This is a genomic window from Enterobacter cloacae complex sp. P17RS, from assembly GCF_014895885.1.
Lineage (GTDB): Bacteria > Pseudomonadota > Gammaproteobacteria > Enterobacterales > Enterobacteriaceae > Enterobacter > Enterobacter bugandensis.
Window position 1 is genome coordinate 112556 of record NZ_JADBQK010000016.1, and the last position, 56820, is coordinate 169375.

The following is a 56820-nucleotide window of genomic DNA, read 5'->3' on the forward strand; positions in this document are numbered from 1 at the left end:
TTCAGCACGTACTGGTCGTTGATGTAACCGACGCGCGCGGCACCGATTGGGCCATTGAATGGAATACCAGACAGTGACAGGGCAGCGGAGGCACCGATCATCGCCACGATGTCCGGGTTAACCTGTGGGTTAACGGAAACAACGGTCGCAATAACCTGCACTTCGTTAACGAAGCCTTCCGGGAACAGCGGACGAACCGGGCGGTCAATCAGACGCGCGATCAGGGTTTCGCCTTCGCTTGGACGGCCTTCACGACGGAAGAAGCCACCCGGGATTTTACCGGCAGCGTAGGTACGCTCCTGGTAGTTAACGGTCAGCGGGAAGAAGTCCTGACCTGGTTTAGCTTTTTTCTGGCCCACAACGGTCACGAATACCGCGGTGTCATCCATGCTTACCATAACGGCAGCAGTCGCCTGGCGTGCCATCATGCCGGTTTCCAGCGTGACGGTATGTTGACCATACTGGAATTTACGAACGATCGGATTCAGCAAAATTCTATCCTTTCTTAAATGTATGACAGCACACCGCCGGCGTGCTGTCGATTTAACCCGACCTTCTTCGCATCCTCGCGACTAATGACAACCGACACCCCCATGGGTGAAGCCTCTCATTAGCCGCGCGAACCTCTGCAATGAAGATCATTTATAGCAACAATACAATAGTTTCCATTGAATTGCTGCCGTCTGGTTGAAAAAAGGGGCCATCAGGCCCCCTTTTCTGAAACTCGCAAGACTTAGCGACGCAGACCCAGACGCTCGATCAGCGCGGTGTAGCGTGCAACATCTTTACGCTTCAGGTAGTCGAGCAGTTTACGACGCTGAGAAACCATGCGCAGCAGACCACGACGGCTGTGGTGATCTTTTTTGTGCTCTGCAAAGTGACCCTGCAGGTGGTTAATCTGTGCAGTCAGCAGTGCAACCTGAACTTCGGTAGAACCGCTGTCGTTAGTACCACGACCAAACTCAGAAACGATTTTAGCTTTAGCTTCAACGCTTAGAGACATTTTCAAACTCCAAAGTATAAAAAATGTAAGGGTGCCGATCTCTAATTCAGCGACCCCATGTACGCCCCGCAGATTGTTAAACAATTTACCGGGCGTTAAGCGGCGATATTCTACTCGTCTCCCCTGCTTATCGCAAGGTGAGGCGTAATCACCGTCACGCGTCGACCGGATATTCGACGACCAGACGACGCGGCGCAACGCGCCCTTCACCGTCCATTTCGCCCATACCGATGAATTTCCCTTCGTCACCTTCCGTCACGCGTACCAGTCCATCCAGCGGCGCATCCGCCGTACGAACCGGGTTTCCGTTCTTAAAGTAAACGGACGATGTTAAAGGAAGATTAACGATCGGGAAGTCCGCTGCCGGACTGTCCATTGGCATCAGCAGTGGATCCAGCAAATCTGCTGGTTCCACTCCCTGCGCTTGTGCCTGCTCAGCCAGCGCGCGCAGCTGCTCAAGCGTCACCATGCGTTCCACCGGATATTTACTGACCGCCAGACGACGCAGGTAGATCACATGCGCGCCGCAGCCCAGCTTTTCACCCAGGTCGTCGATGATGGTGCGAATATAGGTCCCTTTCGAACAGTGGACTTCCAGCTCCAGCTCGTCACCTTCGTGGCGAATGAACAGCAGCTCATACACGGTTATCGGACGCGCTTCGCGCGGGACGTCAATTCCCTGGCGCGCATATTCGTAGAGCTTCTTGCCCTGATATTTCAGTGCCGAATACATCGACGGCACCTGCATCGTGTCCCCGCGGAAGCTCTCCAGGGCCGCATCAAGCTGTTCAGCGCTGAAGGTCACCGGGCGCTCTTCCACCACCTGACCATCCGCGTCGGAGGTATCCGTACGCTGGCCAAGTTTAGCGATAACGCGGTAGCGTTTATCGGAATCGAGCAGGTACTGGGAAAACTTTGTTGCTTCACCCAGGCAAATCGGCAGCATGCCGGTCGCCAGCGGATCCAGCGCGCCGGTGTGGCCCGCACGGTTAGCGTTATAAATACGCTTCACTTTTTGCAGCACGTCGTTACTGGATGCACCTTGCGGTTTATCCAGCAGCAGCACGCCATGCACGTCGCGACCGCGACGACGAGGACGACTCATCAGTCCTCCTTGCTGTCGTCCGTCGGGTTAACACGACGTTCGTCGTCATGTTTCACCACGCTGGTCACCAGGTTGGACATGCGCATACCTTCGACCAGCGAGTTGTCGTAGAAGAAGGTCAGCTCGGGAACAATACGCAGGCGCATCGCTTTGCCGAGCAGAGAGCGGATGAAACCAGAGGCTTCCTGCAGTGCTTTAATGCCGTTTTTAACCGCCGCTTCGTCCTGATCGTTCAGGAAGGTCACGAACACTTTGGCATAGGCCAAATCACGAGACATTTCCACGCCAGAGACAGTGGTCATCATACCGATACGCGGGTCTTTGATTTCGCGTTGCAGGATGAGTGCGATCTCTTTCTGCATCTCCTGCGCCACGCGCTGTGGGCGACCAAATTCTTTCGCCATAATAAATTCTCCAGACAAAAAAGGGGCTAAAAGCCCCTTTTAAAATTATTGCCGGGTGGCACGAGGCGATCCCGGCCTACATATGGACTTATCCCTAAGGATTAGTCGATGCTGCGTTGGATCTCGATGATTTCGAACACTTCGATCATATCGCCAACGCGAACGTCGTTGTAGTTCTTAACGCCGATACCACATTCCATGCCGTTACGGACTTCGTTAACGTCATCTTTGAAGCGGCGCAGGGATTCCAGCTCGCCTTCGTAGATAACCACGTTGTCACGCAGTACGCGGATTGGGTTGTGACGCTTGATGGTACCTTCGGTAACCATACAGCCCGCGATCGCACCGAATTTCGGTGATTTGAACACGTCACGCACTTCAGCCAGACCGATGATCTGCTGTTTCAGCTCAGGAGACAGCATACCGCTCATCGCGGCTTTCACTTCGTCGATCAGGTTATAGATGACCGAGTAGTAGCGCAGATCCAGGCTTTCCGCTTCGATCACGCGGCGAGCAGATGCATCAGCACGCACGTTGAAGCCAACCAGGATAGCGTTGGATGCCGCAGCCAGGGTTGCGTCGGTTTCGGTGATACCACCTACGCCAGAACCGATGATCTTCACTTTCACTTCGTCGGTAGACAGTTTCAGCAAGGAGTCGGAGATCGCTTCCACAGAACCCTGAACGTCCGCTTTCAGAACGACGTTCACTTCGTGAACTTCGCCTTCAGCCATGTTCGCAAACATGTTCTCAAGTTTAGATTTCTGCTGACGCGCCAGCTTAACTTCACGGAACTTGCCCTGACGATACAGTGCCACTTCACGCGCTTTCTTCTCGTCACGCACAACGGTCACTTCATCACCGGCAGCCGGAACACCGGACAGACCCAGGATTTCCACTGGAATGGACGGACCTGCTTCCAGCACTTCTTGACCCAGTTCGTTACGCATCGCACGAACGCGGCCGTATTCGAAGCCACACAGAACGATGTCGCCCTTGTTCAGCGTACCTTCGCGAACCAGAACCGTTGCAACCGGACCACGACCTTTATCCAGGAAGGATTCGATTACCGCACCGCTCGCCATACCTTTACGAACGGCTTTCAGCTCCAGAACTTCGGCCTGAAGCAGGATAGCGTTCAGCAGGTCGTCGATACCAGTACCCGCTTTTGCAGATACAGGGATGAACTGCGCTTCGCCGCCCCACTCTTCCGGCATAACGCCGTACTGAGACAGTTCGTTCTTCACGCGGTCCAGATCGGCTTCTGGCTTATCGATTTTGTTGACCGCAACAACCAGAGGCACCTGCGCCGCTTTCGCGTGCTGGATAGCTTCAATGGTCTGTGGCATAACGCCATCGTCTGCTGCAACAACCAGTACAACGATATCCGTAGCCTGAGCACCACGAGCACGCATTGAGGTGAACGCTGCGTGGCCTGGGGTATCCAGGAAGGTGATCATGCCGTTTTCGGTTTCTACGTGGTAAGCACCGATGTGCTGGGTAATGCCACCCGCTTCGCCGGAGGCAACTTTCGTAGAACGAATGTAGTCGAGCAGAGAGGTTTTACCGTGGTCAACGTGACCCATGATGGTCACAACCGGTGCACGCGGTTCAGCCGCAGCGCCAGTGTCACGGTCGCTCATTACTGCTTCTTCCAGCTCGTTTTCACGACGCAGGATCACTTTGTGGCCCATCTCTTCGGCAACCAGCTGTGCGGTTTCCTGGTCGATAACCTGGTTGATGGTCGCCATTGCGCCCAGCTTCATCATCGCTTTGATGACCTGAGAGCCTTTAACCGCCATCTTGTTTGCCAGATCGCCAACGGTGATGGTTTCGCCAATCACGACGTCACGGTTAACCGCCTGAGCTGGCTTCTGGAAGCCCTGCTGCAGAGAAGAACCTTTACGCTTGCCGCCTTTACCACCGCGAACCGCTGCACGAGCTTCTTCGCGGTCAGCTTTAGATTCAGCGTGTTTGTTACCTTTCTTAGCCGGACGCGCGGCTTTTGCATTACGACCACGGCCACGGCCGCCTTCTACTTCACGGTCGTTATCATCTTCAGCCTGACGCGCATGCTGAGAAGTGGTCACGTGATAGTCGCTGGTGTCTTCAGTCGGTTCAGCGGTATTCACGCCATTCTTCTCGTTTTCTTCTGCCATACGACGCGCTTCTTCAGCGACGCGGCGAGCTTCTTCTTCCAGCTTACGGCGGGCTTCTTCTTCCGCTTTACGCTTCAGCTCGGCAGCTTCATTTTCACGGCGGGCTTTTTCAGCCTGGGCGGTTTTGGTCATTTCGTCTGTCTGTTGATTGCTCACTTTGTCTTTTTCCGCAGCGTCACGCTTCACTTTATCACTGGCGTCGCGTTTCGCTTTTTCTGCGGCCTCACGTTCAGCTTTTAATTCTGCTTCACGTTTGGCGGCTGCTTCCGCCTCACGCTGAGCTTGTTCTTCCGCTTCACGCTGTGCCTGCTCTTCCGCGGCAAGGCGTTCTGCCTCTTGCGGATCACGTTTTACAAAGGTGCGCGTCTTGCGGACTTCAATTTGTACCGATTTGCTTTTGCCACCGGTACCAGGAATGTTTAACGTGCTGCGCGTTTTGCGCTGCAGCGTTAACTTGTCAGGCGTAGAACCGTGTTCGCGGTTCAGGTGCGTTAACAAGGTTTGTTTTTCTTGCGCGGTCACCGAGTCATCAGCGGACTTCGGGATCCCTGCATCAGCAAATTGCTGTACCAGGCGGTCCACGGAGGTCTGAATCTCAGCAGCCAGCGATTTTACAGTTACATCAGTCATGCTGTTCCTTCCTGCTACAGTTTATTACGCTTCGTCGCCGAACCAGCAAATATTACGTGCGGCCATGATGAGTTCGCCGGCTTTCTCGTCGGTTAAACCTTCGATATCGGCCAGGTCATCAACGCCTTGCTCAGCGAGATCTTCCAGCGTACAAACACCACGGGCAGCCAGCTTGAACGCAATCGCACGATCAAGACCTTCCAGATTCAGCAGGTCATCAGCCGGCTTCTTATCGCCAAGGCTTTCTTCCTGAGCCAGTGCCAGGGTGGTCAGTGCGTTTTTAGCGCGTTCACGCAGGGCTTCAACGGTTGGCTCATCCAGACCGTCAATTTCCAGCAGCTCTTTCATTGGCACATAGGCCAGTTCTTCCAGCGTAGAGAAACCTTCTTCTACCAGAACAGTGGCGAAGTCTTCGTCAATGTCGAGGTATTTGGTGAAGGTATCGATCGCCGCATGGGCTTCAGCCTGATGCTTAGCCTGCAGGTCATCAACGGTCATGACGTTGAGTTCCCAGCCGCTCAGCTGTGACGCCAGGCGTACGTTCTGACCGTTACGGCCAATCGCCTGCGCCAGGTTGCCCGCTTCAACAGCGATATCCATGGTGTGTTTGTCTTCGTCAACAACGATAGACGCGACATCAGCCGGAGCCATTGCGTTGATCACGAACTGCGCCGGGTTGTCGTCCCACAGAACGATATCAATACGCTCGCCGCCCAGTTCGGTAGAAACCGCCTGAACGCGCGCACCGCGCATACCGACGCAAGCACCGACCGGGTCGATACGCTTGTCATTGGTTTTCACCGCAATTTTCGCACGAGAGCCTGGATCGCGAGCTGCTGCTTTGATCTCAATAACTTCTTCGCCGATTTCCGGCACTTCGATGCGGAACAGTTCAACCAGCATTTCTGGTTTAGAACGGGTCACGAACAGCTGTGCACCACGCGCTTCAGGGCGCACGGCGTACAGAACACCACGAATACGGTCGCCCGGGCGGAAGTTTTCACGCGGCAGCATGTCTTCACGCAGGATCACGGCTTCAGCGTTGCCCGGCATCCCTTCGGATTTAATTTCCAGAGAGATGTTGTCACGGTTCACTTTCTTCACCACGCCGGTGATGATTTCGCCTTCCTGATCGCGGAACTGATCGACAACCAGCGCGCGCTCGGCTTCGCGCACTTTCTGCACGATAACCTGCTTAGCGGTCTGGGTGGTGATACGGTCGAAGGTCACAGATTCAATCTGATCTTCAACGTAGTCACCCACGTTCAGACTTTCGTCTTCAAAACGTGCCGCTTCCAGGGTGATCTCTTTGGTCGGCTGGGTCACTTCTTCAACGATTACCCAACGACGGAATGTATCGAAGTCACCGCTTTTACGATCGATTTCTACGCGAACATCGATCTCTTGTTCGTATTTTTTCTTGGTTGCTGTAGCCAGTGCACTTTCCAGCGCTTCGAAAATTTTCTCACGCGGCAGTGATTTCTCGTTGGAGACGGCTTCAACAACAGCCAAAATTTCTTTGTTCATCGCGGGCTTTTCACCTCAATCCAGACTGTTAAAAGTGGGGAACCAGGTTCGCCTTCTGGATATTACTCAGCGCGAACACTTCATCTTTGCCTTCGACTGTTACCGTGATCATTTCACCATCAACGGCTTTGATAATTCCCTGCCATTTACGGCGGTTCTGTACGGCCATACGCAGAACGAGAGCCACTTCTTCACCGGTAAAGCGCACATAGTGCTCGGCCGTGAACATCGGGCGATCCAGGCCAGGTGAGGAAACTTCCAGGTTGTACGCAACGGTAATCGGGTCTTCAACATCAAGAACCGCACTCACCTGGTGGCTGACATCAGCACAATCATCAACATTGATGCCATCTTCACTATCAATATAGATGCGCAGCGTCGATGTACGGCCGCGAACGAATTCGATGCCGACCAGTTCGTAGCCCAGTGCTTCGACCGGTGCAGTAATCATCTCTGTTAATTTTTGCTCTAATGTGGACAAGCCCACCCCCAAGACATAAAAAAAGGGCGTAAAGCCCAGTTATTCTGTAGTCAGATAACAAAAAACCCCGATAAATCGGGGCTTTAGATAACTGAACCCTATAGCCACAACTGTGGCCTGGAGCACTCTCCGAAAGAATTTTTTCAAATCCAGCTACGAAGGCTCTAAGTCTTCACAGTATATTTGAAAAAGAACTTTATGGGAAAGTGGTTGCGGGGGCCGGATTTGAACCGACGACCTTCGGGTTATGAGCCCGACGAGCTACCAGGCTGCTCCACCCCGCGCCTGAAACGTGGCAAATTCTACGCGTTTTGGACAGAATTTGCAAATAATGCTGGGATTTGGTACCGAAGACGGGACGTAAAATCGGCGTTTAGTATATTGATAGTTGACCCCACCTGTCAACCCAGCTTCCGCCAGAGAGAACAGACCAAATTTTTTACAAAAAACGCATGAGTCTCTTCCGGTATTCGATAAAAGATGATTAAATGAATACTCACTTATTTTGCATAAAAATGCACAAGAGAACGAAAGCGGTCTCTAATCAGTCAATCAAGCAGGGTTTTATTCTATGACGACGATTCTCAAGCATCTTCCGGTAGGACAACGTATTGGCATCGCTTTCTCAGGCGGCCTGGATACCAGCGCTGCACTGCTGTGGATGCGCCAGAAGGGAGCGGTTCCGTATGCATATACTGCGAACCTGGGTCAGCCGGATGAGGACGATTACGATGCTATTCCTCGTCGCGCTAAAGAGTATGGCGCAGAAAACGCGCGACTGATTGACTGCCGTAAGCAACTGGTTGCTGAAGGTATCGCCGCTATTCAGTGCGGTGCGTTCCATAACACCACGGGCGGCCTGACCTATTTCAACACCACCCCGCTGGGTCGTGCCGTCACCGGCACCATGCTGGTTGCCGCCATGAAAGAAGATGGCGTAAACATCTGGGGTGACGGCAGCACCTATAAAGGCAACGATATCGAACGTTTCTATCGTTATGGCCTGCTGACCAACGCGGAGCTGCAGATCTACAAGCCGTGGCTGGACACCGACTTCATCGACGAGCTGGGTGGTCGTCATGAGATGTCTGAGTTTATGATTGCCTGCGGCTTTGACTACAAAATGTCCGTTGAGAAAGCCTACTCTACCGACTCCAACATGCTGGGCGCGACGCACGAAGCGAAGGACCTGGAGTTCCTGAACTCCAGCGTGAAGATCGTTAACCCAATCATGGGCGTGAAGTTCTGGGACGAGAGCGTGAAGATCCCGGCAGAAGAGGTGACCGTGCGTTTCGAACGTGGTCATCCGGTTGCCCTGAACGGTAAGACCTTCTCTGACGACGTTGAACTGATGCTGGAAGCAAACCGCATCGGCGGTCGTCACGGTCTGGGCATGAGCGATCAGATTGAAAACCGTATCATCGAAGCGAAAAGCCGCGGTATCTATGAAGCTCCGGGGATGGCGCTGCTGCACATCGCTTACGAGCGTCTGCTGACCGGTATTCACAACGAAGACACCATCGAGCAGTATCACTCTCATGGTCGTCAACTGGGCAAACTGCTGTATCAGGGTCGCTGGTTCGATCCGCAGGCGCTGATGCTGCGTGACGCGCTGCAGCGTTGGGTAGCGAGCGCGATCACCGGTGAAGTGACGCTGGAACTGCGTCGTGGTAACGACTACTCCATTCTTAACACCGTGTCGGACAACCTGACCTATAAAGCCGAGCGTCTGACCATGGAAAAAGGTGAGTCTGTGTTTTCTCCGGACGACCGTATTGGTCAGTTGACCATGCGTAACCTGGACATCACCGATACCCGTGAGAAGCTGTTCAACTACGTTGAGAATGGTCTGCTCTCAGCGAATTCCGGTAACGGCCTGCCGCAGGTTGAAAACCTGGAGAATAGCGATAAGAAGTAATCGCTGATGTAACATGCAAAAGGCGCCCAATGGGCGCCTTTTTGTTTGGCTTTTGTAGGGCGGGTAAGCGCAGCGCCACCGGGCCTACGAAAGGTAAAAGCTACAGACGAAAAAAAGACGCCTTTCGACGTCTTTCTTCTGGAATATTGGTACCGAGGATGGGACTCGAACCCACAAGCCCGTTAGGGCACTACCACCTCAAGGTAGCGTGTCTACCAATTCCACCACCTCGGTACGGAATACTTACTGCGGGATATCGCTGGTTGGCTTAGCCGGTGCAGCTGGCTGAGTCTGCTCAGTTTTGGCTGGCGCGCTCAGATTTTCCCACTCGCTTCCTTTGCTGGTCTTGTTGCTGTTGATATTGCCCAGCACCAGACTGATGATGAAGAATAGCGTAGCCAGAATCGCCGTCGTGCGGGTCATGAAGTTCGCAGAACCACTTGAACCGAACAGCGTACCGGAAGCGCCTGCTCCGAAGGAGGCTCCCATATCAGCGCCTTTACCTTGCTGCAGCATAATCAGCGCTACGAGAGCGATGGCTACAATAAGGAAAATAACTAAAAGAGCTTCGTACATAATCAACCTGTTCCTTGCGGATTTGCCGCATACCAATGCTTCGACCAATTAGCAGGATTTTTGTTTCCCACTGAAGCGGGTGTGAATACTAACCAAAGCGAATCACCTTCGCAAGGGCATTTTCGACGCATTGTATCAACTGCGGAAAAAAACAGCAAAAAGCCATTAATTGCTTAAAACAAAGGCGGCAAACGCCGCCTTTTTAAACATTTAGCGTGCAAGATTATGCAGCTTTTACGGCATCCGCAATACGGTGCGCAAATTCGGTGACCTGCGCTTCGTCTTCGCCTTCCACCATCACGCGGATCAGTGGTTCGGTACCGGACTTACGCAGCAGCACGCGTCCACGGCTGCCCAGCGCCGCTTCAACGTCAGCCATTACCGCTTTCACGTTGTCATTTTCCAGCGGATCGCCTTTACCCGCAGTGAAACGCACGTTCACCAGGATCTGCGGGAACATTTTCATCCCGCTGCACAGATCGTGCAGGCTCATATGGTTGCGCGCCATCGCGGCAACCACCTGAAGCGCGGCAACAATGCCGTCACCGGTAGTGGTTTTATCGAGCAGGATCACGTGACCTGAGTTCTCAGCGCCAATACGCCAGCCCTTCTCCTGCAATTTTTCCAGCACGTAGCGGTCGCCCACTTTCGCGCGAACAAACGGAATACCGAGCTGTTTCAGCGCCAGCTCCAGACCCATGTTGCTCATCAGGGTCCCTACCGCGCCGCCGCGCAGCTGACCCTGGCGCAGGCCTTCACGGGCAATGATGTAGAGGATCTGATCGCCGTCGACTTTATTACCTTCGTGGTCAACCATGATCACGCGGTCACCGTCGCCGTCCAGAGCAATACCCAGATCGGCTTTTTCCGCCAGCACGCGCGCCTGCAGGGCGCGCACGTCCGTCGCCCCGACTTCTTCGTTAATGTTCAGACCATCCGGCTCGCAGCCGATGGCGATCACTTTCGCACCCAGCTCGCGGAAGACATTCGGCGCAATGTGATAGGTCGCACCGTTCGCACAGTCCACCACAATTTTAAGATGCGCCAGGCTCAGCTCGTTCGGGAAGGTGCCTTTGCAGAATTCGATATAACGACCCGCCGCATCGACGATACGGTTCGCTTTACCCAGCTCTGCGGAATCAACACAGGTGATCTCTTTTTCCATTTCGGCTTCAATGGCCTCTTCCACTTCGTCCGGCAGCTTGGTGCCGTCAATGGAGAAGAACTTGATGCCGTTGTCGTAGAACGGGTTATGAGACGCCGAAATCACAATTCCCGCTTCCGCGCGGAAGGTGCGTGTAAGATAGGCAACAGCAGGCGTTGGCATTGGGCCAGTAAAAGAGGCTGAAAGCCCTGCCGCTGCCAGACCCGCTTCCAACGCAGATTCCAGCATATAGCCCGAAATACGGGTATCTTTACCAATAATGATCTTACGTGAGCCATGACGCGCCAGTACCTTGCCGGCAGCCCAGCCGAGCTTCAGAACAAAATCAGGGGTAATTGGAGCATCGCCTACGCGCCCACGGATACCATCGGTACCAAAATATTTACGGTTACTCATAGCGTTTGTTTTCCTTCGCTGCCAGTGTGGCTTCCACCACACGCATGGCTTCTACTGTTTCTTTGACGTCATGGACACGGATAATGTGCGCGCCTTGCATCGCCGCAATTACCGCGCAGGCCAGGCTGCCACTCAGGCGCTCGCTCGGTCCTACATTAAGCAATTGGCCAATCATCGACTTTCTCGACATACCCACCAGCAGCGGCAGACCAAAGTGATGAAATTCCGATAAGCGCGCAAGCAACGCATAATTGTGTGAGAGATTTTTACCGAAACCGAACCCCGGGTCGAGCAGCAATTTCTCTTTTGGGATGCCTGCACGCTCACAGCGTTCAATATGCTCAATAAAGAAGCGATTCACGTCGGCAAAGACGTCATCATACTTCGGCGCTTCCTGCATAGTTTTCGGTTGCCCCTGCATGTGCATCAGGCATACCGGCAGGCCGGTTTCTGCAGCGGCCTCGATCGCACCCGGTTCGGTCAGCGAGCGGATATCATTAATAATGTGAGCACCCACTCTCGCCACTTCACGGATCACTTCTGGTTTGGACGTGTCGACGGAGATCCACACCTCGAAACGTTGCGCGATTGCCTCAACCACCGGCACCACGCGCGCCAGCTCTTCTTCCACCGAAACATCTGCCGCGCCGGGACGCGTCGATTCACCGCCCACGTCAATGATGGTGGCACCCGCGTTGATCATTAGATTTGCGTGCTTAACCGCGTCGATAAGCGTGTTATGCGTGCCGCCGTCAGAGAAGGAGTCAGGGGTAACATTCATGATCCCCATCACGTGCGGATGTGAAAGATCGAGATGCGAGTCCTGGGCGAAGAGTTTCATGGTCAAATCCCTGGTTTTAATATGGTTTAACGGAAAAGAAAAACCCCGGAGCAAGCTCCAGGGTTTGGGGTACAGACAAACGCTTCAACAGCAGTGACTTACTTGTCGCCCAACTGCTCTGACATGGTGTTGCCCGGGTTTGGCGTACGCGGTTCATCGACCGGACGCGGCGCGCGCGGGGTACCATTGTTGTCAGAATTGTTGGAAGCGCCTGGGTCTTCCCAGCCTGCTGGCGGACGCACTTCGCGGCGAGCCATCAGGTCGTCAATCTGCGGTGCATCGATGGTCTCATATTTCATGAGCGCATCTTTCATCGAATGCAGAATGTCCATATTGTCGTTCAGGATCTGACGCGCACGACCGTAGTTACGTTCAATCAGCGCTTTCACTTCCTGGTCGATGATACGTGCCGTCTCATCGGACATATGTTTTGCTTTCGCTACGGAGCGGCCCAGGAATACTTCACCCTCTTCCTCTGCATACAGCAGCGGACCGAGTTTGTCGGAGAAGCCCCATTGAGTCACCATGTTACGCGCCAGGTTTGTCGCCACTTTAATGTCGTTCGACGCACCGGTAGAAACATGTTCCGGACCGTAGATGATCTCTTCTGCCAGACGACCGCCGTACAGGGTCGAAATCTGGCTTTCCAGCTTCTGACGGCTGGCGCTGATCGCGTCGCCCTCAGGCAGGAAGAAGGTCACACCCAGCGCACGGCCGCGCGGAATAATCGTTACCTTGTGTACCGGATCGTGTTCCGGCACCAGGCGACCGATAATCGCGTGACCCGCTTCGTGGTAAGCCGTGGACTCTTTCTGCGCTTCCGTCATCACCATGGAGCGACGTTCCGCACCCATCATGATTTTGTCTTTCGCTTTCTCGAACTCCACCATGGAGACCACGCGCTTGTTACCGCGAGCGGCAAACAGTGCAGCTTCGTTGACCAGGTTAGCCAGGTCCGCACCGGAGAAGCCCGGGGTACCGCGCGCAATGATTGCCGCGTCGATATCTGGCGCCAGCGGTACGCGACGCATGTGCACTTTCAGAATCTGTTCACGACCACGAACATCCGGCAGACCGACAACAACCTGACGGTCGAAACGGCCTGGACGCAGCAGCGCAGGGTCAAGTACATCCGGACGGTTAGTCGCCGCGATAACGATAATACCTTCGTTACCTTCGAAGCCGTCCATCTCAACCAGCATCTGGTTCAGGGTCTGCTCACGCTCATCGTGACCACCGCCCAGGCCCGCGCCACGCTGGCGGCCTACGGCGTCGATTTCATCGATAAAGATGATGCACGGTGCTGCCTTCTTGGCCTGCTCGAACATGTCACGCACACGAGATGCACCGACACCCACGAACATTTCAACGAAGTCAGAACCTGAAATAGTAAAGAACGGCACCTTCGCTTCACCCGCGATGGCTTTCGCCAGCAGGGTTTTACCGGTACCCGGAGGGCCTACCATCAGGACGCCTTTCGGGATCTTACCGCCCAGTTTCTGGAAACGGCTCGGCTCGCGCAGGTATTCAACCAGTTCACCCACTTCTTCTTTTGCTTCGTCACAACCGGCGACGTCAGCAAACGTGGTCTTGATCTGGTCTTCCGTCAGCATACGCGCCTTGCTCTTACCGAACGACATGGCACCTTTGCCACCGCCGCCCTGCATCTGGCGCATAAAGAAGATCCAGACGCCGATAAGAAGCAGCATCGGGAACCAGGAAATGAAGATAGAAGCCAGCAGGCTTGGTTCTTCTGGCGGCTCGCCTACCACTTTGACGTTTTTGGTCAGAAGGTTATCAAGCAGCTTAGGATCGTTCACCGGGATGTAAGTCGTGTAACGGTTACTATCTTTCTTGGTAACGTTGATCTCACGTCCGTTGATACGCGCTTCGCGAACCTGGTCCTGATTGACCTCTTGCAGGAAGGTAGAATAATCCACCTTGCGGCCATTCGACTCGCTGGGCCCAAAGCTCTGGAATACTGACATCAGCACAACGGCAATGACCAGCCAGAGTATTAGGTTTTTCGCCATGTCACTCAAGGGATTAACCTCATATTACAACTGTGTTAAAAACAGCGTCAGGATACTCTATATCCAGTTTCATTCAAACTTTCGTCTGAAATCTCCCGGTTATCATTTTCGCCCGGTCGCTACAATATACACTTCACGGGAACGGGCCCGGGAAGAGTCCGGCTTACGAACTTTGACCTTCGCAAACAGGGAGCGAATTTCCTTAAGATACTCCTCGAAACCTTCGCCCTGAAACACCTTCACAACAAAACTACCACCAGGCGCTAGTACATCACGACACATTTCTAACGCTAGCTCCACCAGATACATGGCGCGGGGGATATCCACCGCCGGTGTTCCGCACATATTTGGTGCCATATCCGACATGACAACCTGGACCTTACTGTCACCAACACGATCAAGTAACGCTTTCAGCACTAATTCATCACGAAAGTCGCCCTGAAGGAAGTCGACACCAACGATGGGATCCATTGGTAAAAGATCGCACGCGATGATTCGGCCCGTTCCGCCGATCTGCGTTACCGCATACTGGGACCATCCGCCAGGTGCCGCACCGAGGTCGACAACCGTCATCCCCGGCTTAAAAAGTTTGTCACTTTGCTGTATTTCATCAAGTTTAAACCAGGCACGGGAACGTAACCCCTTTTTCTGTGCCTGTTGAACATATTTATCGCTAAAGTGTTCTTGAAGCCAGCGGCTGGAACTGGCAGAACGCTTTTTACCTGTCATTTAACATTTCCGTCCTGGTTCATCGTTGCTTGCCTGTGACGTAAATTTCTACGCAGCTATTTGGCGATATAAGGGAGATGGCGGTAGAATGAACCGTTTTCAATCCCAACGTAAGCAAAAATATACGATGAATCTGAGTACTAAACAAAAACAGCACCTTAAAGGTCTGGCACATCCGCTCAAGCCTGTAGTCATGCTTGGCAACAATGGTTTGACCGAAGGGGTGCTTGCCGAGATTGAACAAGCGCTGGAACACCACGAGCTGATCAAGGTGAAAATCGCCTCTGAAGACAGAGACACTAAAAACCTGATCGTGGAAGCCATCGTGCGCGAAACCGGCGCCTGTAATGTACAGGTCATCGGTAAAACGCTGGTGCTCTATCGCCCATCTAAAGAGCGTAAAATCTCGCTGCCACGCTAAGGATATCCTGAATCAATCACATTTTCTGTGTGAAACGAGGGATTTCTTTCAACAGGCTCAGCAAAATGCCATGCTCCTTGAGTTGATAAAAGGCCGCTATGCGGCCTTTTTCTTTTCTTTACAATGTATCAACATCTTAGTAGAGAAGCGAATTACAGGTATTCAACCTTGATAATTTCGTATTCCACTTCACCGCCAGGGGTGCGGATGGTGACAACATCGTCCTGCTCTTTGCCAATCAGGCCGCGAGCAATGGGTGAGTTCACCGAAATCAGGTTCTGTTTAAAGTCTGCTTCATCATCGCCCACGATGCGATAGGTTTGCTCTTCATCGTTGTCGAGGTTCAGAACGCTGACGGTAGAACCAAAGATCACGCGACCGTTGTTAGGCATTTTGGTGATATCAATAACCTGTGCATTAGACAGTTTCGCTTCGATATCTTTAATGCGCCCTTCACAGAAACCCTGCTGCTCGCGCGCCGCATGGTATTCAGCATTCTCTTTCAGGTCGCCATGCTCACGGGCTTCCGCGATAGCGGCGATGATTTCAGGGCGACGCACGGATTTCAGGAAATCCAGCTCTTCGCGCAGTTTTTCGGCACCACGTAAGGTCATCGGAATAGCTTGCATTTGTTATACCTCTTAAACATTCCTGTTGGGAGCAGTGTTCCCTGCTCCTGCCCCCCGAAGCGGGCAAGAAGCAAAAAGAAAACCGACCCGGGAGCGACGCCCCAGGTCAGCAGCAATTTTTCAATTTGATACGCATTTTACCGCGAAGTTCACTATGGGTCATCGTTTACTTTGCAGTGCCATGCACCGTAGTATGACGGTTTGTTTTCGGGTTGTTAGCGCGAGATTATGCGATTTTCCAGTTTTATCATCGGATTGACTACCAGTATAACGTTCACCGCCCAGGCCGCGAATGTTGATGAGTACATTAATCAGCTCCCCGCAGGCGCGAACCTCGCCCTGATGGTGCAGAAGGTTGGCGCACAGGCTCCCGAGATTGACTATCACAGTCAACAGATGGCGCTGCCTGCCAGTACCCAGAAGGTGATCACTGCCCTCGCCGCCCTGCTCCAACTCGGGCCTGACTTCCGTTTTACCACCACGCTTGAAACCAAAGGTAACGTCGACGGTGGCGAACTGAAAGGCGATCTTATCGCCCGTTTCGGTGGCGATCCCACCTTTAAGCGCCAGGATATCCGCAACATGGTAGCGGTGTTGAAAAAATCCGGCGTGACAAAAATCGATGGCAACGTGCTGATCGATACCTCCATTTTTGCCAGCCACGATAAAGCACCAGGCTGGCCGTGGAACGACATGACGCAGTGCTTTAGCGCCCCGCCAGCCGCCGCGATTGTTGACCGCAACTGCTTCTCGATTTCCCTTTACAGCGCGCCCAAGCCAGATGATTTAGCGTTCATTCGCGTGGCATCTTACTATCCGGTGACCATGTTTAGTCAGGTGCGAACGCTGGCTAAAGGCTCCCCTGATGCCCAGTACTGCGAACTGGACGTGGTGCCTGGCGATCTTAACCGCTACACCCTCACCGGCTGCCTGACGCAGCGCGCCGATCCCCTGCCGCTGGCCTTCGCGATTCAGGATGGCGCAAGCTATGCGGGTGCGATTCTCAAGGATGAGCTGAAGCAGGCGGGAATAACCTACTCCGGCACGCTGCTACGCCAGACGCAGGTCAACCAGCCCGGAACGGTCATTGCCAGCAAACAGTCGCCACCGCTGCACGATTTGCTGCGAATTATGCTGAAAAAGTCTGACAACATGATTGCCGACACCGTGTTCCGCATGATTGGCCACGCGCGTTTCGGCGTGCCGGGAACCTGGCGCGCGGGCTCAGACGCTGTTCGTCAGATCCTGCGCCAGCAGGCGGGGATCGATCTGGGTAACACTATCGCCGTTGATGGTTCAGGATTATCGCGTCATAACCTGATTGCCCCGGCCACCATGATGCAGGTGCTTCAGTACATTGCACAACATGACACTGAGCTAAACTTTATCTCAATGCTGCCGCTTGCCGGACACGACGGTTCGCTGCAGTACCGCGCCGGGCTTCATGCGGCGGGTGTGGATGGCAAAGTCTCCGCGAAAACAGGTTCACTGCAGGGGGTGTATAACCTGGCAGGGTTCATCACGACCGCCAGCGGACAGCGCATGGCATTCGTGCAGTATCTTTCCGGCTATGCCGTCGAACCGACCGACCAGCGCAACCGCCGTATTCCACTGGTTCGCTTCGAAAGCAGGCTTTATAAAGACATCTACCAGAATAACTAGCGATGAAACTACTTATAGTTGAAGACGATCTGTTATTACAGGAAGGACTGGCTCTGGGACTCGCCAATGAAGGCTATGCCCTGGACTGTGCCGGCACCGCGGCAGAAGCAGATGCCCTGATCCAGAGCGGCGAATACAGCCTGGTGATCCTTGACCTGGGCTTGCCGGACAAAGACGGCGCGACGTTGCTTACCCAGTGGCGTCGCCGGGGCATCGCCAATCCGGTGTTAATCCTGACGGCACGCGACGCCATTGAAGATCGTATTACCGGCCTTGATGCTGGCGCCGATGATTATCTGGTGAAGCCCTTTGCGCTTGCAGAACTTCAGGCTCGGGTGCGAGCGTTAATACGCCGTTATCAGGGCCATAGTGATAACTTACTAACCGACGGGGACATTACCCTGAATCTGCAAACCCAACAGGTATTGCGCCAGTCCCAGCCCGTTGAAGTCACACCAAAAGAGTTCGCCTTGCTGACGCGTCTGATCATGCGAAGCGGACAAACGGTACACAGAGAAACCCTTCAGCAGGATATCTATTCCTGGCAGGACGATCCGGGGTCAAATACCCTGGAAGTCCACATCCACAACCTGCGTCGTAAGCTCGGCAAAGACCGGATTAAAACCGTCCGCGGCGTTGGCTACCGCCTGGAGAGCCAGAAATGAACAGCATGCGTCGGCGATTAATGGTGTTGCTGGCGGTCATTCTGTTATTTTTCCAGCTGATAAGCGTCATTTGGTTGTGGCACGAAAGCCGCGAGCAGATTGGCTTTCTGGTGAACGAAACGCTGTCGGCAAAATCGCGTAACAACCACGTCGAGAAAGAGATCCGCGAAGCGATTGCCTCGCTGCTGGTTCCTTCCCTGGTGATGGTTGGGTTTACGTTGTTTTTCTCGTTCTGGGCGGTCACCTGGATAACCCGACCGCTGAACAAACTACGCGTGAGCCTGGCTAACCGTTCGGCGGATAACCTAACCCCACTTCCTATGTATTCCGACATGGAAGAAATCGGCGCCGTTACCACCTCGCTCAATCAGCTACTCGCCAGGCTGGACAGTACCATTCAGCAGGAGCGTCTCTTTACGGCTGACGCCGCCCATGAACTGCGAACGCCTCTTGCCGGAATCAGGCTCCATCTGGAGCTCATGGCCCAGTCAGGCTCTACGCAGGCCACGACGCTCATCAGCCGTATTGACCAGCTAATGCACACCGTTGAGCAACTGCTGATGCTGGCCCGTGCAGGACAGGCAATGGCGAGCGGCCACTATGAAACCATCAACTGGACGGACACCATTATCACGCCTCTTGGTCTTGAGCATGAAGCCAAAGAGCATACGGTGATTTGGCCTGCTAAAAGCGCGCTCACGGTTCAGGGAGACGCGGTACTGCTGCGGCTGATGCTGCGCAACCTGCTGGAGAATGCCGGGCGCTACAGCCCGACAGGCACCACGATTACCGTGACGCTTACCGCGGTCGAAGGCGGTACGCAGCTCAGCGTTATCGATCAGGGGCCTGGTATTGACGAAGCGCATCGACAGTCGATCACGGAGCCGTTCCGTCGCCTCGATCAGCGTTACGGCGGCAGCGGCCTGGGCCTGAGTATCGTACAGCGCATCCTGCAGCTTCATCACGGTAAGCTGATGCTGGAGAATGGTGCTGAAGGCGGCCTGATAGCAAGCTGCTGGCTGCCCTCAACGCTGGAATGAAAAAAGCCCCCTGATGGGGGCTTTGGACAGATATTAGTGCTTGTAGATGAACTCGACGCCTTCTTCGTCGTCTTCATCCCAGTCATCGTCCCAGTCGTCTTCCTCTTCCGCTTCCAGCTCTTCGAGCTGCTGGCGGTGGTAGTCATCCCACATGAATTCGACTTTTTCTGGCTGTTTCGCTTCTTCAGCCTGAACGACAGGGTTCTCGATGATGAAGGTCATCACATCCCAGCAGAGATCTTTCACGCCAACCTGGCTTGCCGCGGAGATGAGGTAGTATTTATCTTCCCAGCCCATCGCTTCGGCAATCGCTTTGGCTTTCGCTTCGGCTTCCGCTTTATCCATCAGGTCGATCTTGTTGAAGACCAGCCAGCGTGGCTTACTCGCCAGTTTTTCGCTGTATTTTTCCAGCTCACCGATAATGATACGGGCGTTTTCAACCGGATCGGAACCGTCGATCGGATCGATGTCGATGAGGTGCAACAGTACGCGGCAACGCTCAAGGTGCTTCAGGAAGCGAATACCCAGGCCAGCCCCTTCCGCAGCGCCTTCAATCAGGCCCGGAATATCGGCGACCACAAAGCTCTTCTCGTTATCCATACGGACAACGCCGAGGCTTGGTACCAGCGTGGTAAACGGATAGTCCGCTACTTTTGGCTTGGCCGCAGAGACGGCGCGAATAAAGGTCGATTTACCTGCGTTTGGCATACCCAGCATGCCCACGTCAGCCAGCAGCATCAGTTCAAGCTGCAGGTCACGCTTATCGCCTGGCGTACCCATCGTTTTCTGACGCGGGGTACGGTTAACGGAAGATTTGAAACGGCTGTTACCCAGACCGTGCCAGCCGCCTTTTGCGACCATCAGGCGCTGACCGTGTTTGGTCATATCGCCCATGGTTTCACCGGTGCCCTGATCGATAACGCGCGTACCAACCGGAACCTTAATGGTCACGTCTTTACCGCGTTTACCGGTACAGTCACGGCTCTGGCCGTTCTGTCCGCGTTCTGCACGGAAGGATTTTTCAAAGCGGTAGTCGATCAGCGTGTTGAGGTTTTCATCCGCCTCCAGCCACACGTCACCACCATCGCCACCGTCACCGCCGTCAGGGCCGCCACGAGGAATATATTTTTCACGGCGGAAGCTTACACAACCGTTACCGCCATCACCTGCCACGACCAGAATCGTCGCTTCATCAACAAACTTCATTTTACTCTCCGTAACTCATTCGCCTGAGCGGGGGACTACTACGACCGCTTCATTTTTGCGCCAACGTCCCCAAAGACGATGACCAATGGCGGAATACATCGCGCCCGCAACCACGACAAACGCACCGAGATAGCCCAACAGGTTGAGCATCGGTCTGACGAAGACATCGGGCCAGGCCATTGATAACAAATCTGAAAATAACAGCGTAAACAGCGGGGTAAGCGTGATCAATGCGCTCACCTGTGCTGCCTGCCAGCGCGCCATCGCTTCCGCCAGCGCGCCATAACCGACCAGCGTGTTAAGCCCACAAAAAATGAGGCACGCCAGTTGCCAGTCGCTCAGCTGGGTAATGACGCCCGGCTTCGCTAACGGCAATAATGCCACTGTACACAAAGTGTACAGCAAAAAAAGGATCTGCTGTGAGGCCAGGCGACGCAATAACACCTTTTGCGCGACGCCATAGCTCACCCAGACCGTTGCTGCACCCACGCCGAAGATCACGCCCCAGGTGTAGTCCGTAAGCCGGGTAAAAATCTCGATCAGGCTGGTGTTGAAGAACATCACCAGGCCGCATAGCAGCATGCTTGCCCCGATAATCTGCGTCCCGCGCATCTTCTCTTTGAGGATGAACACGCTCGCGACCATCATGCCGACAGGCGAAAGCTGACCAATCACCTGAGACGCCGTAGGGCTCAAATACTGCAGGGAAGAGCTGAACAGGATAAAGTTACCGAACAGACCGCCCGTCGCAATGGCCAGTAACACCAGCCATCGAGGTTTGCGGAAGAGCCGTAGCGGTGGAAGCTTGCCTTTAACTGCAAGGATGGTCCCGAGACCAATGCTTGCCATCAGGAAGCGATAAAAGACCACCGTAGGCGGCTCCATCACTTCCAGTACCTGCTTCATTGCAATTGGCAGCGCACCCCAGCACATTGCGGTCGTGAGCGCCAAAAGAATACCAATGCCGGCCTGCTGCTTCATGCCCGTTTTCCCTACAGAAAATTTTCCGGGTTTCCAATGTAAAAAGCCCCGCAACACGTTGCGGGGCTTTAATCCGTTACCGGACCGAGAAAACCTTACTCAGCAACGATGCTGATGTATTTACGGTTGTTCGGGCCTTTAACTTCAAATTTCACTTTACCGTCTGCTTTAGCAAACAGAGTGTGGTCACGACCGCAACCTACGTTGTTGCCAGCGTGGAATTTGGTACCACGTTGACGAACGATGATGCTACCCGCCAGAACGGATTCGCCACCGAAACGCTTAACGCCCAGGCGTTTAGCTTCTGAATCGCGACCGTTACGTGTGGAGCCGCCAGCCTTTTTATGTGCCATTTAAATCTCTCCTCAGGTCTTAGGCGCTGATGCCAGTAATTTTCACATCAGTGAACCACTGACGGTGGCCCTGCTGCTTACGGTAGTGTTTACGACGACGAAACTTAACGATTTTAACTTTCTCGCCACGACCGTGTGCAACAACTTCAGCTTTGATAACGCCACCATCAACGAAAGGAACGCCGATTTTGACTTCTTCACCGTTTGCGATCATCAGAACTTCTGCGAACTCAACAGATTCGCCAGTTGCGATGTCCAGCTTTTCCAGGCGAACGGTCTGACCTTCGCTTACTCGGTGTTGTTTACCACCACTTTGGAAAACCGCGTACATATAAACTCCGCTTCCGCGCACGTCCTCGTATGAATCAGAGTGCGCTATAAATATTCACAATAGGGCGCGAATATTACGCAAAACGCGAGCCTTTGACAAGTGCTACCGTCAATACATGAAGAAAAAAAACACAACACGTACGGTAACGTTTATCTGAGCCGTTTTTTCAGTACAATCAGCACTACTATTGATAAACCGAAACCCTTCGTTACCCCATTGAAGATGGGATCAACAGGATAAAAAGCCCGGCTTTTGCGATGAATTTAGAAAAAATCAACGAGTTAACCGCGCAAGATATGGCGGGTGTAAATGCAGCAATCCTGGAGCAACTCAACTCTGACGTTCAGCTGATCAATCAGTTGGGCTATTACATTGTCAGCGGCGGCGGTAAACGCATTCGCCCGATGATTGCCATTCTGGCTGCCAGAGCCGTTGGCTATCAGGGAAATGCCCACGTGACGATCGCCGCGCTGATCGAATTTATTCACACCGCGACGCTTCTGCATGACGATGTTGTGGATGAATCCGATATGCGTCGTGGCAAAGCCACGGCAAACGCTGCCTTCGGGAACGCCGCCAGCGTTCTGGTCGGGGACTTTATCTATACCCGCGCCTTCCAGATGATGACCAGCCTGGGCTCTCTGAAAGTGCTCGAGGTGATGTCCGAAGCCGTCAACGTCATCGCTGAAGGCGAAGTGCTGCAGCTGATGAACGTCAATGACCCCGATATCACCGAAGAAAACTACATGCGCGTTATCTACAGCAAAACAGCGCGCCTGTTTGAAGCGGCCGCCCAGTGTTCCGGCATCCTGGCTGGCTGTTCCGAGGCGCAGGAAAAAGGACTGCAGGATTATGGACGCTACCTGGGTACTGCCTTCCAGCTGATTGATGATTTGCTGGACTACAGCGCGGACGGCGAAACGCTCGGCAAAAACGTTGGCGATGACCTGAATGAAGGCAAACCGACCCTGCCGCTGCTTCACGCGATGCGTAACGGAACGGCCGACCAGGCGAAAATGATCCGTGAGGCGATCGAACAGGGAAATGGCCGCCATCTTCTGGAACCTGTACTGGAAACGATGGCCATCTGCGGCTCGCTGGAATGGACCCGCCAGCGCGCTGAAGAAGAGGCTGACAAAGCCATCGAAGCTCTCCAGGTTATTCCAGACAGCCCATGGCGCGATGCTCTGATTGGTCTTGCCCATATCGCTGTTCAACGCGACCGTTAATCTTGCACCCACCTCCCCGTATCCATCGCGGGGAGGTTCAAAAACGCACCAGTAAATTCCGCATTCATGTAAATGAATCGGGTTAGAGCCCGCATGAATAAAGCCATGTCTTATTCTGAATATCCCTTCAAGTAACGCGAACTTTTTAGAACAAGAAGTCGAAATGGGTATAGTAAGCCAGTCGTTTCAGAAGAAACGGCGTAGGTGAATCCGAACTTAAGGACAGCGTTATGGATACGAAATTTATCGACTGGCATACGGCAGATATCATTGCGGCACTGCGCAAAAGAGGTACGTCACTTGCAGCAGAGTCCCGCCGCCATGGTCTGAGTTCTTCCACCCTGGCCAACGCCCTGACCCGCCCCTGGCCAAAGGGAGAATTGATTATCGCGACGGCGCTGGAAACGCACCCGTGGGTGATCTGGCCTTCACGTTATCACGATCCTGTTACTCATGAATTTATCGACAGAACGCGCATGATGCGCCAGAGAAAAGCAAAAACAGAACCGCAGGGATAACGGTTTTTTTGACAGGAATAGCAACCCCCCGGTCATTTCTGGCAGGGGGCTGCCGGAACGATTACTCGCCCTTCACACGCTCGATATTGGCACCCAGCGCGCGCAGTTTGTCTTCAATACGTTCATAGCCACGATCGATGTGATAAATACGATCCACCACCGTTGTGCCTTCCGCGATACAGCCCGCCAGCACCAGGCTTGCAGACGCACGCAGATCCGTTGCCATTACCTGAGCACCGGACAGTTTCTCAACGCCATGGCAAATCACGGTGTTACTTTCGATCTCAGCGTGTGCACCCATACGGATCAGTTCCGGTACGTGCATAAAACGGTTCTCGAAAATCGTCTCGGTAATCACACCGGTTCCTTCGGCAACCAGGTTCAGCAGAGTGAACTGTGCCTGCATATCGGTCGGGAATGCCGGATGCGGAGCCGTACGCACGGTCACCGCTTTAGGACGCTTGCCGTGCATGTCGAGGCTGATCCAGTCTTCACCGGTTTCAACATCGGCACCCGCTTCACGCAGCTTCGCCAGAACGGCATCCAGAGTGTCTGGCTGTGCATTACGGCAGACAATCTTACCGCCGGAAATGGCCGCAGCCACCAGGAAGGTGCCGGTTTCGATACGGTCCGGCAGAACGCGATACACACCACCGCCCAGACGCTCAACGCCTTCAATGGTGATGCGGTCAGTACCCTGGCCGGAAATCTTCGCGCCCAGCGCCACGAGGAAATTGGCGGTATCCACGATCTCCGGTTCGCGCGCGGCGTTTTCGATGATGGTGGTACCTTCTGCCAGCGTTGCAGCAGACATGATGGTGACGGTAGCGCCTACGCTCACTTTGTCCATGACAATGTGCGCGCCTTTCAGACGACCGTTGACGGAGGCCTTAACGTAACCCTCTTCCAGCTTGATCTCTGCGCCCAGTTTCTCCAGGCCAAAGATATGCAGGTCAACCGGACGCGCGCCGATGGCGCAACCACCCGGCAGCGAAACCTGACCCTGACCGAAACGTGCCACCAGCGGGCCAAGCGCCCAGATAGATGCACGCATGGTTTTAACCAGATCGTAAGGCGCAGAGAAGTTGTTCACGTTGCTGGCGTCGATCCAGACGGAACCGTTGCGCTCAACTTTAGTGCCCAACTGGGTGAGCAACTTCATGGTCGTGTCGATATCTTTCAGCTTCGGTACGTTCTGAATTTCTACCGGCTCTTCCGCGAGCAGCGCAGCAAAGAGGATTGGCAGCGCGGCGTTCTTCGCGCCAGAAATTGTGACTTCGCCCTGGAGACGCGTTGGCCCCTGTACACGAAATTTATCCATTGTGTGCTCTCTTATAAATTCAACCGTGCTGCGGGCCTGTCGCCCTCAGCTCAAAAACCGTTTAGTTTGCGATCGCGTGCCCACTCTTGCGGGGTGAACGCTTTAATCGACAGGGCGTGGATGCGGTTATCCGCAATATATTCCATCAGCGGCGCGTACACAGCCTGCTGCTTCTTCACACGGCTCATACCGTCGAACATCTCACCCACAGCAATAACCTGGAAGTGACTGCCATCGCCAGTGACGTGGGCTTCCTGAAGGGAGAGTGCATTCATCAGCACTGTCTGGATTTCATGATTTTCCATGGGCTCTTAATCATCTGATAGTGAAAACAAGCCCAACATCTTAGAGCAAAGTGGCGTCGTCTTAAACAAGCAAAAAGCCCCGACGATGAAACTGTCAGGGCTTTCGGAAGTAACGCACTGAAAATATTAACGAGGCAGTACGTCCTGAGGCAGATTGTAGAGTTGCGCAAGGGTAACGACATTTTCACTCGCGCCATGAAGCATGACGCTTGTTCCCTGCTTTTTGCCCACGGCAACCAGATGGGCGAGCAGCGCAACGCCTGCCGTATCCACCCGCGTGACGTCGGTTAAGTCGATAAGCGTCACGCCCTGCATCGCTTCCTGGCGTTTATCCCACAGTGGGTTCAGCAGATCCTGGTCCAGCTCACCGGACAGCCTTAACGTCTCACCTTCACGCGACCAGCGGAGTTGCTGCGACATTACTTCTTCTCGTCCAGGGTAATTTTCTGACGAGCAATGGACTGCAGCTGTGCGGTCAGGCCATCAATGCCCTTGGTGCGCAGCAGGTCGCTCCACTCGTTCTGCTTGGTGGTGATCATGCTTACGCCTTCGGCGATCATGTCATACGCCTGCCAGTGGCCGGTCTGGCTGTTTTTACGCCACTGGAAATCCAGGCGCACCGGCGGACGGCCGTTAGGATCGATGATCGTTACGCGAATAGGCACGATGGTCGCATCACCCAGCGGCTGCTCCGGGGCGATCTGATAGGTCTGACCGTGGTACATCGCCAGCGCCTGACCATACGCCTGCTTCAGGTATTCACGGAATGCGGCAAAATAGGCCTCACGCTGCGCCGGGGTGGCGTCTTTGTAATAGCGGCCCAGCACCAACGCTCCCGCATATTTGATCTGCACATACGGCAGCAGTTCCTGGTCAACCACGTCACGCAGATAGTCAGGATTCGCGCGAATTTTTGGCTGTTCGTTTTTGAGACGGTCGAAGGTTTTCTTCGCAGCTTCGTCCATCAGTTTGTACGGGTTGCTCTGATCCGCAGCATGTACCGCAGTGAGAGGGGCAATGACCAGCATGGCAACCATTAACAGTCGTTTAAACATGAATGACTTCTCCTGAATTAATTCGCAGCACCAGGGGTCGGCGCAACGTTGGTATGGTCTTCACTCTGCGCAGGGGCATCGTCAGACTTTTTATCATCCCCTTTACTGTTGTAAAGGAACTGACCAATCATGTCCTCCAGCACCATCGCGGACTTCGTATCCTGGATAACGCTACCGTCTTTAAGGATAGTCGTTCCCAGCTCAGGATCTTCAAAGCCGACGTTAAGTGCCAGATATTGTTCACCCAGCAGGCCGGAAGTACGGATAGAAAGGGAGCTGGTGTCCGGAATGTGGTTGTAACGTTCTTCGATATCCATCGCAACGCGCGGCAGATACGTTTTCTCATCGAGCGTAATGTCAGATACGCGGCCGATCACCACACCGCCAATGCGGACCGGTGAACGCGCCTTCAGCCCGCCGATGTTATCGAACGTGGCATAGATGCGATACGTCGGCTCGGTGCGTACTGAGGTGATATCCGCCGCTCTCAGGCAGATAAACAGCGCCGCCAGCAGCGCCAGCAGCAGGAAAACGCCGACCCAAATTTCATTTTTTCTCGTTTGCATGAACTCAATTCCCAAACATCAGTGCGGTGAGCACAAAATCCAGGCCCAGTACGGCCAGCGACGAATGTACGACAGTACGTGTAGTTGCACGGCTAATGCCCGCCGAGGTCGGGATGGCATCGTAACCATTGAACAATGCAATCCAGGTGACCGTAATGGCAAACACCACGCTTTTAATCAGGCAGTTAACCAGATCCATTCGCAGGTCGATGGCGTCCTGCATCGCAGACCAGAAGAAGCCGGCATCGATGCCTTTCCAGTGGACCCCAACCAGCGAACCGCCCCAGATCCCCACGGCGACAAACAGAATAGTCAGTAGCGGGAGCGAGATCACCCCCGCCCAGAAACGCGGCGAGATCACGCGACGCAGCGGATCGACCGCCATCATTTCCATGCTGGATAGCTGCTCGGTCGCACGCATCAGGCCAATCTCAGCCGTTAATGCCGACCCAGCGCGTCCGGCAAACAGCAGTGCCGCCACAACCGGACCCAATTCGCGCAGCAGCGAAAGCGCCACCAGCATTCCGAGGCTGGTTTCCGCACTGTAGGTTGTCAAAACAAGGTAGCCCTGCAGCCCCAGCACCATGCCGATAAACAGACCGGAAACAATAATGATGAGCATCGACAGCACGCCGACATTATAAAGCTGACGCACCAGCAGAGGGGCGTGCTTGCTAAACTCCGGCTTGCCGACCAGCGCGTTGAATAACATCAATCCGGCACGCCCGAACGTCCTGATGGTTTTTATGCCACGGTGTCCGAGAGCGGCCAACGCATTTAACAGCATGAGTGGCTTAACTCCCTATTCCCAGTAAATCGTCACGATAATCGCCCGCCGGGTAGCGGAACGGTACGGGTCCGTCAGCAATACCGTCGAGGAACTGCCGCACGCGTGGATCGCAATTTTCCTGCAGCGCCTGGGCGCTGCCGTGTGCAACGATCTTTTTGTCCGCCACGATATAGGCGTAATCGGCAATGCTCAACACTTCCGGTACATCGTGAGACACCACGATACAGGTGACGCCGAGCGCGCTGTTCAGTTCAGAGATGAGCTTTACCAGCACGCCCATCGTGATGGGATCCTGCCCGACGAACGGTTCGTCGAACATGATTAAATCGGGCTCTAATGCAATGGCTCGCGCCAGCGCGGCGCGGCGCGCCATCCCGCCGGACAGCTCCGAAGGCATTAGCTTCGCGGCTCCCCGCAACCCCACAGCTTCAAGCTTCATCATCACCGTGCTTTTCAGCAGCTCAGTCGGCAGGCTGGTATGCTCGCGCAGCGGATAGGCCACGTTATCAAAGACGTTCATGTCGGTGAACAACGCCCCCGACTGAAAGAGCATACTCATACGTTTGCGGACAGTATACAGGCGCGAGCGCGACATCTCCGGGACGTTTTCGCCATCGAAGAGGATTTCACCGCTATCCGGTGGGATCTGACCACCAATAAGGCGCAGGAGGGTCGTTTTACCGATCCCGGACGGCCCCATGATGGCGGTGATTTTGCCACGCGGTACGGTCAACGAAATATCATCGAATATCAGTCGATTGCCGCGAGAAAAACTCACACCGCGGACATCGACGATATTCGCCATCGTTTGGCTCATTTATAGTTCCTTTCTTACCCTGCTCACGTTAAGACGTGCAGCCTGAATCAGCCCTTAACCCCGCATTTTTACAGAATATTAGCCGTTGAGGTTAGCGAAAGCTGGCATTTGTTTTACTTTTCCGGCGCATAAAGTCAAAATTAGGAATTCGTTACGCCTCAGACCGTATGCAGTCCAGCCATTCCCGCGCGATGGACCGACAAGTATACCTGAAGAAAGGACTTTTGATGCTTTTAGCAACAGCACTGTTAATCATTGGTTTACTGTTAGTGGTCTACAGTGCTGACCGTTTAGTCTTTGCTGCATCTATCCTGTGTCGCCTGACGGGTGTACCGCCTGTAGTCATCGGGATGACCGTGGTCAGCGTTGGCACGTCACTTCCTGAAATCATCGTCTCCGTCTCGGCGTCGCTGCATGGTCAGTTAGACCTGGCAATTGGCACCGCGATTGGCTCTAACATCGTCAATATATTACTGATTTTAGGCCTTGCGGCACTGCTCCATCCATTTCGCGTGCATTCTGATGTTCTGCGCCGTGAATTGCCGCTAATGTTAGTCGTAAGCCTGCTGGCAGGGTGCGTATTTTATGATGGCGTATTGAGCTATAGCGACGGCATTTTCCTGCTGGCGTTGGCCGTCATCTGGTTACTGTATAGTGTTAAAATTGCCCGCCAGGCGGAAAAACAGGGTCAGGATAGCCTGACGCGTGAACAGGTTGCCGAACTCCCGCGGGAAGGCACGCTGCCGGTCGCCCTCCTCTGGCTTGGCGTTGCGCTGATTATCATGCCGATGGCAACGCGCATGGTCGTGGATAACGCGACGGTACTGGCGAACTATTTCGCCATGAGCGAACTGACGATTGGCCTGACGGTTATTGCTATCGGCACCAGCCTGCCGGAGCTGGCCACCGCCATTGCGGGGGCGCGTAAAGGGGAAGATGACATCGCCATTGGTAATATCATCGGCTCCAACATATTTAATATCGCGATTGTCATGGGCCTGCCGGCTCTGATTACGCCGGGGCCGTTTAATCCTCTGGCGTTTTCACGCGATTACGGGGTGATGTTGCTGGTCAGCGTGATATTTGCCCTGCTCTGCTGGCGGCGGCAACGCCAGATCGGCAAAGGCGCAGGCGCGCTGCTGACGGGTGGATTTATCGTATGGATGGCGATGCTGTACTGGCTCTCGCCTCTTCTCTCTGGGTAAACGGAAACGCATTATGTCGCAAATAGAATTGCAGCCGGGTTTTGACTTTCAGAAAGCAGGCAAAGAGGTTCTGGAGATTGAACGTGAAGGTCTGGCGCAGTTAGATCAGTACATTAATCAGGATTTTAGTCTGGCATGTGAGAAGATATTCTACTGTGCCGGGAAAGTCGTGGTGATGGGGATGGGCAAGTCCGGCCACATTGGGCGCAAAATGGCGGCAACGTTTGCCAGCACCGGAACCTCGTCCTTCTTTGTACACCCGGGGGAAGCCGCGCACGGCGACCTGGGGATGGTCACGCCGCAGGATGTCGTTATCGCGCTGTCCAACTCCGGTGAGTCCAATGAAATTCTGGCATTGATCCCCGTACTGAAGCGTCTGCAGGTGCCGCTGATTTGCATGACCAGCCGTCCGGAAAGTAGCATGGCGCGTGCAGCCGATATTCATCTGTGCGTTAAAGTACCGAAAGAGGCCTGCCCGCTCGGCCTGGCGCCAACATCCAGCACCACCGCCGCGCTGGTCATGGGCGATGCGCTTGCCGTCGCGCTGCTTGAAGCCCGCGGTTTTACGCCGGAAGATTTCGCGCTCTCCCATCCGGGCGGCGCGCTGGGGCGCAAGCTGCTGCTGCGGGTAAACGATATTATGCACACCGGGGATGAGATCCCTCACGTCAGCAAAGAAGCCTCCCTGCGTGATGCGCTGCTGGAAATCACCCGTAAGAATCTGGGTATGACGGTCGTGTGCGACGATCTGATGAAAATTCAGGGGATCTTCACCGATGGCGACCTGCGTCGCGTGTTCGACATGGGTGTAGATGTCCGCACGCTCGGCATTGCCGATGTGATGACGCCCGGCGGCATTCGCGTGCGTCCGGGAACGCTGGCCGTGGATGTGCTGAACCTGATGCAGTCCCGCCATATCACCTCCGTTATGGTTGCCGATGGCGACCAGTTGCTGGGTGTGGTACATATGCATGATCTGCTGCGCGCTGGCGTAGTGTAATAAAGGATAAGACAATGAGTAATGCGGGTGCATCCCTTGCAACCTGTTATGGTCCGGTCAGTACCCAGATGATGGCAAAGGCGGAAAATATTCGTCTGCTCATTCTGGATGTGGATGGCGTACTTTCCGATGGCCTGATTTACATGGGCAATAATGGTGAAGAGCTGAAAGCGTTTAACGTTCGCGACGGCTACGGTATCCGCTGTGCGCTCACCTCGGGTATCGAGGTTGCTATCATCACCGGACGAAAAGCTAAACTGGTAGAAGACCGCTGTGAAACCTTAGGCATTACCCATCTTTACCAGGGTCAATCCGATAAGATGGCAGCGTTCAATGATTTACTGGGTAAACTGGCTATCGCACCGGAAAACGTGGCCTACGTCGGGGACGACCTGATTGACTGGCCGGTGATGGCTGAAGTCGGTCTCAGCATCGCGGTTGCTGATGCTCATCCGCTGTTAATCCCGCGCGCTGACTACGTTACCCACATCAACGGTGGCCGGGGTGCCGTCCGTGAAGTCTGCGATCTGCTTCTGCTGGCGCAGGGCAAGCTTGATGAAGCCAAAGGGCAATCGATATGAGTAAAACCAGACGTTGGGTTATCATTCTGCTTTCGCTTGTCGCACTGGTATTGATTGGCGTGAACCTTGCCGATCGCGACGATACGCAAACGGAAGTCGTCAACAATAACGATCCAACCTATAAAAGCGATCACAGTGACACCGTGGTCTATAGCCCGGAAGGTGCGCTGAATTATCGCCTGATTGCCCAGCACGTTGAATACTTTTCCGATGACGGCGTTTCGTGGTTTACCCAACCTGTCATGACCACTTTCGATAAAGACAAAGTGCCGACGTGGTCAATTAAGTCAGATCGGGCCAAACTGACAAATGACCGTATGCTTTATCTGTATGGCCACGTTGAAGTCAACGCCCTGACCGCTGACTCGCAACTGCGAAAAATTACGACGGATAATGCCCAGATCAACCTGGTAACCCAGGACGTGACGTCGCAGGATCTGGTCACACTGTATGGCACAACATTTAATTCCAGCGGTTTAAGAATGCGCGGGAACTTACGCAGCAAGAACGCCGAGCTGATTGAAAAGGTTAGAACCTCCTATGAAATTCAAAACAAACAAACTCAGCCTTAAAGTAATTATCGCCAGCGCGATGCTGGCGGCCAGTCTCCCCGCGCTTGCTGTAACGGGCGATACCGACCAGCCGATCCATATCGAGTCCGACACTCAGTCTCTCGATATGCAGGGTAACGTCGTCACCTTCACGGGTAACGTCGTCATGACTCAGGGGACCATCAAAATTAACGCCGATAAAGTGGTCGTTACCCGTCCGGGCGGCGAGCAGGGCAAAGAGATCATTGATGGTTACGGCAACCCGGCCACCTTCTACCAGATGCAGGACAACGGCAAGCCGGTGAAGGGCCACGCCTCGCATATGCACTATGAGCTGGCGAAGGACCTGGTCATCCTGACCGGAAACGCGTATCTGGAACAGCTGGACAGCAATATTACCGGTGACCAGATTACCTATCTGGTGAAAGAGCAAAAAATGCAGGCCTCCAGCGAGAAAGGCAAACGCGTAACCACCGTGCTGGTTCCGTCGCAGCTGCAGGACAAAGGCAAGGGCCAGGCCCCGGCACAGAAGAAGAGTAACTAATTCGCTATGGCAACATTAACTGCAAAAAATCTCGCGAAGGCCTATAAGGGCCGCCGTGTCGTAGAAGATGTCAGTCTGACCGTCAACTCCGGCGAAATTGTGGGCCTGCTTGGCCCGAACGGTGCGGGTAAAACCACCACCTTCTACATGGTGGTGGGCATTGTGCCGCGCGATGCCGGCAACATTATTATTGACGATGAAGATATCAGCCTGCTGCCGCTGCACGCGCGCGCGCGCCGTGGCATCGGCTATCTGCCGCAGGAAGCCTCTATTTTCCGTCGTCTGAGCGTCTTTGATAACCTGATGGCAGTCCTGCAAATTCGCGACGACCTGACCAACGAACAGCGTCAGGATCGTGCCAACGAGCTGATGGAAGAGTTTCATATCGAACACCTGCGCGACAGCCTGGGCCAGGCCTTGTCCGGGGGGGAACGCCGTCGTGTTGAGATTGCGCGCGCGCTGGCCGCCAATCCGAAGTTTATCCTTCTGGATGAACCGTTTGCGGGCGTTGACCCGATCTCCGTTATCGACATTAAACGCATTATCGAGCATCTGCGTGACAGCGGACTTGGCGTGCTGATCACAGACCACAACGTTCGTGAAACGCTGGCGGTATGTGAACGCGCGTATATCGTGAGCCAGGGCAATCTGATCGCTCACGGTACGCCGCAGCAGATCCTCGAAGACGATCATGTTAAGCGCGTCTATCTTGGGGAAGACTTCAGACTCTGATAGGGTAGAGGTAACGTAACGCCGAACCGGAGAAAAATGCTCTGAACATGAAGCAAGGTTTGCAATTAAGGCTCAGCCAACAGCTGGCGATGACGCCGCAGTTACAGCAGGCAATTCGTCTGTTGCAACTGTCCACCTTAGAACTCCAGCAGGAGCTCCAGCAGGCGCTGGACAGCAATCCCCTGCTGGAGCAAGCCGATCTTCATGACGAGGTAGATACCCAGCAGTCACAGGACACAGAAGCGCTCGACACCGCGGATGCACTCGAACAAAAAGAGATGCCGGACGAGCTTCCGCTGGATGCCAGCTGGGATGAAATCTATACCGCCGGGACCCCTTCCGGCACGCGTGCAGACTACCAGGACGACGAGCTACCGGTCTACCAGGGCGAAACCACCCAGTCGCTGCAGGATTACCTGATGTGGCAGGTAGAGCTTACCCCCTTCTCCGATACCGACCGCGCTATTGCCACGTCGATTGTCGACGCCGTTGATGACACCGGTTATTTGACCGTCACGCTGGACGACATTCTGGAAAGCATGGGCGATGAAGAGATTGAGATTGAGGAGATTGAAGCGGTACTGAAACGCATTCAGCGCTTCGATCCGGTCGGGGTGGCCGCGAAGGACCTGCGTGACTGTCTGCTGATCCAGCTTTCTCAGTTCAGCAAAGAGACGCCGTGGCTCGACGAGGCACGCTTAATCATCAGCGATCATCTGGATCTTCTGGCTAACCACGATTTCCGCACCCTGATGCGCGTGACGCGCCTGAAGGAAGAGGTGCTGAAAGAGGCGGTAAATCTGATCCAGTCCCTCGATCCGCGTCCCGGTCAGTCGATCCAGACCAGCGAACCCGAGTACGTTATCCCGGACGTGCTGGTCAGAAAACACAATGACCGCTGGGTCGTTGAACTGAACTCTGACAGCATCCCTCGCCTGCAAATCAACCAGCAGTACGCCTCCATGTGTACCAGCGCGCGCAACGACTCCGACAATCAATATATTCGCAGCAATCTTCAGGAAGCGCGATGGTTGATCAAGAGCCTGGAGAGCCGGAATGATACCCTGCTTCGCGTGAGCCGCTGCATCGTCGAACAGCAGCAGGCCTTCTTTGAGCAGGGCGAAGAGTATATGAAGCCGATGGTGCTGGCGGATATCGCCCAGGCCGTCGAGATGCATGAATCCACTATTTCCCGCGTTACTACGCAGAAGTATCTGCACAGTCCGCGCGGTATTTTTGAGCTTAAGTATTTCTTCTCCAGCCACGTGAACACCGAGGGTGGCGGCGAAGCCTCCTCAACGGCGATTCGCGCCCTGGTGAAGAAGTTGATCGCCGCGGAGAACCCCGCGAAGCCACTAAGTGACAGTAAGTTGACCACCATGCTGTCCGATCAGGGTATTATGGTGGCACGTCGTACTGTTGCGAAGTATCGAGAGTCTTTATCCATTCCGCCGTCTAACCAGCGTAAACAGCTGGTCTGACACAACCGATAAGGAAGACACTATGCAGCTCAATATCACAGGACATAACGTCGAGATTACTGAGGCTTTACGTGACTTCGTGAACGCTAAGTTCGCGAAACTCGAGCAGTATTTCGAAAGGATCAATCAGGTCTACGTTGTGTTAAAAGTGGAGAAAGTGACTCATATCTCGGATGCAACCCTGCATGTTAACGGGGGTGAACTCCATGCCAGTGCGGAAGGGCAAGACATGTACGCGGCTATCGACGGCTTGATTGACAAGCTTGCGCGACAGCTCAATAAACATAAAGATAAACTGAAACAACACTAATTGTCCGGGCAGTTAACGGGTGCAGGACGGCCTGTTGTGAAACACAACGGGCCATTTGTACAGTTAGCGCTTAGGTGAAATTATGATGAACAACGATTCCGCTCTTCAACTGAGCAATGTCCTTAACCAGGAATGTACCCGCAGTGCCGTTCACTGCCAGAGCAAAAAACGTGCGCTGGAGATCATCAGTGAATTGGCTGCAAAACAGCTGGGCCTGCCGCCGCAGGTGGTGTTCGAAGCCATTCTGACCCGTGAAAAGATGGGCAGTACCGGTATCGGCAACGGCATCGCGATCCCGCACGGCAAGCTGGAAGAGGACACCCTGCGTGCCGTCGGTGTGTTTGTGCAGTTGGAAACACCAATCGCTTTTGACGCCATTGATAACCAGCCCGTCGATCTCCTCTTCGCGCTGTTGGTGCCTGCCGACCAGACCAAGACCCACCTGCATACGCTTTCGCTGGTTGCTAAACGTCTGGCGGATAAAACCATCTGCCGTCGACTGCGCTCAGCCCAAAGTGATGAAGAGCTTTATCAAATTATCACTGAAGCAGAAGGCAATCAGGATGACGCATAACCAGGTGATGGCCTTCACATCTGTTGTCCTGAGGAGAAACGGAACATGGTGCTGATGATTGTCAGCGGTCGTTCAGGGTCGGGGAAATCCGTTGCTCTGCGCGCGCTGGAAGACATGGGTTTTTACTGCGTCGATAACCTGCCGGTCGTGTTATTGCCCGATCTGGCACGCACGTTAGCGGAGAGACAAACCTCCGCCGCCGTCAGTATCGACGTTCGTAACATGCCGGAATCGCCAGAGATCTTCGAACAGGCAATGAGTAACCTGCCTGACGCGTTCTCGCCTCAGCTGCTGTTCCTTGATGCCGACCGCAATACCCTGATCCGCCGCTACAGCGACACCCGTCGTCTGCATCCGCTTTCCAGCAAGAATCTCTCGCTGGAGAGCGCCATCGACGAAGAGAGCGATCTACTTGAGCCGCTGCGCTCTCGTGCCGATCTGATTGTCGACACCTCAGAGATGTCCGTTCACGAGCTGGCGGAAATGCTGCGAACCCGGCTGCTGGGCAAACGCGAGCGCGAGCTGACGATGGTGTTCGAATCCTTCGGCTTTAAGCACGGTATTCCGATTGATGCGGACTATGTTTTCGACGTGCGCTTCCTGCCGAACCCGCACTGGGATCCTAAACTGCGTCCAATGACCGGTCTGGATAAGCCCGTGGCGGCGTTCCTCGACCGACACACAGAAGTTCACAATTTTATCTACCAGACGCGAAGCTACCTTGAGCTATGGTTACCTATGCTGGAGACAAACAATCGTAGCTACCTGACAGTGGCGATTGGCTGTACCGGCGGTAAACATCGTTCGGTCTACATCGCCGAACAGCTGGCCGACTATTTCCGCTCGCGCGGTAAGAACGTTCAGTCCCGTCATCGCACGCTGGAAAAACGTAAAACATGACCGTAAAACAAACCGTTGAGATCACCAATAAGCTGGGCATGCATGCACGCCCGGCGATGAAGCTGTTTGAGCTGATGCAGGGTTTCGATGCAGAAGTGCTGCTGCGTAATGACGAAGGCACCGAAGCGGAAGCCAACAGCGTGATTGCGCTGCTGATGCTGGACTCCGCCAAAGGGCGTCAGATTGAGGTTGAAGCCACCGGTCCTCAGGAAGAGGAAGCTCTGGCAGCGGTAGTTGCGCTGTTTAACGCCGGGTTCGACGAAGATTAGGCCTGCTATTCTGGCGGGTGGCGCTGCGCTTACCCGCCCTACATTAACGCATTTCTCTTCATAAACCCTTCCCCACCCAGCTGGCGCATCTGGCGCATGATCCACGCCTGACGGCTTCGCACGTACCCTGACGGGGCGCTGGCCTTGAAGCGGACAGGATTAGGCAGAACAGCCGCGAGCAGCGCCGCCTCCGACATGCTCAGCCTGCTGGCAGGTTTATTAAAATAGCGTTGTGATGCAGCCTCGACACCAAATACCCCGTCGCCGAACTCGGCGATATTAAGGTAAACGGTCAGAATACGCTTTTTGCTCCAGACCGTTTCCATTCCCAGGGTCAGGCCCGCTTCCAGCCCTTTTCGCACCCAGCTTCGGCCATCCCACAGGAACAGGTTTTTAGCCGTCTGCTGCGACAGCGTTGACGCACCGCGCACGCGATTTTCGTGACGTTCGTTATGGGCCAGCGCCTTTTCGATCGCGGCCACATCGAACCCCCAGTGCTCCGGGAATTTTTGATCTTCCGCCGCGATAACCGCCAGCCCCATGAACGGAGAAATTTCATCCATGCTTACCCAGTCAGAATGGGCAACATAGCCGAAATCACCGGAGAACCACGCGCTAAGCTGGCGCTCAACCATGACCGCTGAAAACGGTACCGGCAAAATGCTGAACACGGCCAGCCCGCCTCCCCAGAACACCGCCAGGACGAGAACGATGCGTAAAAGAAGGCGTTTCACCCACGCGCCTGCGGAAAACTGACGCCTCATTCCGTCAGCACCAGCACCCGGGCGACCAGCTTATCAATGCCCACGGCGGCTTCCGCAATATTCTTCGCCAGCATATACGCGGGCGTGGTGACAACTTTGTTGTCCTCATCCACCACAATGTCATCGACCGGGCACGGAACGTGTTCGCCCCCCATATCCTCGACGACCTCTGCGGTATCAATATCGGTTCCGATCGTCAGCCGTAACGGAAAATCGAAAATATTTGGCAGCATGGCCGGTGCAATACAGATAAAGCCCAGCGGCTTGCCCGCGGCATGCATCGCCAGCGTCAGCGCTTTTAGATCAGGGTCCACCGTGCATGCGGCACCTTCGGCAGCAAAGGTGCTGAGATTTTTCGCGGCGCCGAAGCCGCCCGGCACAATGAGCGCATCCAGTTCAGCGGCATCTGCCTGCGCCAGCGGATGAATCTCTCCCCGGGCAATACGCGCGGCTTCAATCAGCACGTTACGCGTTTCGGCCATCGGCTCGCCGGTCAGATGGTTAATCACATCCGACTGATTTTTGTCGGGCGCAAAACAGATAACCTCTGCTCCCTGTTTTGTCAGGGCCAGCAGCGTGATTACGGCTTCATGTATTTCTGAACCATCAAAAACACCGCATCCGCTCAGGACAACACCAATTTTTTTCATCTTGACGATCCTTCTTTGCAACTCGCTGAAGCACATTAATAATTTTGATTAAAACGCTATGCTTCACACATTTCACTGATTCATGTAACAAACCATTTAAGATTTGCTATCTTATCTGCGTGCGGCCTAAATTTTTACGGCGGCGCCCATTAGAAAATTACTTTAAAAAACAGGCGCAGCCACGATTTCCCTGGTGTTGGCGCAGTATTCGCGCACCCCGGTCTAGCCGGGGTCATTTTTTTCTGGCATCCACCCAGGCTTTAAGCACCGCAACATCGTTCTGCCACTCTTGTTTCATCTCTTCAACCCAATCACCAACGTTATCTTCCCAGGCTGGTAAATCAGGCGACTGAATCTGTTGACCCAGCTGCTGCAGGTGGCGTAACCCGACCGAGCCGGCTGCGCCTTTGATTTTATGCCCTTCTTCCACGATGCCCTTCTGGTCACGCGCCGTCAGGTTTGACTCCAGCACGCTCAGATAACCCGGCATCATTTTTTCAAACACCGCCAGGCCGTCGGTAATCAGTTTCGGGCCGACCAGATCGATATACTGCTCCAGCATCGCGGTATCGAGTATCGTTTGGGCTTTTGCGCTATCAACAGACGTCATCGTGCTCTCCTCTTCATCGTGGGTATCCCAGAACTTCTTGATCATGGCGGTCAGAGCAGGCACCGCCAGAGGCTTGCTGAGTACATCGTCCATACCGGCGTCGAGGTACTCTTTTTTATCTTTCAGGACGTTCGCCGTCAGCGCCACCAGCGGCGGCAGTTCATCAGCCGCGTACTGACGCGTCAGTTCACGCGAGATATCCAGCCCGGTCATATCCGGCAACTGAATATCCAGCAGAACGAGGTCATATTCACCCGGTGTAAACATCTCCAGCGCGGCTTTACCGGTCATCGCGACATCCACGCTGTTGCCCAGTTTTTCCAGCACCGAGCGCGCTACAATCACGTTAAGCTCAATATCCTCCACCAGCAGGACGTGCAGCGCAGGCAGCGGCATATCGTCGTTTTCAAAGGTATCCTCTACCTCTTCCGCCACCGCCGGCGCATGCACCGTCAGCGTGAAGGTTGACCCTTTGCCCGCCTGGCTGGCAACGGTGATGTCACCCCCCATGCTCTTCGCCAGCCGCTTAGACACCGCCAGGCCGATTCCGGTACCAGTGGCCGGTTTTCCACCGTTGCTGTCCTTCACCTGGTAGTACATCGCGAAAATCTTGTCCTGCTCCTCCTGCGGAATACCAATCCCGGAGTCCTCCACCTCGAAGTGCAGCATGTCCCCGTCGTCATAGCGAATACGCACCGCCACCTGCCCCTTCTGGGTAAATTTCACCGCGTTGCTGATGAGATTCCACAGGATCTGACGCAGGCGCGTGCCGTCGGTAATCACTTTATGCGGCAGCGGCAGGGTGGGATCCATGACAAAATTCAGCCCCTTCTGCTGGGCCTGCAGACCAGACAAGTTTTCCAGATCGGCAAGGAAGCTGGTGAAATCAACCGGCTGATTATCAAGCTGAACCTTTCGGCGCTCCATCTTATCCATGTCAATAATATCGTTGAAGATATTACCCAGCGTGACCGCCGAGACATGAATCGTTTTGAGGTATTTTTCCTGCTCTGCGGTCAGGTCGGTATCCAGCAGAATGCGGCTCAGCCCCACAATGCCATTAAGCGGCGTACGAAGCTCATGGCTGATGGTGGAGATGAAGGTGGTCTTGTCGCGGCTGGCGCGCTCCAGCGCATCCTGATAACGCTTACGCTCGGTAATATCACGGCCGAAGCCCATCAGGCCGTGGCGCTTCCCGACGCGGTCATAGTACGGCACCTTACGGATCTCAAAGCAGGCTTTGCGCCCGTCCGGGTAATCCAGCCACTGTTCGTAGGTCAGCGAGACGTTATGGCGGAACACTTTTTCGTCCGTCTCCATGACCTTGGCGGCCGCCTCTTCGGAGTAAACGTCCTGCGGCTTGAGGTGAATCAGCTGCTTCTCACTTTTCCCGGTCAGGAGCTCCATCGCCCGGTTACAGCCTGAAAATTCTTTATCTTCGTTACGGTAGAATACCAGATCCGGCGAAGCGTCCAGGAACGAACGCAGGAAGGAGGATTGCTGCTCAAGCTGGATCTGCGTCACCTCGCGCTCTTTCATTTCGATTTTCAGCTGTTCCAGCGTGGCCTGACGCTCTGCCTCCGCCTTCTCACGATCTGAAATTTCCTGATTCAACTGAGCAATGTTGTCTTTAAGCTGAACGTTGAGCTTCAGGTCGCGCTCGCGCATCTCCTCCAGCTTATCGACCAGTTTTGATAAGCGCTGACGGGACTCCTCCAGCTGTTCGACCACCACGGAAAGGAAATAGACCGCCCAGGGGGTAATGAGCAGGCCGAAGAAGATAGAGCGGATAACGTCGATACTCTCGACCTGACCATGCAGAACCATCGTAACGGCCATCTGCACGACAATCGCCAGAACGACCAGCGCCAGCGCCAGCAGCATGGAGAAACGCACCAGTCCAAGCTTCATCATCAGGTCGACGTAGTACTGGGCTAGCATTCGAATTTGCTTCATAGAGGATCCCTTCACGACTTTATCGCTCAATAATACTCAAATTCGAGGCGGGACGTTGAAGGTTGTGAGAAAAAGTGCGGGGTGAAACAGGAGATTAGCCTCGCCTCCGGTTCACCGGAAGCGAGGAGAGGTCAATCAGGAGCGTTTCAGCAGCAGCCAGAGGCTGATCAGGAAGAAGCTGGCGCTCGGCAGCAGCGCACCGATAATCGGCGGGATGCCATAAACCAGCGTCAGCGGACCGAAGATCTGATCGAGTACATAGAAGACAAAGCCGAAGCTAATACCGGTCACGACGCGCACGCCCATCGGCACGCTACGCAGCGGGCCGAAGATAAACGACAGCGCCATCAGCATCATCACCGCCACGGACATCGGCTGGAAGATTTTGCTCCACATGTTGAGCTGATAGCGTCCGGCATCCTGCCCGCTCGACTTCAGGTACTTCACATAGTTGTGCAAGCCGCTGATAGAGAGCGCGTCAGGATCCAGCGCAACAACCCCGAGCTTATCCGGCGTGAGGTTGGTCTTCCAGGTGCCGGTCACCGTCTGTGACCCGGTAATCTGTTTTGGATCGGTCAGGTCAGATTCATCAACCTGCGACAAACGCCACTGCTTATGTTCAGCGTCAAACTTCGCGGAAGAGGCGTGTCGGACAGACTCCAGACGGCGCTGGTCGTTGAACGCGTAGATGCTAACCCCGCCCAGTTCATCATTACCCTTTACCCGTTCGATGTAGACGAAGTTTTTCCCGTCTTTCGCCCATAAACCTTGCTGAGTCGAGAGCAGTGAACCACCGTACATTGCCTGAGCACGATAGTTACGCGCCATCTGCTCGCCCTGCGGTGCCACCCACTCGCCAATCGCCATGGTCAACAGCACCAGCGGGATTGCGGTTTTCATTACCGACAGCGCAACCTGCATACGGGTAAAGCCTGAGGCCTGCATCACCACCAGCTCGCTGCGCTGAGCCAGCATCCCCAGCCCCAGCAGCGCGCCCAGCAGGGCCGCCATCGGGAAGAAGATCTGCACATCTTTTGGCACGCTGAGCAGGGTGTACATCCCCGCACCCATCGCGTCATAGCTGCCCTGCCCGGCTTTTTTCAGCTGATCGACAAATTTGATAATGCCGGAGAGCGACACCAGCATGAACAACGTCATCATGATGGTGGTGAAAATGGTTTTACCGATATAGCGATCAAGAACGCCAAACGCCTGCATTAGATGGCTCCTTTACGCGAGAATCGGGCACGTATGCGGCGCACAGGCACCGTATCCCACAGGTTTAATGCCAGCGCCAGTAAGATGTACAGGCTGTTAACGAACCACGTCCAGACCATCGGATCCAGCTTACCCTTCGCGCCGTTAGAGCGAATCGAGGTTTGCAGCAGGAAGTAGATCAGGTAAAGCAGCATCGCTGGCAGCATAGAGAGCACGCGGCCCTGGCGCGGGTTCACCACGCTCAGCGGCACGACAATCAGTGCCATCATAAACACGGTGAATACGAGCGTAATACGCCAGTGGAACTCAGCCCGCGCTCTGTCGGTATCGGTATTCCACAGCGTGCGCATATCCATTTGCTCGGTATCCGTCGGATCGAGCGCCACCGCCTGATGACCAATAATGGCCTGATAGTTCTGGAAATCCGTAATACGGAAGTCACGCAGCATCGCGGTGCCTTCGAAACGGGTGCCTTTATTCAGCGTGACGACCTGAGAACCGTCTTTGCGCTGAGAAAGCTGGCCAGAATCGGCAACCACCACAGACGGACGCGCGTTCCCTTTAGGACGCAGCTGCGCCAGAAATACATCGTTGAATTTACTGCCGTCAACGCTCTCAATAAACAGCACGGAGTTTCCGTCAGTCGCCTGCTGGAACTGCCCCTGCGCGAGCGCCGCCATGCCGGGGTTTGCTTTCGCCTCGGCCAGCACTTCGTCCTGATGACGGGAAGACATAGGGCCCGCCCACATCACATTCACCGCCGCAACAATGCCCGTGAACAGCGCCAGTATCATCGCCGCTTTCACCAGTACGGCTTTACTCAGGCCGCAGGCATGCATCACCGTAATTTCACTCTCGGTGTACAGCTTACCGAGGGTCATCAGCAGGCCGAGGAATAGACTCAGCGGCAGAATAAGCTGCGCCATTTCCGGGATCCCCAGCCCAAGCAGGGAAAGCACCAGATTCGTTGGAATTTCGCCGTCAACGGCCGCACCGAGGATCTTCACCAGCTTCTGACAGAAAAAAATCAGCAGCAGGATGAAGAGGATCGCCAGTTGGCTTTTGAGCGTCTCCCGCACCAGATATCTTATGATTATCACTTTAAATACGCCCGTAAAAACCCGTCTCTTTGCTGGAAAATCGCTTGTTTCATGGCTTAAACGTCATTTATTCTCTTGAGTCGTCGAAATCGTCGCTAAGATTAAAACATCCGGCGGATTCACGCTTCAGGACTTTTTCTGACGTGTCGAAACCGTAGTAACGTAAGATTAACACGAAGTCACCACAACAGCGGACATGAGTTACGAAAGGTTTCAATTCTATCCGTAGCAGCCGCCGTTGTCTTTAAGATTCAGGAGCGTAGTGCATGGAGTTCAGTGTAAAAAGCGGTAGCCCGGAGAAACAGCGGAGTGCCTGCATCGTTGTGGGCGTCTTTGAACCGCGCCGACTCTCCCCGATCGCCGAGCAACTCGATAAAATCAGTGACGGCTATATCAGCGCCCTGCTGCGCCGTGGCGAACTGGAAGGCAAACCTGGGCAGACGCTGTTACTGCACCATGTTCCGAACGTCCTGTCAGAGCGTATTCTGCTGATTGGCTGCGGCAAAGAGCGCGAGCTGGATGAACGTCAGTATAAGCAGGTTATTCAGAAAACCATTAATACGCTGAATGACACCGGTTCAATGGAAGCCGTCTGCTTCCTGACCGAGCTGCATGTCAAAGGCCGTAACACCTACTGGAAAGTGCGTCAGGCCGTCGAAACGGCAAAAGAGAGCCTTTACAGCTTCGATCAGCTTAAGACCAACAAAAGCGAGCCGCGTCGCCCGCTGCGCAAAATGGTCTTTAACGTGCCAACCCGTCGCGAACTGACCAGCGGCGAGCGCGCCATCCAGCATGGTCTGGCGATTGCCGCCGGTATCAAAGCGGCAAAAGATCTCGGCAACATGCCGCCAAACATCTGTAACGCCGCCTACCTTGCCTCTCAGGCGCGCCAGCTGGCTGACTCCTACAGCAAAAACGTCATCACCCGCGTCATCGGCGAACAGCAGATGAAAGAGCTGGGGATGCACTCTTATCTGGCGGTGGGTAACGGCTCGCAGAACGAATCCCTGATGTCGGTCATCGAATACAAAGGCAATCCGTCTGAAGACGCGCGTCCGATCGTGCTCGTCGGTAAAGGGCTGACCTTTGACTCCGGCGGTATCTCCATCAAGCCTTCAGAAGGCATGGACGAGATGAAGTACGACATGTGCGGCGCGGCGGCGGTTTACGGCGTCATGCGCATGGTTGCGGAGCTTCAGCTGCCCATCAACGTAATCGGCGTGCTGGCAGGCTGCGAAAACATGCCTGGCGGTCGCGCGTATCGTCCGGGCGACGTCCTGACCACCATGTCCGGCCAGACCGTTGAGGTGCTGAATACCGACGCCGAAGGCCGTCTGGTACTCTGTGACGTGTTGACCTACGTTGAGCGCTTCGAACCAGAAGCGGTTATCGACGTGGCCACCCTGACCGGTGCCTGCGTGATTGCCCTGGGCCATCACATCACCGGCCTGATGTCGAACCACAACCCGCTGGCGCACGAGCTTATCGGCGCGTCCGAGCAGGCCGGTGACCGCGCATGGCGTCTGCCGCTGGGTGACGAGTATCAGGAACAGCTGGAGTCTAACTTTGCGGACATGGCTAACATTGGCGGTCGTCCTGGCGGCGCAATTACCGCAGGCTGCTTCCTGGCGCGCTTCACCCGTAAATATAACTGGGCGCACCTGGACATCGCGGGTACCGCATGGCGCTCCGGTAAAGCCAAAGGCGCTACCGGACGTCCGGTGGCCCTGCTGTCGCAGTTCCTGCTTAATCGTGCGGGTTTTAACGGCGACGAGTGATGTAATGTGCCGGGTGGCGGCTTCGCCTTACCCGGCCTACACGCCACTCAACCGTAGGCCGGGTAAGCGAAGCGCCACCCGGCTTTGCATTTAAATCCACGACAAGAAGCCCCATATATGAAGAATGCAACGTTCTACCTTCTGGACAACGACACCCATCAGGATGGCCTCAGCGCCGTTGAACAGCTGGTGTGTGAAATTGCCGCAGAACGTTGGCGCGCAGGTAAACGCGTACTGATTGCCTGTGAAGATGAGCAGCAGGCGATTCGCCTGGATGAAGCGCTATGGGCGCGCCCGCCGGAAAGTTTTGTTCCGCATAACCTGTCGGGCGAAGGTCCACGCGGCGGGGCACCGGTCGAAATAGCCTGGCCGCAAAAGCGCAACAGCAGCGCGCGCGATATTCTCATTAGCCTGCGGACAGACTTTGCAGATTTTGCCACCGCTTTCACAGAAGTGGTAGACTTTGTCCCTTACGAAGAATCCTTGAAACAACTGGCGCGCGAACGCTATAAAGCGTACCGCCTGGCCGGTTTTAACCTGAATACGGCAACCTGGAAATAATGGAAAAGACATATAACCCACGCGATATCGAACAGCCGCTTTACGAGCACTGGGAACAGCAGGGCTATTTCAAGCCTAACGGCGACGAAAGCAAAGAGTCCTTCTGCATCATGATCCCGCCGCCGAACGTCACCGGCAGTTTGCATATGGGGCATGCTTTCCAGCAGACCATCATGGACACCATGATCCGCTACCAGCGCATGCAGGGCAAAAACACCCTGTGGCAGGCAGGGACTGACCACGCGGGTATCGCGACCCAGATGGTGGTTGAGCGTAAAATTGCCGCTGAAGAAGGTAAAACTCGTCACGACTACGGTCGCGATGCGTTCATCGACAAAATCTGGCAGTGGAAGGCAGAATCCGGCGGCACCATTACCCGTCAGATGCGCCGTCTCGGCAACTCCGTGGACTGGGAGCGCGAACGCTTCACCATGGACGAAGGCCTGTCCAACGCCGTAAAAGAAGTGTTCGTCCGTCTGTACAAAGAAGACCTGATTTACCGCGGCAAACGCCTGGTAAACTGGGACCCGAAACTGCGCACCGCAATTTCTGACCTGGAAGTGGAAAACCGCGAGTCCAAAGGCTCCATGTGGCACATCCGCTATCCGCTGGCCGACGGCGCAAAAACCGCAGACGGTAAAGATTACCTGGTGGTGGCGACCACCCGTCCGGAAACCCTGCTGGGCGATACCGGCGTGGCCGTTAACCCGGAAGATCCGCGTTATAAAGATCTGATCGGCAAATTTGTGGTGCTGCCGCTGGTGAACCGCCGCATTCCGATTGTGGGCGACGAACACGCCGACATGGAAAAAGGCACCGGCTGCGTGAAAATCACCCCGGCGCACGACTTCAACGACTATGAAGTGGGTCGTCGTCACGCCCTGCCGATGATCAACATTCTGACCTTCGACGGCGATATCCGCGAAAGCGCAGAGGTGTACGACACCAAAGGCAACGAATCCGACGTTTACTCCAGCGAGATCCCGGCGGAGTTCCAGAAGCTTGAGCGCTTTGCTGCACGTAAAGCCATCGTAGCCGCCGTTGATGCCCTCGGCCTGCTGGAAGAGATTAAGCCTCACGATCTGACCGTGCCGTACGGCGACCGTGGCGGCGTGGTTATTGAGCCAATGCTGACCGACCAGTGGTACGTCCGTGCCGACGTGCTGGCGAAACCGGCTGTGGAAGCGGTTGAGAACGGCAGCATCCAATTCGTGCCGAAGCAGTACGAAAACATGTACTTCTCCTGGATGCGCGACATTCAGGACTGGTGTATCTCCCGTCAGCTGTGGTGGGGTCACCGCATCCCGGCATGGTACGACAACGAAGGCAACGTCTACGTTGGCCGTAGCGAAGACGAAGTGCGTCAGGAAAATAACCTGAGCGCTGACGTGGCCCTGCGCCAGGATGAAGACGTTCTGGATACCTGGTTCTCCTCCGCGCTGTGGACCTTCTCTACCCTCGGCTGGCCGGAAAACACCGACGCGCTGCGTCAGTTCCACCCTACCAGCGTAATGGTGTCCGGCTTCGACATCATCTTCTTCTGGATTGCCCGCATGATCATGATGACCATGCACTTCATCAAAGATGAAGACGGCAAGCCGCAGGTTCCGTTCCATACCGTCTACATGACCGGCCTTATCCGCGACGACGAAGGGCAGAAGATGTCCAAGTCCAAGGGTAACGTGATTGACCCGCTGGACATGGTTGACGGGATCTCCCTGGAAGACCTGCTGGAAAAACGTACCGGCAACATGATGCAGCCGCAGCTGGCTGAGAAAATCCGCAAGCGTACCGAGAAGCAGTTCCCGAACGGGATCGAATCTCACGGTACCGACGCCCTGCGCTTCACCCTGGCGGCGCTGGCCTCGACCGGTCGCGACATCAACTGGGACATGAAGCGTCTGGAAGGTTACCGTAACTTCTGTAACAAGCTGTGGAACGCCAGCCGCTTCGTGCTGATGAACACCGAAGATCAGGATTGCGGCTTCAACGGCGGCGAGATGACCCTGTCTCTGGCGGACCGCTGGATCCTGGCGGAATTTAACCAGACGGTGAAAGCCTTCCGCGAGGCGCTGGACAGCTACCGCTTCGATATCGCAGCGGGCATTCTGTATGAATTCACCTGGAACCAGTTCTGTGACTGGTATCTGGAGCTGGCGAAGCCGGTCATGAACGGCGGTTCTGAAGCAGAGCTGCGCGGCACGCGCAACACGCTGATTACCGTCCTGGAAGGCCTGCTGCGCCTGGCGCATCCGGTCATTCCATTCATCACCGAGACCATCTGGCAGCGCGTGAAGGTCATTGCGGGCATCAACGCCGATACCATCATGCTGCAGCCGTTCCCGGAATTCGATGCGGCTAAGGTTGATGAAGCCGCGTCTGCGGATACCGAGTGGCTGAAGCAGGCGATCGTTGCGGTACGTAACATCCGTGCCGAAATGAACATCGCCCCGGGTAAACCACTGGAGCTGCTGCTGCGCGGCTGCAGCGACGCTGCCGTTCGTCGCGTCACCGAGAACAACACCTTCCTGAAAACCATGGCGCGTCTGGAAAGCATCACCGTGCTGCCTGCCGATGACAAAGGTCCGGTTTCCGTGACTAAAATCATCGACGGTGCGGAGCTGCTGATCCCGATGGCGGGCCTGGTCGACAAAGACGCAGAGCTGGCGCGTCTGGCGAAAGAAGTGGCGAAAGTCGACGTGGAAATTGGCAAAATCGAAAGCAAGCTGGCGAACGAAGGCTTTGTTGCCCGCGCGCCGGAAGCGGTCATCGCCAAAGAGCGTGAGCGTCTGGTTGCCTTCGCCGATGCGAAGACCAAACTGATCGAGCAGCAGGCCGTTATCGCGGCCCTGTAATGCTTTTACCCCTTACGCTTCAGGGCGTAAGGGGTAACCTTCCTGAAAACTCCTCGCTTGCACTCCCTTTTCTGCGGTGCTATTAACAGCAACTGTGTGTCAATTTTTGTAATGAGTAATGCTATGAGCGTGATTACCCCCGTCGCGACGACGATGCGTCGGATCACTGAGCAGGACAACCCGGCTATCGCCGCCGTTATCCGTACGGTTTCTGCCGAATATGGCCTGACGGCTGATAAAGGCTACACGGTTGCCGACCCGAATCTGGACGAGCTGTTCCAGTTGTACAGCCAGCCGGGCCACGCCTACTGGGTCATTGAGCAGGACGGCCAGGTTGTGGGTGGCGGCGGCATTGCGCCGCTGAGCTGCAGCGAGCCAGATATCTGTGAGCTGCAGAAAATGTATTTCCTGCCGTCGGTTCGTGGACAGGGTCTGGCGAAGAAGCTGGCGCTGGTCGCCCTGGAGCACGCGCGCAATCAGGGTTTTAAACGCTGTTACCTCGAAACCACCGCCTTCCTCAAAGAGGCCATCGGCCTGTATGAACATCTGGGCTTTGAGCATATCGATGCGCCGCTGGGCTGCACGGGCCACGTTGACTGCGAAGTCAGAATGCTGAAAAGTCTGTAAGTTTCGTTCCTGCCCCCTTCTGTTAAGCGGCTGTAAACTGAATGCTCTACACTCTCAGTTCACACCACAACGGGGGAAACACGATGTCGAAGATAAAAAGCTACGCCGCACCGCAGGCGGGTGCAGAACTTGAGCTGTACGAGTACGATGCGGGCGAACTAAAAGCAGAAGACGTCGAAGTACAGGTTGATTACTGCGGGGTCTGCCACTCAGATCTCTCGATGATCGACAACGAATGGGGCTTCTCCAGCTATCCGCTGGTTGCCGGGCACGAAGTGATTGGCCGCGTCGTCGCGCTCGGCAGCGCCGCGCAGGACAAAGGGCTGAAGGTTGGCCAGCGCGTGGGCATTGGCTGGACAGCACGGAGCTGCGGCCACTGCGACGCCTGTATCAGCGGCAACCAGATCAACTGCCTTGAAGGCGCAGTGCCCACCATCCTGAACAAGGGCGGTTTCGCCGATAAGCTGCGCGCCGACTGGCAATGGGTCATCCCGCTGCCGGACAGCATTGATATTGAATCTGCTGGTCCACTGCTGTGCGGCGGGATCACCGTCTTTAAACCGCTGCTGATGCACCACGTCACCGCCACCAGCCGCGTGGGCGTGATCGGTATCGGCGGTCTGGGCCACATCGCCATCAAGCTGCTGCACGCGATGGGCTGTGAAGTGACGGCGTTTAGCTCGAATCCGGCGAAGGAGAAAGAAGTGCTGGCAATGGGCGCGGACAAAGTCGTGAACAGCCGCGATCCGGACGCGCTGAACGCGCTGGCTGGGCAGTTTGACCTGATCATCAACACCGTGAACGTCGATCTCAACTGGCAGCCGTACTTTGAAGCGCTGGCCTATGGCGGTAACTTCCACACCGTGGGTGCGGTGATGAAGCCGCTGCCGGTTCCGGCCTTTACCCTGATCGGTGGGGATCGCAGCGTGTCAGGCTCCGCAACCGGTACGCCATACGAGCTGCGCAAGCTGATGAAGTTTGCCGGCCGCACCAAAGTGACGCCGACCACCGAGCTGTATCCAATGTCGAAAATTAACGAAGCCATCCAGCACGTGCGCGACGGCAAAGCCCGTTATCGCGTGGTGTTGAAAGCGGATTTCTGATATGAGTTTGCCGGGTGACGGCTTCGCCTGACCCGGCCTACTTTTGCTACTGCGCCAATGTATTAAACACTTCCGCCACCGCGACCGCCCCCGGGTCCATTACCCCATCCAGATTCTCTTTATTCACATACGATGAGCGCCCTGCTCCGGCTTTCGCCATTTTCGCCGTTGCCTCCGCTCCCTGCTGCGCAGCCTGCGCTGCCGCCTGAAGATCTTTTTTCTTCAAGGCTTCCAGCGCCGGTTGCAGCGCATCGATCAGCGTACGATCGCCGAGATCTGCCCCGCCATACTGCTTCATCTGCGCCAGTCCGCTCAGCAATGCTTCAGGTAGCGGCTGTCCATCGTGAAGCTTTTGCCCCGCCGCCGTGAAGAAGATCGACATGAGTACACCGCTCGATCCGCCCATCACCGTGGCCAGTCGTTCCCCCACCAGCAACAGCAGCTTAGGCACGTCATTCAGCGGGAGAGTGTTTTCTTCCAGGCGCTGCGCAATATCCCGTGCACCTTGCGCAAACGTAGAGCCGGTATCGCCATCGCCCACTTTGGCATCCAGCGCATTCAGGCGGTTTTCAAGCTGTATGAGCGTCTTCGTCACCTGTGAAACAGACTCCTTCACCTGCGGATTGTCGGACGCGGCATATTCCACGCTATCGTGAATAGCGCTTTGCGGAACGGTACGCAGAGGGGCAAACGCCACAGGCTTCTGCCAGCCCAGCGTCTCGACCTCGGCGTGAATCGCCTTTTCAAAGTAATCGTTGAGCTTTAGCAGCGTCAGAGAAAAGCCCTTCATATCCAGCGCGCTCACCAGCGGCGCAGGGCCAATCAGGTACGCAATATTCTCTTTCAGCGCTGAATGTGCCAGCTCTTTGGTGAGAAGAGCCATCTCCAGCGCGGACACGCCGCCGAGGTTGTTGATCAGTACCGCGAAACGCCCCTCGCCCGCCTGCGCTTTGAGCGGCGTCACCAGCGTGTCGATAATCGCTTTGCTGTTTTGCGTATCAACCACCGAGGCACCCGGCTCCCCGTGGATCCCCAGCCCCAGCTCGACATGGCCCTGCTTGATGCGCCCCTCTTCATCGTCGCTGCCCGGCAGGTTGCAGGTTTGCATCGCAACGCCCAGGCTCCAGAGGTTATCGCAGGCCTGCTGCGCAATATCCCGCACCTCGCTCAGCGATTTTCCTTGCTCCGCTGCATAGCCCGCAATCTTGTGCACCAGCGCCGTGCCGGCAATGCCGCGCGGCTGATTGTTGTCGGGCAGCGCGATATCGTCCGCCACAATCACCATCTCGACCTTCAGGCCGTAGCGTTTGGCCTTTTCTGCCGCCAGGCCAAAGTTAAGCCGGTCACCGGTATAGTTTTTGACGATCAGCAGGCAGCCGCGATCGCCCGTCACCGCCACAATAGCGTTCAGCACCGCATCCACGCTCGGGGAGGCGAACAGATCGCCACACACTGCCGCCGTCAGCATGCCTTTACCGACAAATCCGGCGTGCGCCGGTTCGTGCCCGGAGCCACCGCCGGAGATCACCGCCACGCGGCTTTTATCCCAGTCGCCGCGGGCGACAACCCTGATAGCTGGATCGATATCAAGTTTGACGAGATTCGCATGTGGCGCAGAAAGCAGTATGCCTTCAATGGCGTCGTTGACCAGCTGTTTGCGATCGTTAAAGAAGAATCTGGACATTGTTTTCCACTATTTTATGAACCGTATGCAAAAGCATAGTCCGCGCTGGACAATGCGCCGCAAAGTCAGCAATTTACTCAACCATTTTGCCGTCAGGTTGCCTATACTCCACCCAGGACTAAGAGAGGAAGCGCATCATGAGTACACCATTGTTAATTGCCCGGACGCTGGAAAAAGAGCTGTATCTACAGCCCGCGATGGCGAACCGCCACGGTCTGATTACCGGCGCCACCGGCACAGGGAAAACAGTCACTCTCCAGAAGCTGGCGGAGTCACTTTCAGAGATTGGCGTGCCGGTCTTTATGGCTGACGTGAAGGGCGATTTAACCGGTGTGGCTCAGGAGGGTACCGCTTCTGAAAAACTGCTCGAACGACTGAAGAATATTGGCATTACGGACTGGACGCCGCACGGCAACCCGGTGGTGGTCTGGGACATCTTCGGTGAGAAAGGCCACCCGGTACGCGCCACCGTTTCCGATCTCGGCCCGCTGCTGCTGGCCCGCCTGCTCAACCTCAACGACGTGCAGTCCGGCGTGCTGAACATCATCTTCCGTATCGCCGACGATCAGGGGCTGCTGCTGCTCGATTTCAAAGATCTGCGCGCCATTACCCAGTACATCGGCGATAACGCCAAATCTTTCCAGAACCAGTACGGCAATATCAGCAGCGCCTCTGTCGGTGCCATTCAGCGTGGGCTACTGACGCTGGAGCAGCAGGGCGCCAAACACTTCTTCGGCGAGCCGATGCTGGATATTAAAGACTGGATGCGCACCGACAGCAGCGGCAAAGGCATCATCAACATTCTGAGTTCAGAGAAGCTCTACCAGATGCCAAAGCTTTACGCCGCCAGCCTGCTGTGGATGCTCTCTGAGCTGTACGAGCAGTTACCGGAAGCGGGCGATCTGGAAAAACCCAAACTGGTCTTCTTCTTTGACGAAGCACACCTGCTGTTTAACGACGCGCCGCAGGTGCTGCTGGATAAAATTGAACAGGTTATACGCCTGATCCGCTCCAAAGGGGTCGGCGTCTGGTTTGTGTCGCAAAACCCGTCGGATATTCCTGACAATGTGCTGGGCCAGCTGGGTAACCGCGTGCAGCACGCCCTGCGCGCCTTTACGCCGAAGGATCAGAAAGCGGTGAAAGCCGCCGCGCAAACCATGCGTGCCAATCCGGCCTTTGATACCGAAGCCGCGATTCAGGCGCTGGGCACCGGTGAAGCACTGATCTCGTTCCTGGATGCCAAGGGCAGCCCGTCCGTGGTGGAACGCGCAATGGTTATCGCGCCCTGCTCGCGCATGGGGCCGGTTACCGACGATGAACGTAACAGCCTGATTAATCACTCCCCGGTGTACGGCAAGTATGAAGACGAAGTGGATCGGGAGTCTGCGTTCGAGATGCTGCAAAAAGGGGTACAGGCAACCACCGAATCGCAGGATGCTCCACCCGCTAAGGGCCAGTCAGTCGCAGTGGATGACGGCATTCTCGGCGGGCTAAAAGACATTTTGTTTGGCACAACCGGACCGCGCGGCGGCAAGCGCGACGGCGTGGTACAGACTATGGCGAAAAGCGCCGCGCGGCAGGTCACCAATCAGATTGTGCGCGGCATGCTGGGGAGTCTGCTAGGCGGCCGCCGTCGGTAGACGGGGAACCCACGGGCGGCCCAGCGCCGAACCCTGTACGCCGTTTTCCTGAAGATAGCGGTCGATTTCCACCATCCCCGTCCACCGGTTCTCGCACCAGAGCGGTGCCAGAAGCGTTGGACGGCGGGCGCTGGCGGAGATGCGGTGGTAGACAATCTCCGGAGGCGTGTGGCGAATCATCTCTCCCGCCGTCACCGTATAGTCGTCGAGTTCGATACTGCTTAACCGACCGGCTTCCCAGGCTTTCGCCATTATGCTTCCCTTCACGATATGCAGCGGGTGCAGCTTAATGCCGTCTACGCCGGTTTCAACGACTTTTTCCAGCGTCTCCAGGCTGTGCTGCTGCCCTTCTCCGGGCAAGCCGACAATCAAATGCGAACAGACTTTCAGGCCACGCTCGCGGGCGAGACGCGTGGTGCGCTGGTAGCAGGCGAAATCATGGCCGCGGTTGATGCGGTGCAGGGTTTTATCGTGCGCGGTCTGCAGGCCCAGCTCCAGCCAGATCTCATAGCCCTTCTCTCTGTACTCGCTAAGTAAATCCAGCACCGCCTCCGGTACGCAGTCCGGGCGCGTACCCACGCACAGCCCGACAATGTTCGCCTGAGCAACCGCCTGCTGGTACATAGAACGCAGCACCTGCACCTCCGCCCACGTGCTGGTGTAGGCCTGGAAATAGGCCAGATACTGCTTCGCGCGGTTCACCAGGCTGGCCTGATGGGCGAGCTGTTCCGCGATGGATTTATGCTGCTGGGCTTCGTCAGCAAACGACGCTACGTTACAGAAGGTGCAGCCGCCGCGCCCGATGGTGCCGTCGCGATTCGGGCAGCTAAAGCCGCCGTGCAGCGTCAGCTTATGCACCTTTTGACCGTACCGCTGCAAAAGATCCCCACCAAACATATTGACTAATTTCTGTAACTGCATAATCTGATAGACCGTCCCGAAGAAAGGGGACAAGCCTGCCATTTTTAGCCTCTGTCGGCGATGACCTGGATCAATCGCCCTGGACGGCCTTTATCCATTTGAATAAATAATCACGATTACCGAGATTTCATTCACCCGCCACGTAATTACTTTTCCTTATGTTCTGATGGTTTTTTTCATTTATAGCGCCAGGACTGAAAAACAGTGATTTTATGCGGGTTCGAAGACTGCGCCAGATTATTATTCTGCCATAAAACCGCATTTCAGCACGCTGCATCAATAATACCGCTTTCATATAGTGAGTCAGATCACACTCCCCTGCACCTTCCTGGCGCTTTCAGTGGTTGTAAAATTAGCCAAATAACCAATAAAAACAAAATGATAATTACGCTTTAGCACATTTTTGTATAAATAAGATTGCCATTTGACCTGTGTACCAATTCCCGATAAGTTGGAAATCCGCTGGAAGCTTTCTGGATGAGCGGCCTGCTCATCATATTTATGCAGTAATTGAGATTCCCTCTGAAGCAAGTCCTCAAACTTGTTTACCTGCGCGAAAGGATGAAAAAGAGGGCGAATGCGAGGTCCGCGTATGAAACGCTAACCCCGTCGCCATGCTCTTTCTGCGCCTGTGCGCCACGGTAAAGTTCAGTGGGAAGCCCGACGAGCCTGGGGAGGTTCACTGATATGTTGTACGATAAATCCCTTGAGAAGGATAACTGTGGTTTCGGCCTGATCGCCCACATAGAAGGCGAACCTAGCCACAAGGTAGTGCGTACCGCTATTCACGCACTGGCCCGTATGCAGCACCGTGGCGCCATCCTGGCCGATGGTAAAACCGGCGACGGTTGCGGCCTGCTGCTGCAAAAACCGGATCGTTTCTTCCGCATCGTGGCGGAAGAGCGCGGCTGGCGTTTAGCCAAAAACTACGCTGTCGGCATGCTGTTCCTGAATCAGGATCCTGAAAAGGCTGCCGCCTCACGCCGCATCGTTGAAGAAGAACTTCAGCGCGAAACCCTGTCGATTGTCGGCTGGCGCGATGTGCCAACCAACGAAGGGGTACTCGGTGAAATCGCCCTCTCCTCGCTGCCTCGTATTGAGCAGATTTTCGTTAACGCGCCCGCGGGCTGGCGTCCGCGCGATATGGAACGCCGTCTGTTTATCGCCCGTCGCCGCATTGAAAAACGTCTCCAGGACGATAAAGAGTTCTACGTCTGTAGCCTCTCTAACCTGGTGAACATCTATAAAGGTCTGTGTATGCCGGCTGACCTGCCGCGCTTCTACCTGGACCTGGCGGACCTGCGTCTGGAATCGGCCATTTGCCTGTTCCACCAGCGCTTCTCCACCAACACCGTTCCACGCTGGCCGCTGGCTCAGCCGTTCCGCTACCTGGCGCACAACGGCGAGATCAACACCATCACCGGTAACCGTCAGTGGGCGCGTGCTCGTACCTATAAGTTCCAGACCCCGCTAATCCCTGATCTGCACGATGCCGCGCCGTTCGTGAACGAAACCGGCTCTGACTCCAGCTCCATGGACAACATGCTGGAACTGCTGCTGGCGGGCGGGATGGATATCGTGCGCGCCATGCGTCTGCTCGTGCCGCCGGCCTGGCAGAACAACCCGGATATGGATCCGGAGTTGCGCGCGTTCTTCGACTTTAACTCCATGCATATGGAGCCGTGGGACGGCCCGGCAGGTATCGTGATGTCCGACGGTCGCTTCGCTGCGTGTAACCTGGACCGTAACGGTCTGCGTCCGGCGCGCTACGTCATCACCAAAGACAAGCTCATCACCTGCGCCTCTGAAGTGGGGATCTGGGATTACCAGCCTGACGAAGTGGTCGAGAAAGGCCGCGTCGGTCCGGGCGAGCTGATGGTGATCGATACCCGCGGCGGCCGTATTCTGCACTCTGCGGAAACCGATAACGATCTGAAAAGCCGCCATCCGTATAAAGAGTGGATGGCGAAAAACGTCCGTCGCCTGGTGCCGTTCGAAGATCTGTCTGACGACGAAGTGGGCAGCCGCGAGATGGACGACGATACCCTCGCGAGCTTCCAGAAGCAGTTTAACTACAGCGCGGAAGAGCTGGACTCGGTTATTCGCGTGCTCGGCGAAAACGGCCAGGAAGCGGTCGGCTCGATGGGTGACGATACCCCGTTCGCCGTGCTCTCCAGCCAGCCGCGCATTATTTACGACTATTTCCGTCAGCAGTTTGCGCAGGTGACCAACCCGCCAATCGATCCGCTGCGTGAAGCCCACGTGATGTCGCTGGCCACCAGCATCGGCCGTGAGATGAACGTCTTCTGCGAAGCCGAAGGCCAGGCGCACCGTCTGACCTTTAAATCGC

The 56820-nt window shown here is 55.1% G+C and carries 57 protein-coding genes and 2 tRNA genes (2 of these 59 only partly in view); 25 read left to right on the plus strand and 34 right to left on the minus strand.

Annotated elements, in window-relative coordinates; genetic code table 11:
- From pnp to IM265_RS13625, 8 genes are all read right to left on the minus strand, one after another.
- Positions 1-491, minus strand: the 5' end (the start) of a protein-coding gene (gene pnp / locus IM265_RS13590; protein ID WP_028014547.1) for a polyribonucleotide nucleotidyltransferase. The gene continues 1648 nt to the left of window position 1, outside the view; the window shows 491 of its 2139 coding nt (coding positions 1-491); the start codon lies at positions 489-491; its stop codon lies beyond the left edge, outside the window.
- Positions 492-733: 242 nt separating this feature from the next.
- Positions 734-1003, minus strand: coding sequence for a 30S ribosomal protein S15 (gene rpsO, locus IM265_RS13595; RefSeq protein ID WP_003861789.1), 270 nt, complete (start codon positions 1001-1003; stop codon positions 734-736).
- Positions 1004-1157: 154 nt separating this feature from the next.
- On the minus strand, positions 1158-2108 hold the full coding sequence (gene truB / locus IM265_RS13600) for a tRNA pseudouridine(55) synthase TruB (protein WP_045260076.1): 951 nt from the start codon (positions 2106-2108) through the stop codon (positions 1158-1160).
- Positions 2108-2512: a 30S ribosome-binding factor RbfA gene (rbfA, locus tag IM265_RS13605; protein WP_041907887.1), complete on the minus strand. Its 405-nt coding sequence runs from the start codon at positions 2510-2512 to the stop codon at positions 2108-2110. The genes truB and rbfA overlap by 1 nt, the downstream gene beginning before the upstream one ends.
- A gap of 101 nt (positions 2513-2613) precedes the next feature.
- Positions 2614-5301 (minus strand): translation initiation factor IF-2, encoded by a 2688-nt coding sequence (infB, locus tag IM265_RS13610; RefSeq protein ID WP_041907885.1) that lies wholly within the window; start codon positions 5299-5301, stop codon positions 2614-2616.
- Between the two features lie 24 nt (positions 5302-5325).
- The gene (gene nusA, locus IM265_RS13615; protein WP_014885374.1) at positions 5326-6828 is read right to left on the minus strand and encodes a transcription termination factor NusA; all 1503 of its coding nucleotides are present in this window, start codon (positions 6826-6828) and stop codon (positions 5326-5328) included.
- A gap of 28 nt (positions 6829-6856) precedes the next feature.
- Complete coding sequence (rimP, locus tag IM265_RS13620) at positions 6857-7309, minus strand: ribosome maturation factor RimP (RefSeq protein ID WP_014833432.1); 453 nt, start codon at positions 7307-7309, stop codon at positions 6857-6859.
- Positions 7310-7516: 207 nt separating this feature from the next.
- Positions 7517-7593, minus strand: a tRNA-Met gene (locus tag IM265_RS13625).
- A 287-nt stretch (positions 7594-7880) separates the two neighbouring features.
- Between IM265_RS13625 and argG the strand changes: the two genes are divergently transcribed.
- Positions 7881-9227, plus strand: coding sequence for an argininosuccinate synthase (gene argG / locus IM265_RS13630; RefSeq protein ID WP_028014551.1), 1347 nt, complete (start codon positions 7881-7883; stop codon positions 9225-9227).
- Between the two features lie 147 nt (positions 9228-9374).
- Here the strand turns inward: argG and IM265_RS13635 are convergent.
- The 6 genes from IM265_RS13635 to rlmE form a co-directional block, all read right to left on the minus strand.
- Positions 9375-9461, minus strand: a tRNA-Leu gene (locus IM265_RS13635).
- A 9-nt stretch (positions 9462-9470) separates the two neighbouring features.
- Positions 9471-9803, minus strand: a complete 333-nt coding sequence (gene secG, locus IM265_RS13640) for a preprotein translocase subunit SecG (RefSeq protein ID WP_003861803.1) — start codon at positions 9801-9803, stop codon at positions 9471-9473.
- A gap of 223 nt (positions 9804-10026) precedes the next feature.
- A complete protein-coding gene (gene glmM, locus IM265_RS13645; protein ID WP_028014552.1) occupies positions 10027-11364 on the minus strand; it encodes a phosphoglucosamine mutase in 1338 nt (445 codons plus the stop codon).
- Complete coding sequence (folP, locus tag IM265_RS13650; protein ID WP_193031354.1) at positions 11357-12205, minus strand: dihydropteroate synthase; 849 nt, start codon at positions 12203-12205, stop codon at positions 11357-11359. Before folP ends, glmM begins: the two co-directional genes overlap by 8 nt.
- Before the next feature lie 98 nt (positions 12206-12303).
- Complete coding sequence (ftsH, locus tag IM265_RS13655; protein WP_013098921.1) at positions 12304-14238, minus strand: ATP-dependent zinc metalloprotease FtsH; 1935 nt, start codon at positions 14236-14238, stop codon at positions 12304-12306.
- Positions 14239-14340: 102 nt separating this feature from the next.
- Positions 14341-14967, minus strand: a complete 627-nt coding sequence (gene rlmE, locus IM265_RS13660; protein ID WP_003861812.1) for a 23S rRNA (uridine(2552)-2'-O)-methyltransferase RlmE — start codon at positions 14965-14967, stop codon at positions 14341-14343.
- Between the two features lie 127 nt (positions 14968-15094).
- On the opposite strand from rlmE, the gene yhbY reads away from it, so the two are divergent.
- Positions 15095-15388, plus strand: a complete 294-nt coding sequence (gene yhbY / locus IM265_RS13665) for a ribosome assembly RNA-binding protein YhbY (RefSeq protein WP_003861814.1) — start codon at positions 15095-15097, stop codon at positions 15386-15388.
- A 152-nt stretch (positions 15389-15540) separates the two neighbouring features.
- Here yhbY and greA read toward each other — a convergent pair whose 3' ends face one another.
- The gene (gene greA, locus IM265_RS13670) at positions 15541-16017 is read right to left on the minus strand and encodes a transcription elongation factor GreA (protein WP_006812122.1); all 477 of its coding nucleotides are present in this window, start codon (positions 16015-16017) and stop codon (positions 15541-15543) included.
- 228 nt (positions 16018-16245) lie between these two features.
- On the opposite strand from greA, the gene dacB reads away from it, so the two are divergent.
- Genes dacB through pmrB form a run of 3 tightly spaced genes read left to right on the plus strand, consistent with a single transcriptional unit; the run spans position 16246 to position 19384 of the window.
- Positions 16246-17679, plus strand: a complete 1434-nt coding sequence (gene dacB / locus IM265_RS13675) for a serine-type D-Ala-D-Ala carboxypeptidase (protein WP_028014554.1) — start codon at positions 16246-16248, stop codon at positions 17677-17679.
- Positions 17680-17681: 2 nt separating this feature from the next.
- Positions 17682-18344: a two-component system response regulator PmrA gene (gene pmrA / locus IM265_RS13680; protein ID WP_028014555.1), complete on the plus strand. Its 663-nt coding sequence runs from the start codon at positions 17682-17684 to the stop codon at positions 18342-18344.
- Entirely contained in the window at positions 18341-19384 is a 1044-nt protein-coding gene (gene pmrB / locus IM265_RS13685) for a two-component system sensor histidine kinase PmrB (RefSeq protein WP_063155275.1), read from the plus strand. The genes pmrA and pmrB overlap by 4 nt, the downstream gene beginning before the upstream one ends.
- 33 nt (positions 19385-19417) lie before the next feature.
- Here the strand turns inward: pmrB and cgtA are convergent, their stop codons facing one another.
- From cgtA to rplU, 4 genes are all read right to left on the minus strand, one after another.
- Positions 19418-20590, minus strand: a complete 1173-nt coding sequence (cgtA, locus tag IM265_RS13690; protein ID WP_014885381.1) for an Obg family GTPase CgtA — start codon at positions 20588-20590, stop codon at positions 19418-19420.
- Positions 20591-20605: 15 nt separating this feature from the next.
- Entirely contained in the window at positions 20606-21571 is a 966-nt protein-coding gene (locus IM265_RS13695; RefSeq protein WP_028014557.1) for a DMT family transporter, read from the minus strand.
- Positions 21572-21666: 95 nt separating this feature from the next.
- A complete protein-coding gene (gene rpmA, locus IM265_RS13700) occupies positions 21667-21924 on the minus strand; it encodes a 50S ribosomal protein L27 (RefSeq protein ID WP_004385076.1) in 258 nt (85 codons plus the stop codon).
- Between the two features lie 19 nt (positions 21925-21943).
- Entirely contained in the window at positions 21944-22255 is a 312-nt protein-coding gene (gene rplU, locus IM265_RS13705; protein WP_003025032.1) for a 50S ribosomal protein L21, read from the minus strand.
- A gap of 257 nt (positions 22256-22512) precedes the next feature.
- Between rplU and ispB the strand changes: the two genes are divergently transcribed.
- Positions 22513-23484 (plus strand): octaprenyl diphosphate synthase, encoded by a 972-nt coding sequence (ispB, locus tag IM265_RS13710; RefSeq protein ID WP_028014558.1) that lies wholly within the window; start codon positions 22513-22515, stop codon positions 23482-23484.
- Between the two features lie 230 nt (positions 23485-23714).
- A complete protein-coding gene (gene sfsB, locus IM265_RS13715) occupies positions 23715-24002 on the plus strand; it encodes a DNA-binding transcriptional regulator SfsB (protein WP_028014559.1) in 288 nt (95 codons plus the stop codon).
- A gap of 61 nt (positions 24003-24063) precedes the next feature.
- Here the strand turns inward: sfsB and murA are convergent, their stop codons facing one another.
- The 7 genes from murA to mlaF form a co-directional block, all read right to left on the minus strand.
- A complete protein-coding gene (gene murA / locus IM265_RS13720) occupies positions 24064-25323 on the minus strand; it encodes a UDP-N-acetylglucosamine 1-carboxyvinyltransferase (protein ID WP_028014560.1) in 1260 nt (419 codons plus the stop codon).
- A gap of 50 nt (positions 25324-25373) precedes the next feature.
- Positions 25374-25628 carry a BolA family iron metabolism protein IbaG gene (gene ibaG / locus IM265_RS13725; protein WP_008501458.1) on the minus strand — a complete coding sequence of 85 codons (255 nt, stop codon included), beginning with the start codon at positions 25626-25628 and terminating at the stop codon, positions 25374-25376.
- A gap of 126 nt (positions 25629-25754) precedes the next feature.
- Entirely contained in the window at positions 25755-26048 is a 294-nt protein-coding gene (gene mlaB / locus IM265_RS13730; RefSeq protein WP_193031352.1) for a lipid asymmetry maintenance protein MlaB, read from the minus strand.
- On the minus strand, positions 26048-26683 hold the full coding sequence (mlaC, locus tag IM265_RS13735; RefSeq protein WP_047367051.1) for a phospholipid-binding protein MlaC: 636 nt from the start codon (positions 26681-26683) through the stop codon (positions 26048-26050). Before mlaC ends, mlaB begins: the two co-directional genes overlap by 1 nt.
- A gap of 17 nt (positions 26684-26700) precedes the next feature.
- Positions 26701-27249, minus strand: coding sequence for an outer membrane lipid asymmetry maintenance protein MlaD (gene mlaD / locus IM265_RS13740; protein ID WP_041911946.1), 549 nt, complete (start codon positions 27247-27249; stop codon positions 26701-26703).
- 4 nt (positions 27250-27253) lie between these two features.
- Positions 27254-28036 (minus strand): lipid asymmetry maintenance ABC transporter permease subunit MlaE, encoded by a 783-nt coding sequence (mlaE, locus tag IM265_RS13745; RefSeq protein ID WP_028014564.1) that lies wholly within the window; start codon positions 28034-28036, stop codon positions 27254-27256.
- A gap of 7 nt (positions 28037-28043) precedes the next feature.
- On the minus strand, positions 28044-28856 hold the full coding sequence (gene mlaF, locus IM265_RS13750) for a phospholipid ABC transporter ATP-binding protein MlaF (protein WP_193031350.1): 813 nt from the start codon (positions 28854-28856) through the stop codon (positions 28044-28046).
- A 227-nt stretch (positions 28857-29083) separates the two neighbouring features.
- Between mlaF and IM265_RS13755 the strand changes: the two genes are divergently transcribed.
- The 11 genes from IM265_RS13755 to npr all read left to right on the plus strand — a co-directional run bounded on the left by IM265_RS13755 (position 29084) and on the right by npr (position 37003).
- The gene (locus IM265_RS13755; RefSeq protein WP_028014566.1) at positions 29084-30061 is read left to right on the plus strand and encodes a calcium/sodium antiporter; all 978 of its coding nucleotides are present in this window, start codon (positions 29084-29086) and stop codon (positions 30059-30061) included.
- Positions 30062-30074: 13 nt separating this feature from the next.
- Positions 30075-31061 carry an arabinose-5-phosphate isomerase KdsD gene (gene kdsD, locus IM265_RS13760; RefSeq protein ID WP_028014567.1) on the plus strand — a complete coding sequence of 329 codons (987 nt, stop codon included), beginning with the start codon at positions 30075-30077 and terminating at the stop codon, positions 31059-31061.
- A gap of 14 nt (positions 31062-31075) precedes the next feature.
- Positions 31076-31642 (plus strand): 3-deoxy-manno-octulosonate-8-phosphatase KdsC, encoded by a 567-nt coding sequence (gene kdsC, locus IM265_RS13765; RefSeq protein ID WP_025756695.1) that lies wholly within the window; start codon positions 31076-31078, stop codon positions 31640-31642.
- Positions 31639-32214 (plus strand): LPS export ABC transporter periplasmic protein LptC, encoded by a 576-nt coding sequence (gene lptC, locus IM265_RS13770; RefSeq protein WP_028014568.1) that lies wholly within the window; start codon positions 31639-31641, stop codon positions 32212-32214. Before kdsC ends, lptC begins: the two co-directional genes overlap by 4 nt.
- On the plus strand, positions 32183-32737 hold the full coding sequence (gene lptA / locus IM265_RS13775) for a lipopolysaccharide ABC transporter substrate-binding protein LptA (RefSeq protein ID WP_028014569.1): 555 nt from the start codon (positions 32183-32185) through the stop codon (positions 32735-32737). The genes lptC and lptA overlap by 32 nt, the downstream gene beginning before the upstream one ends.
- A 6-nt stretch (positions 32738-32743) precedes the next feature.
- Positions 32744-33469 carry an LPS export ABC transporter ATP-binding protein gene (gene lptB / locus IM265_RS13780; RefSeq protein ID WP_028014570.1) on the plus strand — a complete coding sequence of 242 codons (726 nt, stop codon included), beginning with the start codon at positions 32744-32746 and terminating at the stop codon, positions 33467-33469.
- A gap of 47 nt (positions 33470-33516) precedes the next feature.
- A complete protein-coding gene (rpoN, locus tag IM265_RS13785) occupies positions 33517-34950 on the plus strand; it encodes an RNA polymerase factor sigma-54 (protein WP_028014571.1) in 1434 nt (477 codons plus the stop codon).
- 22 nt (positions 34951-34972) lie between these two features.
- Complete coding sequence (hpf, locus tag IM265_RS13790; RefSeq protein ID WP_014171818.1) at positions 34973-35260, plus strand: ribosome hibernation promoting factor; 288 nt, start codon at positions 34973-34975, stop codon at positions 35258-35260.
- 82 nt (positions 35261-35342) lie between these two features.
- Entirely contained in the window at positions 35343-35834 is a 492-nt protein-coding gene (gene ptsN, locus IM265_RS13795) for a PTS IIA-like nitrogen regulatory protein PtsN (RefSeq protein WP_008501443.1), read from the plus strand.
- Between the two features lie 45 nt (positions 35835-35879).
- Positions 35880-36734 carry an RNase adapter RapZ gene (gene rapZ, locus IM265_RS13800; RefSeq protein WP_014885397.1) on the plus strand — a complete coding sequence of 285 codons (855 nt, stop codon included), beginning with the start codon at positions 35880-35882 and terminating at the stop codon, positions 36732-36734.
- Positions 36731-37003: a PTS phosphocarrier protein NPr gene (npr, locus tag IM265_RS13805; RefSeq protein ID WP_025756690.1), complete on the plus strand. Its 273-nt coding sequence runs from the start codon at positions 36731-36733 to the stop codon at positions 37001-37003. The genes rapZ and npr overlap by 4 nt, the downstream gene beginning before the upstream one ends.
- A 38-nt stretch (positions 37004-37041) precedes the next feature.
- On the opposite strand, the gene mtgA is transcribed toward npr, so the two are convergent.
- The 6 genes from mtgA to IM265_RS22205 all read right to left on the minus strand — a co-directional run bounded on the left by mtgA (position 37042) and on the right by IM265_RS22205 (position 43424).
- Positions 37042-37767 carry a monofunctional biosynthetic peptidoglycan transglycosylase gene (mtgA, locus tag IM265_RS13810; protein ID WP_193031348.1) on the minus strand — a complete coding sequence of 242 codons (726 nt, stop codon included), beginning with the start codon at positions 37765-37767 and terminating at the stop codon, positions 37042-37044.
- A complete protein-coding gene (gene elbB / locus IM265_RS13815) occupies positions 37764-38417 on the minus strand; it encodes an isoprenoid biosynthesis glyoxalase ElbB (RefSeq protein ID WP_136343829.1) in 654 nt (217 codons plus the stop codon). The genes mtgA and elbB overlap by 4 nt, the downstream gene beginning before the upstream one ends.
- Positions 38418-38649: 232 nt before the next feature.
- Positions 38650-40983, minus strand: coding sequence for an aerobic respiration two-component sensor histidine kinase ArcB (gene arcB / locus IM265_RS13820; protein ID WP_045260464.1), 2334 nt, complete (start codon positions 40981-40983; stop codon positions 38650-38652).
- 135 nt (positions 40984-41118) lie between these two features.
- The gene (gene lptG / locus IM265_RS13825; protein WP_028014575.1) at positions 41119-42201 is read right to left on the minus strand and encodes an LPS export ABC transporter permease LptG; all 1083 of its coding nucleotides are present in this window, start codon (positions 42199-42201) and stop codon (positions 41119-41121) included.
- Entirely contained in the window at positions 42201-43301 is a 1101-nt protein-coding gene (gene lptF / locus IM265_RS13830) for an LPS export ABC transporter permease LptF (RefSeq protein WP_193031346.1), read from the minus strand. Before lptF ends, lptG begins: the two co-directional genes overlap by 1 nt.
- A 63-nt stretch (positions 43302-43364) precedes the next feature.
- Positions 43365-43424 carry a hypothetical protein gene (locus tag IM265_RS22205; RefSeq protein WP_213743486.1) on the minus strand — a complete coding sequence of 20 codons (60 nt, stop codon included), beginning with the start codon at positions 43422-43424 and terminating at the stop codon, positions 43365-43367.
- 143 nt (positions 43425-43567) lie between these two features.
- Between IM265_RS22205 and pepA the strand changes: the two genes are divergently transcribed.
- From pepA to IM265_RS13855, 5 genes are all read left to right on the plus strand, one after another.
- Positions 43568-45079: a leucyl aminopeptidase gene (gene pepA / locus IM265_RS13835; protein ID WP_028014577.1), complete on the plus strand. Its 1512-nt coding sequence runs from the start codon at positions 43568-43570 to the stop codon at positions 45077-45079.
- Positions 45080-45196: 117 nt separating this feature from the next.
- Complete coding sequence (holC, locus tag IM265_RS13840) at positions 45197-45640, plus strand: DNA polymerase III subunit chi (RefSeq protein WP_003861884.1); 444 nt, start codon at positions 45197-45199, stop codon at positions 45638-45640.
- Complete coding sequence (locus IM265_RS13845; protein ID WP_045630735.1) at positions 45640-48495, plus strand: valine--tRNA ligase; 2856 nt, start codon at positions 45640-45642, stop codon at positions 48493-48495. The genes holC and IM265_RS13845 overlap by 1 nt, the downstream gene beginning before the upstream one ends.
- 123 nt (positions 48496-48618) lie before the next feature.
- On the plus strand, positions 48619-49122 hold the full coding sequence (locus IM265_RS13850; RefSeq protein ID WP_193031345.1) for a GNAT family N-acetyltransferase: 504 nt from the start codon (positions 48619-48621) through the stop codon (positions 49120-49122).
- Between the two features lie 83 nt (positions 49123-49205).
- On the plus strand, positions 49206-50225 hold the full coding sequence (locus tag IM265_RS13855) for an NAD(P)-dependent alcohol dehydrogenase (protein ID WP_028014580.1): 1020 nt from the start codon (positions 49206-49208) through the stop codon (positions 50223-50225).
- Between the two features lie 46 nt (positions 50226-50271).
- Here IM265_RS13855 and IM265_RS13860 read toward each other — a convergent pair whose 3' ends face one another.
- The gene (locus IM265_RS13860) at positions 50272-51909 is read right to left on the minus strand and encodes a dihydroxyacetone kinase subunit DhaK (protein ID WP_193031343.1); all 1638 of its coding nucleotides are present in this window, start codon (positions 51907-51909) and stop codon (positions 50272-50274) included.
- A gap of 137 nt (positions 51910-52046) precedes the next feature.
- Between IM265_RS13860 and IM265_RS13865 the strand changes: the two genes are divergently transcribed.
- Entirely contained in the window at positions 52047-53549 is a 1503-nt protein-coding gene (locus IM265_RS13865; protein WP_193056011.1) for a helicase HerA-like C-terminal domain-containing protein, read from the plus strand.
- On the opposite strand, the gene IM265_RS13870 is transcribed toward IM265_RS13865, so the two are convergent.
- Positions 53529-54470, minus strand: coding sequence for a TIGR01212 family radical SAM protein (locus IM265_RS13870; protein ID WP_100170953.1), 942 nt, complete (start codon positions 54468-54470; stop codon positions 53529-53531). The two genes, IM265_RS13865 and IM265_RS13870, sit on opposite strands and share 21 nt — an antisense overlap.
- A gap of 687 nt (positions 54471-55157) precedes the next feature.
- Between IM265_RS13870 and gltB the strand changes: the two genes are divergently transcribed.
- A protein-coding gene (gene gltB, locus IM265_RS13875; RefSeq protein WP_193031339.1) for a glutamate synthase large subunit crosses the window boundary here: on the plus strand, positions 55158-56820 show its start. It continues 2798 nt past the right edge of the window; only the first 1663 of its 4461 coding nucleotides appear in the window; it begins with the start codon at positions 55158-55160; its stop codon lies off the right edge, out of view.

Excerpts from the sequence above, each read along its gene's own strand:
- rpsO (WP_003861789.1), bottom strand. The coding sequence starts at position 1,003 with ATGTCTCTAAGCGTTGAAGCTAAAGCTAAAATCGTTTCTGAGTTTGGT.
- truB (WP_045260076.1), bottom strand. The coding sequence starts at position 2,108 with ATGAGTCGTCCTCGTCGTCGCGGTCGCGACGTGCATGGCGTGCTGCTG.
- rbfA (WP_041907887.1), bottom strand. The coding sequence starts at position 2,512 with ATGGCGAAAGAATTTGGTCGCCCACAGCGCGTGGCGCAGGAGATGCAG.
- infB (WP_041907885.1), bottom strand. The coding sequence starts at position 5,301 with ATGACTGATGTAACTGTAAAATCGCTGGCTGCTGAGATTCAGACCTCC.
- nusA (WP_014885374.1), bottom strand. The coding sequence starts at position 6,828 with ATGAACAAAGAAATTTTGGCTGTTGTTGAAGCCGTCTCCAACGAGAAA.
- argG (WP_028014551.1), top strand. The coding sequence starts at position 7,881 with ATGACGACGATTCTCAAGCATCTTCCGGTAGGACAACGTATTGGCATC.
- secG (WP_003861803.1), bottom strand. The coding sequence starts at position 9,803 with ATGTACGAAGCTCTTTTAGTTATTTTCCTTATTGTAGCCATCGCTCTC.
- glmM (WP_028014552.1), bottom strand. The coding sequence starts at position 11,364 with ATGAGTAACCGTAAATATTTTGGTACCGATGGTATCCGTGGGCGCGTA.
- folP (WP_193031354.1), bottom strand. The coding sequence starts at position 12,205 with ATGAAACTCTTCGCCCAGGACTCGCATCTCGATCTTTCACATCCGCAC.
- ftsH (WP_013098921.1), bottom strand. The coding sequence starts at position 14,238 with ATGGCGAAAAACCTAATACTCTGGCTGGTCATTGCCGTTGTGCTGATG.
- rlmE (WP_003861812.1), bottom strand. The coding sequence starts at position 14,967 with ATGACAGGTAAAAAGCGTTCTGCCAGTTCCAGCCGCTGGCTTCAAGAA.
- yhbY (WP_003861814.1), top strand. The coding sequence starts at position 15,095 with ATGAATCTGAGTACTAAACAAAAACAGCACCTTAAAGGTCTGGCACAT.
- greA (WP_006812122.1), bottom strand. The coding sequence starts at position 16,017 with ATGCAAGCTATTCCGATGACCTTACGTGGTGCCGAAAAACTGCGCGAA.
- dacB (WP_028014554.1), top strand. The coding sequence starts at position 16,246 with ATGCGATTTTCCAGTTTTATCATCGGATTGACTACCAGTATAACGTTC.
- pmrA (WP_028014555.1), top strand. The coding sequence starts at position 17,682 with ATGAAACTACTTATAGTTGAAGACGATCTGTTATTACAGGAAGGACTG.
- pmrB (WP_063155275.1), top strand. The coding sequence starts at position 18,341 with ATGAACAGCATGCGTCGGCGATTAATGGTGTTGCTGGCGGTCATTCTG.
- cgtA (WP_014885381.1), bottom strand. The coding sequence starts at position 20,590 with ATGAAGTTTGTTGATGAAGCGACGATTCTGGTCGTGGCAGGTGATGGC.
- IM265_RS13695 (WP_028014557.1), bottom strand. The coding sequence starts at position 21,571 with ATGAAGCAGCAGGCCGGCATTGGTATTCTTTTGGCGCTCACGACCGCA.
- rpmA (WP_004385076.1), bottom strand. The coding sequence starts at position 21,924 with ATGGCACATAAAAAGGCTGGCGGCTCCACACGTAACGGTCGCGATTCA.
- rplU (WP_003025032.1), bottom strand. The coding sequence starts at position 22,255 with ATGTACGCGGTTTTCCAAAGTGGTGGTAAACAACACCGAGTAAGCGAA.
- ispB (WP_028014558.1), top strand. The coding sequence starts at position 22,513 with ATGAATTTAGAAAAAATCAACGAGTTAACCGCGCAAGATATGGCGGGT.
- sfsB (WP_028014559.1), top strand. The coding sequence starts at position 23,715 with ATGGATACGAAATTTATCGACTGGCATACGGCAGATATCATTGCGGCA.
- murA (WP_028014560.1), bottom strand. The coding sequence starts at position 25,323 with ATGGATAAATTTCGTGTACAGGGGCCAACGCGTCTCCAGGGCGAAGTC.
- ibaG (WP_008501458.1), bottom strand. The coding sequence starts at position 25,628 with ATGGAAAATCATGAAATCCAGACAGTGCTGATGAATGCACTCTCCCTT.
- mlaB (WP_193031352.1), bottom strand. The coding sequence starts at position 26,048 with ATGTCGCAGCAACTCCGCTGGTCGCGTGAAGGTGAGACGTTAAGGCTG.
- mlaC (WP_047367051.1), bottom strand. The coding sequence starts at position 26,683 with ATGTTTAAACGACTGTTAATGGTTGCCATGCTGGTCATTGCCCCTCTC.
- mlaD (WP_041911946.1), bottom strand. The coding sequence starts at position 27,249 with ATGCAAACGAGAAAAAATGAAATTTGGGTCGGCGTTTTCCTGCTGCTG.
- mlaE (WP_028014564.1), bottom strand. The coding sequence starts at position 28,036 with ATGCTGTTAAATGCGTTGGCCGCTCTCGGACACCGTGGCATAAAAACC.
- mlaF (WP_193031350.1), bottom strand. The coding sequence starts at position 28,856 with ATGAGCCAAACGATGGCGAATATCGTCGATGTCCGCGGTGTGAGTTTT.
- IM265_RS13755 (WP_028014566.1), top strand. The coding sequence starts at position 29,084 with ATGCTTTTAGCAACAGCACTGTTAATCATTGGTTTACTGTTAGTGGTC.
- kdsD (WP_028014567.1), top strand. The coding sequence starts at position 30,075 with ATGTCGCAAATAGAATTGCAGCCGGGTTTTGACTTTCAGAAAGCAGGC.
- kdsC (WP_025756695.1), top strand. The coding sequence starts at position 31,076 with ATGAGTAATGCGGGTGCATCCCTTGCAACCTGTTATGGTCCGGTCAGT.
- lptC (WP_028014568.1), top strand. The coding sequence starts at position 31,639 with ATGAGTAAAACCAGACGTTGGGTTATCATTCTGCTTTCGCTTGTCGCA.
- lptA (WP_028014569.1), top strand. The coding sequence starts at position 32,183 with ATGAAATTCAAAACAAACAAACTCAGCCTTAAAGTAATTATCGCCAGC.
- lptB (WP_028014570.1), top strand. The coding sequence starts at position 32,744 with ATGGCAACATTAACTGCAAAAAATCTCGCGAAGGCCTATAAGGGCCGC.
- rpoN (WP_028014571.1), top strand. The coding sequence starts at position 33,517 with ATGAAGCAAGGTTTGCAATTAAGGCTCAGCCAACAGCTGGCGATGACG.
- hpf (WP_014171818.1), top strand. The coding sequence starts at position 34,973 with ATGCAGCTCAATATCACAGGACATAACGTCGAGATTACTGAGGCTTTA.
- ptsN (WP_008501443.1), top strand. The coding sequence starts at position 35,343 with ATGATGAACAACGATTCCGCTCTTCAACTGAGCAATGTCCTTAACCAG.
- rapZ (WP_014885397.1), top strand. The coding sequence starts at position 35,880 with ATGGTGCTGATGATTGTCAGCGGTCGTTCAGGGTCGGGGAAATCCGTT.
- npr (WP_025756690.1), top strand. The coding sequence starts at position 36,731 with ATGACCGTAAAACAAACCGTTGAGATCACCAATAAGCTGGGCATGCAT.
- mtgA (WP_193031348.1), bottom strand. The coding sequence starts at position 37,767 with ATGAGGCGTCAGTTTTCCGCAGGCGCGTGGGTGAAACGCCTTCTTTTA.
- elbB (WP_136343829.1), bottom strand. The coding sequence starts at position 38,417 with ATGAAAAAAATTGGTGTTGTCCTGAGCGGATGCGGTGTTTTTGATGGT.
- arcB (WP_045260464.1), bottom strand. The coding sequence starts at position 40,983 with ATGAAGCAAATTCGAATGCTAGCCCAGTACTACGTCGACCTGATGATG.
- lptG (WP_028014575.1), bottom strand. The coding sequence starts at position 42,201 with ATGCAGGCGTTTGGCGTTCTTGATCGCTATATCGGTAAAACCATTTTC.
- pepA (WP_028014577.1), top strand. The coding sequence starts at position 43,568 with ATGGAGTTCAGTGTAAAAAGCGGTAGCCCGGAGAAACAGCGGAGTGCC.
- holC (WP_003861884.1), top strand. The coding sequence starts at position 45,197 with ATGAAGAATGCAACGTTCTACCTTCTGGACAACGACACCCATCAGGAT.
- IM265_RS13845 (WP_045630735.1), top strand. The coding sequence starts at position 45,640 with ATGGAAAAGACATATAACCCACGCGATATCGAACAGCCGCTTTACGAG.
- IM265_RS13850 (WP_193031345.1), top strand. The coding sequence starts at position 48,619 with ATGAGCGTGATTACCCCCGTCGCGACGACGATGCGTCGGATCACTGAG.
- IM265_RS13855 (WP_028014580.1), top strand. The coding sequence starts at position 49,206 with ATGTCGAAGATAAAAAGCTACGCCGCACCGCAGGCGGGTGCAGAACTT.
- IM265_RS13860 (WP_193031343.1), bottom strand. The coding sequence starts at position 51,909 with ATGTCCAGATTCTTCTTTAACGATCGCAAACAGCTGGTCAACGACGCC.
- IM265_RS13865 (WP_193056011.1), top strand. The coding sequence starts at position 52,047 with ATGAGTACACCATTGTTAATTGCCCGGACGCTGGAAAAAGAGCTGTAT.
- IM265_RS13870 (WP_100170953.1), bottom strand. The coding sequence starts at position 54,470 with ATGCAGTTACAGAAATTAGTCAATATGTTTGGTGGGGATCTTTTGCAG.